At 62.5% G+C, this 57,026-nt stretch carries 51 protein-coding genes and 1 pseudogene (2 of these 52 only partly in view); 28 read left to right on the top strand and 24 right to left on the bottom strand.

Features of this window, described 5'->3' with window-relative positions:
- Together ACFOJ9_RS38015 and ACFOJ9_RS38010 are read right to left on the bottom strand one after the other, a co-directional pair.
- A protein-coding gene (locus ACFOJ9_RS38015) for an acetyl-CoA C-acetyltransferase (protein ID WP_378987273.1) crosses the window boundary here: on the bottom strand, positions 1 to 1,027 show its 5' portion. Its footprint begins 182 nt before the window's first position; only the first 1,027 of its 1,209 coding nucleotides appear in the window; its start codon is at positions 1,025 to 1,027; its stop codon lies beyond the left edge, outside the window.
- 85 nt (positions 1,028 to 1,112) lie between these two features.
- On the bottom strand, positions 1,113 to 2,282 hold the full coding sequence (locus tag ACFOJ9_RS38010) for an acyl-CoA dehydrogenase family protein (RefSeq protein WP_378987270.1): 1,170 nt from the start codon (positions 2,280 to 2,282) through the stop codon (positions 1,113 to 1,115).
- Between the two features lie 154 nt (positions 2,283 to 2,436).
- Between ACFOJ9_RS38010 and ACFOJ9_RS38005 the strand changes: the two genes are divergently transcribed.
- Positions 2,437 to 3,519 carry a transposase gene (locus ACFOJ9_RS38005; protein WP_056580349.1) on the top strand — a complete coding sequence of 361 codons (1,083 nt, stop codon included), beginning with the start codon at positions 2,437 to 2,439 and terminating at the stop codon, positions 3,517 to 3,519.
- A gap of 209 nt (positions 3,520 to 3,728) precedes the next feature.
- Here ACFOJ9_RS38005 and ACFOJ9_RS38000 read toward each other — a convergent pair whose 3' ends face one another.
- Complete coding sequence (locus ACFOJ9_RS38000) at positions 3,729 to 5,519, bottom strand: acyl-CoA dehydrogenase (protein ID WP_378987267.1); 1,791 nt, start codon at positions 5,517 to 5,519, stop codon at positions 3,729 to 3,731.
- Positions 5,520 to 5,576: 57 nt separating this feature from the next.
- Between ACFOJ9_RS38000 and ACFOJ9_RS37995 the strand changes: the two genes are divergently transcribed.
- Positions 5,577 to 5,951 (top strand): hypothetical protein, encoded by a 375-nt coding sequence (locus ACFOJ9_RS37995; protein ID WP_378987264.1) that lies wholly within the window; start codon positions 5,577 to 5,579, stop codon positions 5,949 to 5,951.
- A gap of 90 nt (positions 5,952 to 6,041) precedes the next feature.
- Here the strand turns inward: ACFOJ9_RS37995 and ACFOJ9_RS37990 are convergent, their stop codons facing one another.
- Entirely contained in the window at positions 6,042 to 6,500 is a 459-nt protein-coding gene (locus ACFOJ9_RS37990; protein WP_378988317.1) for a MerR family transcriptional regulator, read from the bottom strand.
- Positions 6,501 to 6,956: 456 nt separating this feature from the next.
- Here ACFOJ9_RS37990 and ACFOJ9_RS37985 point away from each other — a divergent pair, with 456 nt between their 5' ends.
- The 4 genes from ACFOJ9_RS37985 to ACFOJ9_RS37970 all read left to right on the top strand — a co-directional run bounded on the left by ACFOJ9_RS37985 (position 6,957) and on the right by ACFOJ9_RS37970 (position 14,337).
- On the top strand, positions 6,957 to 11,003 hold the full coding sequence (locus tag ACFOJ9_RS37985) for a peptidoglycan-binding protein (protein ID WP_378987261.1): 4,047 nt from the start codon (positions 6,957 to 6,959) through the stop codon (positions 11,001 to 11,003).
- Between the two features lie 192 nt (positions 11,004 to 11,195).
- Positions 11,196 to 12,119: a sulfite exporter TauE/SafE family protein gene (locus tag ACFOJ9_RS37980; protein ID WP_378987258.1), complete on the top strand. Its 924-nt coding sequence runs from the start codon at positions 11,196 to 11,198 to the stop codon at positions 12,117 to 12,119.
- Entirely contained in the window at positions 12,119 to 12,910 is a 792-nt protein-coding gene (locus tag ACFOJ9_RS37975) for a TIGR02186 family protein (RefSeq protein WP_378987255.1), read from the top strand. Before ACFOJ9_RS37980 ends, ACFOJ9_RS37975 begins: the two co-directional genes overlap by 1 nt.
- A 170-nt stretch (positions 12,911 to 13,080) precedes the next feature.
- Positions 13,081 to 14,337 (top strand): Hsp70 family protein, encoded by a 1,257-nt coding sequence (locus ACFOJ9_RS37970; RefSeq protein ID WP_378987252.1) that lies wholly within the window; start codon positions 13,081 to 13,083, stop codon positions 14,335 to 14,337.
- 11 nt (positions 14,338 to 14,348) lie between these two features.
- On the opposite strand, the gene ACFOJ9_RS37965 is transcribed toward ACFOJ9_RS37970, so the two are convergent.
- Entirely contained in the window at positions 14,349 to 15,242 is an 894-nt protein-coding gene (locus tag ACFOJ9_RS37965) for a LysR substrate-binding domain-containing protein (RefSeq protein ID WP_378987249.1), read from the bottom strand.
- Positions 15,243 to 15,520: 278 nt separating this feature from the next.
- On the opposite strand from ACFOJ9_RS37965, the gene ACFOJ9_RS37960 reads away from it, so the two are divergent.
- The 3 genes from ACFOJ9_RS37960 to ACFOJ9_RS37950 are packed head-to-tail and all read left to right on the top strand — an operon-like array spanning position 15,521 to position 20,120.
- On the top strand, positions 15,521 to 18,451 hold the full coding sequence (locus ACFOJ9_RS37960) for a molybdopterin oxidoreductase family protein (RefSeq protein ID WP_378987246.1): 2,931 nt from the start codon (positions 15,521 to 15,523) through the stop codon (positions 18,449 to 18,451).
- The gene (locus ACFOJ9_RS37955) at positions 18,448 to 19,182 is read left to right on the top strand and encodes a 4Fe-4S dicluster domain-containing protein (RefSeq protein ID WP_378987243.1); all 735 of its coding nucleotides are present in this window, start codon (positions 18,448 to 18,450) and stop codon (positions 19,180 to 19,182) included. The genes ACFOJ9_RS37960 and ACFOJ9_RS37955 overlap by 4 nt, the downstream gene beginning before the upstream one ends.
- 2 nt (positions 19,183 to 19,184) lie before the next feature.
- Positions 19,185 to 20,120, top strand: a complete 936-nt coding sequence (locus ACFOJ9_RS37950) for a dimethyl sulfoxide reductase anchor subunit family protein (RefSeq protein WP_378987240.1) — start codon at positions 19,185 to 19,187, stop codon at positions 20,118 to 20,120.
- Between the two features lie 7 nt (positions 20,121 to 20,127).
- On the opposite strand, the gene pdeM is transcribed toward ACFOJ9_RS37950, so the two are convergent.
- The 5 genes from pdeM to ACFOJ9_RS37925 form a co-directional block, all read right to left on the bottom strand.
- Complete coding sequence (gene pdeM / locus ACFOJ9_RS37945) at positions 20,128 to 20,844, bottom strand: ligase-associated DNA damage response endonuclease PdeM (protein WP_378987237.1); 717 nt, start codon at positions 20,842 to 20,844, stop codon at positions 20,128 to 20,130.
- The gene (locus ACFOJ9_RS37940) at positions 20,841 to 23,390 is read right to left on the bottom strand and encodes a ligase-associated DNA damage response DEXH box helicase (RefSeq protein WP_378987234.1); all 2,550 of its coding nucleotides are present in this window, start codon (positions 23,388 to 23,390) and stop codon (positions 20,841 to 20,843) included. Before ACFOJ9_RS37940 ends, pdeM begins: the two co-directional genes overlap by 4 nt.
- Positions 23,391 to 23,458: 68 nt before the next feature.
- Positions 23,459 to 24,355, bottom strand: a complete 897-nt coding sequence (locus tag ACFOJ9_RS37935; protein ID WP_378987231.1) for a C40 family peptidase — start codon at positions 24,353 to 24,355, stop codon at positions 23,459 to 23,461.
- Between the two features lie 42 nt (positions 24,356 to 24,397).
- Positions 24,398 to 24,748, bottom strand: a complete 351-nt coding sequence (locus ACFOJ9_RS37930; RefSeq protein ID WP_378987228.1) for a MarR family winged helix-turn-helix transcriptional regulator — start codon at positions 24,746 to 24,748, stop codon at positions 24,398 to 24,400.
- Positions 24,749 to 24,874: 126 nt separating this feature from the next.
- Complete coding sequence (locus tag ACFOJ9_RS37925; RefSeq protein ID WP_378987225.1) at positions 24,875 to 26,239, bottom strand: leucyl aminopeptidase family protein; 1,365 nt, start codon at positions 26,237 to 26,239, stop codon at positions 24,875 to 24,877.
- 124 nt (positions 26,240 to 26,363) lie between these two features.
- Between ACFOJ9_RS37925 and ACFOJ9_RS37920 the strand changes: the two genes are divergently transcribed.
- On the top strand, positions 26,364 to 27,185 hold the full coding sequence (locus ACFOJ9_RS37920; protein WP_378988314.1) for a tetratricopeptide repeat protein: 822 nt from the start codon (positions 26,364 to 26,366) through the stop codon (positions 27,183 to 27,185).
- Positions 27,186 to 27,276: 91 nt separating this feature from the next.
- Here the strand turns inward: ACFOJ9_RS37920 and ACFOJ9_RS37915 are convergent, their stop codons facing one another.
- From ACFOJ9_RS37915 to ACFOJ9_RS37875, 9 genes are all read right to left on the bottom strand, one after another.
- Complete coding sequence (locus ACFOJ9_RS37915) at positions 27,277 to 28,296, bottom strand: type II secretion system F family protein (protein WP_378987222.1); 1,020 nt, start codon at positions 28,294 to 28,296, stop codon at positions 27,277 to 27,279.
- Positions 28,297 to 28,305: 9 nt separating this feature from the next.
- On the bottom strand, positions 28,306 to 29,319 hold the full coding sequence (locus ACFOJ9_RS37910; protein ID WP_378987219.1) for a type II secretion system F family protein: 1,014 nt from the start codon (positions 29,317 to 29,319) through the stop codon (positions 28,306 to 28,308).
- A gap of 29 nt (positions 29,320 to 29,348) precedes the next feature.
- Positions 29,349 to 30,851: a CpaF family protein gene (locus ACFOJ9_RS37905; protein WP_378987216.1), complete on the bottom strand. Its 1,503-nt coding sequence runs from the start codon at positions 30,849 to 30,851 to the stop codon at positions 29,349 to 29,351.
- Between the two features lie 29 nt (positions 30,852 to 30,880).
- Entirely contained in the window at positions 30,881 to 32,164 is a 1,284-nt protein-coding gene (locus tag ACFOJ9_RS37900; RefSeq protein ID WP_378987213.1) for an AAA family ATPase, read from the bottom strand.
- 44 nt (positions 32,165 to 32,208) lie between these two features.
- Positions 32,209 to 32,946, bottom strand: a complete 738-nt coding sequence (locus ACFOJ9_RS37895; RefSeq protein ID WP_378987210.1) for a CpaD family pilus assembly protein — start codon at positions 32,944 to 32,946, stop codon at positions 32,209 to 32,211.
- Between the two features lie 14 nt (positions 32,947 to 32,960).
- Positions 32,961 to 34,493, bottom strand: coding sequence for a type II and III secretion system protein family protein (locus tag ACFOJ9_RS37890; protein ID WP_378987207.1), 1,533 nt, complete (start codon positions 34,491 to 34,493; stop codon positions 32,961 to 32,963).
- On the bottom strand, positions 34,490 to 35,302 hold the full coding sequence (gene cpaB / locus ACFOJ9_RS37885; protein WP_378987204.1) for a Flp pilus assembly protein CpaB: 813 nt from the start codon (positions 35,300 to 35,302) through the stop codon (positions 34,490 to 34,492). Before cpaB ends, ACFOJ9_RS37890 begins: the two co-directional genes overlap by 4 nt.
- A 213-nt stretch (positions 35,303 to 35,515) precedes the next feature.
- Positions 35,516 to 36,034, bottom strand: coding sequence for an A24 family peptidase (locus ACFOJ9_RS37880; RefSeq protein ID WP_378987202.1), 519 nt, complete (start codon positions 36,032 to 36,034; stop codon positions 35,516 to 35,518).
- A 170-nt stretch (positions 36,035 to 36,204) separates the two neighbouring features.
- The gene (locus ACFOJ9_RS37875; protein ID WP_378987199.1) at positions 36,205 to 36,387 is read right to left on the bottom strand and encodes a Flp family type IVb pilin; all 183 of its coding nucleotides are present in this window, start codon (positions 36,385 to 36,387) and stop codon (positions 36,205 to 36,207) included.
- A 333-nt stretch (positions 36,388 to 36,720) separates the two neighbouring features.
- Between ACFOJ9_RS37875 and ACFOJ9_RS37870 the strand changes: the two genes are divergently transcribed.
- From ACFOJ9_RS37870 to ACFOJ9_RS37855, 4 genes and pseudogenes are all read left to right on the top strand, one after another.
- Positions 36,721 to 37,143 (top strand): pilus assembly protein N-terminal domain-containing protein, encoded by a 423-nt coding sequence (locus ACFOJ9_RS37870; protein ID WP_378987196.1) that lies wholly within the window; start codon positions 36,721 to 36,723, stop codon positions 37,141 to 37,143.
- Between the two features lie 138 nt (positions 37,144 to 37,281).
- Positions 37,282 to 37,431, top strand: a pseudogene (locus ACFOJ9_RS37865) (TadE/TadG family type IV pilus assembly protein); the annotation flags it as partial.
- A gap of 30 nt (positions 37,432 to 37,461) precedes the next feature.
- A complete protein-coding gene (locus tag ACFOJ9_RS37860; protein ID WP_378988359.1) occupies positions 37,462 to 37,863 on the top strand; it encodes a pilus assembly protein in 402 nt (133 codons plus the stop codon).
- Between the two features lie 44 nt (positions 37,864 to 37,907).
- Entirely contained in the window at positions 37,908 to 38,501 is a 594-nt protein-coding gene (locus ACFOJ9_RS37855; protein WP_378987193.1) for a TadE/TadG family type IV pilus assembly protein, read from the top strand.
- Between the two features lie 73 nt (positions 38,502 to 38,574).
- Here the strand turns inward: ACFOJ9_RS37855 and ACFOJ9_RS37850 are convergent, their stop codons facing one another.
- Positions 38,575 to 39,486 carry a phosphate/phosphite/phosphonate ABC transporter substrate-binding protein gene (locus ACFOJ9_RS37850; protein ID WP_378987190.1) on the bottom strand — a complete coding sequence of 304 codons (912 nt, stop codon included), beginning with the start codon at positions 39,484 to 39,486 and terminating at the stop codon, positions 38,575 to 38,577.
- Between the two features lie 196 nt (positions 39,487 to 39,682).
- On the opposite strand from ACFOJ9_RS37850, the gene ACFOJ9_RS37845 reads away from it, so the two are divergent.
- The 9 genes from ACFOJ9_RS37845 (at position 39,683) to ACFOJ9_RS37805 (ending at position 49,591) form a co-directional block, all read left to right on the top strand.
- Positions 39,683 to 40,924, top strand: a complete 1,242-nt coding sequence (locus tag ACFOJ9_RS37845) for a phosphopentomutase (RefSeq protein ID WP_378987187.1) — start codon at positions 39,683 to 39,685, stop codon at positions 40,922 to 40,924.
- Entirely contained in the window at positions 40,917 to 41,804 is an 888-nt protein-coding gene (gene mutM, locus ACFOJ9_RS37840; protein WP_378987184.1) for a bifunctional DNA-formamidopyrimidine glycosylase/DNA-(apurinic or apyrimidinic site) lyase, read from the top strand. The genes ACFOJ9_RS37845 and mutM overlap by 8 nt, the downstream gene beginning before the upstream one ends.
- A 133-nt stretch (positions 41,805 to 41,937) precedes the next feature.
- A complete protein-coding gene (locus tag ACFOJ9_RS37835) occupies positions 41,938 to 42,711 on the top strand; it encodes an enoyl-CoA hydratase (RefSeq protein ID WP_378987181.1) in 774 nt (257 codons plus the stop codon).
- Positions 42,712 to 42,893: 182 nt separating this feature from the next.
- A complete protein-coding gene (gene rpsT / locus ACFOJ9_RS37830; protein ID WP_013533694.1) occupies positions 42,894 to 43,160 on the top strand; it encodes a 30S ribosomal protein S20 in 267 nt (88 codons plus the stop codon).
- Positions 43,161 to 44,015: 855 nt separating this feature from the next.
- Positions 44,016 to 45,563: a chromosomal replication initiator protein DnaA gene (dnaA, locus tag ACFOJ9_RS37825; protein ID WP_378987177.1), complete on the top strand. Its 1,548-nt coding sequence runs from the start codon at positions 44,016 to 44,018 to the stop codon at positions 45,561 to 45,563.
- Between the two features lie 302 nt (positions 45,564 to 45,865).
- Positions 45,866 to 46,984 carry a DNA polymerase III subunit beta gene (gene dnaN, locus ACFOJ9_RS37820; protein WP_378987174.1) on the top strand — a complete coding sequence of 373 codons (1,119 nt, stop codon included), beginning with the start codon at positions 45,866 to 45,868 and terminating at the stop codon, positions 46,982 to 46,984.
- A gap of 187 nt (positions 46,985 to 47,171) precedes the next feature.
- A complete protein-coding gene (gene recF, locus ACFOJ9_RS37815; RefSeq protein ID WP_378987171.1) occupies positions 47,172 to 48,311 on the top strand; it encodes a DNA replication/repair protein RecF in 1,140 nt (379 codons plus the stop codon).
- Between the two features lie 31 nt (positions 48,312 to 48,342).
- Positions 48,343 to 49,098, top strand: coding sequence for a molybdopterin-synthase adenylyltransferase MoeB (locus tag ACFOJ9_RS37810; RefSeq protein ID WP_378987168.1), 756 nt, complete (start codon positions 48,343 to 48,345; stop codon positions 49,096 to 49,098).
- 4 nt (positions 49,099 to 49,102) lie between these two features.
- Positions 49,103 to 49,591 (top strand): GNAT family N-acetyltransferase, encoded by a 489-nt coding sequence (locus ACFOJ9_RS37805; protein ID WP_378987165.1) that lies wholly within the window; start codon positions 49,103 to 49,105, stop codon positions 49,589 to 49,591.
- A gap of 166 nt (positions 49,592 to 49,757) precedes the next feature.
- On the opposite strand, the gene ACFOJ9_RS37800 is transcribed toward ACFOJ9_RS37805, so the two are convergent.
- Positions 49,758 to 50,759 (bottom strand): 2-hydroxyacid dehydrogenase, encoded by a 1,002-nt coding sequence (locus ACFOJ9_RS37800; RefSeq protein WP_378987162.1) that lies wholly within the window; start codon positions 50,757 to 50,759, stop codon positions 49,758 to 49,760.
- Between the two features lie 159 nt (positions 50,760 to 50,918).
- Between ACFOJ9_RS37800 and ACFOJ9_RS37795 the strand changes: the two genes are divergently transcribed.
- Positions 50,919 to 51,479, top strand: a complete 561-nt coding sequence (locus tag ACFOJ9_RS37795) for an SH3 domain-containing protein (RefSeq protein WP_378987160.1) — start codon at positions 50,919 to 50,921, stop codon at positions 51,477 to 51,479.
- A gap of 39 nt (positions 51,480 to 51,518) precedes the next feature.
- On the opposite strand, the gene ACFOJ9_RS37790 is transcribed toward ACFOJ9_RS37795, so the two are convergent.
- Positions 51,519 to 51,878 carry a DUF4260 domain-containing protein gene (locus ACFOJ9_RS37790; RefSeq protein ID WP_378987157.1) on the bottom strand — a complete coding sequence of 120 codons (360 nt, stop codon included), beginning with the start codon at positions 51,876 to 51,878 and terminating at the stop codon, positions 51,519 to 51,521.
- Positions 51,879 to 51,924: 46 nt separating this feature from the next.
- On the bottom strand, positions 51,925 to 52,356 hold the full coding sequence (irrA, locus tag ACFOJ9_RS37785; protein WP_378987154.1) for an iron response transcriptional regulator IrrA: 432 nt from the start codon (positions 52,354 to 52,356) through the stop codon (positions 51,925 to 51,927).
- Between the two features lie 243 nt (positions 52,357 to 52,599).
- On the opposite strand from irrA, the gene fabA reads away from it, so the two are divergent.
- From fabA to ACFOJ9_RS37765, 4 genes are all read left to right on the top strand, one after another.
- The gene (gene fabA, locus ACFOJ9_RS37780; protein ID WP_057143126.1) at positions 52,600 to 53,115 is read left to right on the top strand and encodes a 3-hydroxyacyl-[acyl-carrier-protein] dehydratase FabA; all 516 of its coding nucleotides are present in this window, start codon (positions 52,600 to 52,602) and stop codon (positions 53,113 to 53,115) included.
- A 49-nt stretch (positions 53,116 to 53,164) separates the two neighbouring features.
- The gene (fabB, locus tag ACFOJ9_RS37775) at positions 53,165 to 54,385 is read left to right on the top strand and encodes a beta-ketoacyl-ACP synthase I (protein WP_378987151.1); all 1,221 of its coding nucleotides are present in this window, start codon (positions 53,165 to 53,167) and stop codon (positions 54,383 to 54,385) included.
- 13 nt (positions 54,386 to 54,398) lie between these two features.
- Entirely contained in the window at positions 54,399 to 55,211 is an 813-nt protein-coding gene (gene fabI, locus ACFOJ9_RS37770; protein WP_378987148.1) for an enoyl-ACP reductase FabI, read from the top strand.
- Between the two features lie 206 nt (positions 55,212 to 55,417).
- Positions 55,418 to 56,962, top strand: coding sequence for a putative bifunctional diguanylate cyclase/phosphodiesterase (locus tag ACFOJ9_RS37765; protein ID WP_378987145.1), 1,545 nt, complete (start codon positions 55,418 to 55,420; stop codon positions 56,960 to 56,962).
- Positions 56,963 to 56,980: 18 nt separating this feature from the next.
- Here ACFOJ9_RS37765 and ACFOJ9_RS37760 read toward each other — a convergent pair whose 3' ends face one another.
- On the bottom strand, positions 56,981 to 57,026 hold the 3' portion of the coding sequence (locus tag ACFOJ9_RS37760; RefSeq protein ID WP_378987142.1) for a class I SAM-dependent methyltransferase. Its footprint extends 974 nt past the window's final position; only the last 46 of its 1,020 coding nucleotides appear in the window; its start codon lies off the right edge, out of view; the stop codon is at positions 56,981 to 56,983.

Raw genomic sequence — 57,026 nt, 5'->3', positions numbered from 1 at the left:
AAATGTCGAACGCCTGCATGTAGCGCAGCACCACAGAGGCGAAGGCTTCGTTGAGTTCGAACAGGTCGATGTCGGACAGCTTCATCTTGGCGCGCTTCAACAGCTTCTCGGTGACGTCGACCGGGCCGGTCAGCATCAGCACCGGTTCGGAGCCGATGTTGGCGAAGGTGCGGATGCGGGCGCGCGGCTTCAGCCCCATCGCCTTGCCGGCCTTCTTCGAACCGAGCAGCACGGCGGCGGCGCCATCGACGATGCCGGACGAATTGCCGGCATGGTGGACGTGGTTGACCTCTTCCACCTCGGGATGCTTCTGCACGGCAACCGCATCGAAGCCGCCCATTTCGCCAGGCATGACGAAGGACGGGTTGAGCGAGGCCAGCGACTGCATGTCGGTCGACGGGCGCATATGCTCGTCATGGTCGAGGATGGTCAGGCCGTTCTGGTCCTTGATCGGGATGACGGACTTCTTGAAGCGGCCATCGGCCCAGGATTTTGCGGCACGCTTCTGGCTCTCGACCGCATAGGCGTCGACGTCGTCGCGGGAGAAGCCGTATTTGGTGGCGATCAGGTCGGCCGAGATGCCTTGCGGCACGAACCAGCCAGGCATGCCGACCGAAGGATCCATGAACCAGGCGCCGCCGGAGGCGCCCATGCCGACGCGCGACATCGATTCGACGCCGCCGGCGATGACGATCTCATCGGCGCCTTGTGCGATCTTGGCAGCGCCGAAATTGATGGCATCCAACCCCGAAGCGCAGAAGCGCGAGATCTGCATGCCGGGCGCCCTGGTGTCGTAGCCGGCCTCGAAGGCAGCAGCGCGCGGAATGACCGAACCCGCCTCGCCGACCGGATCGACGCAGCCGAAGATGATGTCGTCGACATTGCCGGTGTCGAGCCCATTGCGGTCGCGCAGCGCCTCGAGCGTCTTGGCGGCAAGCCGCACCGCCGGCACCTCGTGCAGCGATCCATCCTTCTTGCCCTTGCCGCGCGGCGTGCGCACGGCGTCATAGACATAAGCTTCGGTCATTGTTTTGCTCCTTGGGTTTATCGAACGGCTTTAGACTGATGCATGTCGATTTCCCAAAACCGGGACCACTTTTGAGCGACATGCATTAGAGCGAGCGTCCGATCAGCAATTTCATGATCTCGTTGGTGCCGCCGTAGATGCGCTGGACGCGAGCGTCGCGGAACATGCGGGCGATCGGATATTCATTCATGTAGCCATAGCCGCCATGCAATTGAAGGCATTCGTCGACGACTTTTCCCTGCAGGTCGCTGAGCCAGTACTTGGCCATCGACGCGGTCACCGGGTCGAGGCCGCCGGCGATGTGACGGGTGACGCAATCATTGTAGAAGACACGTCCGATGGTCGCCTCGGTCTTCAGCTCGGCCAGCTTGAACTGGGTGTTCTGGAAATCGATGATCGCCTTGCCGAACGCCTTGCGCTCCTTGACGTAGTCGATGGTCAGCGCCAGCGCCCGCTCGATCATGGCAATCGCCCCGGTGCCGATCTGCAGCCGCTCCTGCGGCAGTTGCTGCATCAGTTGGACGAAGCCCTGCCCTTCCTCGTGACCAAGCAGGTTGGAGGTTGGTACGCGCATATCGTTGAAGAACAGCTCCGACGTGTCGTTGGCCTTCAAGCCGATCTTGTCGAGGTTACGGCCGCGCTCGAACCCTTCGACCTCATCGGTCTCGACGACGATCAGCGAGGTGCCCTTGGCGCCCTTCTCCGGATCGGTCTTGGTGACGACGATGATGAAGTTCGCAAGCTGGCCGTTGGTGATGAAGGTCTTGGAACCATTGATCTTGTACTGGTTGCCATCCTTCTGCGCCCGCGTCTTGACGCCTTGCAGATCGGAGCCGGCGCCGGGCTCGGTCATGGCGATGGCGCCGATCAGCTCGCCGGTCGCCAGCTTCGGCAGCCATTTCTTCTTCTGCTCCTCGGAGCCGTAATGGAGGATGTAGGGGGCGACGATCGAATTGTGCAGGCCGATGCCGAAACCGTCGACACCGACATGGCCAATGGCCTCGATGATGGCGCTCTCATGCGCGAAGGTGCCGCCCGAGCCGCCATATTCTTCCGGCATCGAAGCGCAGAGCAGGCCGGCCGCACCGGCCTTCAGCCAGCTTTCGCGATCGACCATCTCGTTCTTCTCGAACTCGTCGTAGCGCGGCGCGATCTCTTCCGACATGAAGCGGTGCGCCATGTCGTAGAGCATGCCGACCTCATCCGCCGCCCAAGCGGGCTTGGGGAGGTTCAGGATTTCGGCGGGGCTGGTCATGTTTGTATGATACTCCTCCCAGAGCGCATCTTCAGAGTTGAGGTCGGCGCGCTTCACGCAGGACCCCACCCGGCCCTTCGGGCCACCCTCCCCTCAAGGCATATGCGCTAAGATAGGTGTTGCAGTGGGGAATCGGTTGTGATTCTACGCTGCGATGACTCACGAATCGCTTGTAGATGACGGCTGGGCCGAGACGATTGAGCTCCTCGGCGGTGAAGAGTTGATTGCAGGGAGTGCCCGCGAGACGAAGGCGTTTCTGCGGCCGCGGGGCGTCAGGTCGGCTACTGATCTGTTGCGCCTGACACTGGCTTACTGCCTTGGCAAGGTGGGCATGCGGGGCGTCGTGGCCTGGGCGGCGGCAAGCGGGATCGCCGACATCTCGGACGTGGCGTTGCTCGGCCGGCTGCGCAATGCAGGGCCGTGGCTGCAGCAGTTGATCGGGCACCTTTTGAAGCGCGAGGAGGAAGGCTTGCCTAAGGGCCGGCTGATCCGCATCCTCGATGCGACATCGGTTGCCAAGGCGGGTGTGCATGAGAAGAAGAACAATGGCCTTTGGCGTATGCACTGCGCCTTCGATCTTGAGCGCGAGCAGTTCGATTTCCTCGAGATCACCGACCAGAGCGAGGCCGAGCTGATCGACCGCGTGCCGGTGGTGCCGGGCGAGATCCGCATCGGCGACCGCGCCTATCTGCAGGCCGAGCGGATCGCAAAGGTCATGGCGCAAGACGGCGACGTTGTCGTGCGCGCGCCGTGGAAGAATGTGCGATGGCTCGACGCCAACGGCAAGGCGTTCGATCTCATCGGCCACCTGAAGAGCTGCCGGGAGGAGGTCATCGAAACGCCTGTCTGGCTGGGCCTCAAGAAGGGCGAGCCCCTGAAGATGCGCCTGATCGCCTTGCGCAAATCCGAGGCTGCGACACAAGAAGCGCGGCGCAAAATCAACAAGGAAGCCAAGGCCAAGGGCAAGCAGGTTCAACCGGAGACGCTGATTGCCGCCGGCTTTGTCATCCTTGTGACCTCGCTTGACCAGGAGGAGTTTCCCTCCGGCACAGTTCTCAAGCTCTATCGCATGCGCTGGCGCATCGAGCTCGCCTTCAAGCGTCTGAAGAGCCTGATCGGACTGCGCGCGCCTCCAGCCAAAGACCCAAGGATCGCAAAGCCTTGGATTCTTGCCCACTTCCTCATCGCGCTTGTGACCGAACCCCTTTCGCAGGAGTTGGGTGTCTCTCCCCCTTGAGCGACGGGCGCCCGCTGCTGTGGCGCGCCACCCGCCAGATCGTCGCCTCTCTGATCGCAGCGATCTTTGCTCAACCTCCCTTGGCAGCCCTGCGCCAAAATCTCCATGCCTTGCGACATCGATGGCGTGAGCCACCACGAAAGCGCAAATTTCAGTCCATGCCGAAGCTATCTTAGCGCATATGCCCCTCAAGGGGAGGGAAACCATCTTTAGAACGCTTCCGCCGGTAGGGCCATTAGCGTGTCCGCACCACTCGAAATGCGGGCGAGGTGCGCTGACGTCTCCGGCATGATCCGCTCCATGAAGAAGCGCGCCGTCACGACCTTGTTGTCGTAGAAGGACTGGGAACCGTTGGCGCCCGTCTTGCCAAGTGCCGCCTTGGCCATCTGCGCCCACATGTAGCCCAGCGCCACCAGGCCGAAGAGATGCATGTAATCGGTCGAGGCAGCGCCCGCATTGTCGGGCTTGGCCATGCCGTTCTGCACCAGCCACATGGTCGCCGCCTGCAGATCGTTGAGACCCTTCTTCAAGGCCTTGGTGAACGGCGCCATCTTTTCGTCGGCGCGGTTCTCCTCGCAGAATTCGCCGACCTCCTTGAAGAAGGCCTGCACGGCGCGGCCGCCATTCAGGCCGAGCTTGCGGCCGACGAGGTCGAGCGCCTGGATGCCGTTGGCGCCTTCATAGATCATGGCGATGCGGGCATCGCGCACGAACTGGCTCATGCCATGCTCTTCGATATAGCCGTGACCGCCGAACACCTGCTGCGCCATGACAGCGTGGTCGAACCCCTTGTCGGTGAGCACGCCCTTGACCACCGGCGTCATCAGGCCGGTGTAGTCGTCGGCGGCCTGGCGGTCCTGGTCGTCACCGGAGCGGTGGGCAATATCGGACTTGATCGCCGTCCACAGCGCCAGCGCGCGGCCGGCCTCGTTGAAGGCCTTCATGGTCATCAAGCTGCGGCGGATGTCGGGATGGACGATGATCGGGTCGGCCTTCTTGTCCGGCGCCTTCGGCCCCGACAGCGAGCGGCCCTGCAAGCGGTCCTTGGCGTAGGCAACGGCGTTTTGATAGGCGATCTCCGACAGCGAAAGCCCTTGCAGCCCGACGCCAAGGCGCGCCTCGTTCATCATCGTGAACATCGCCTTGAGGCCGCCATTGGCCTCGCCGAGCAGCGTGCCTTGCGCCTCGTCATAGTTCATGACGCAGGTCGAATTGCCGTGGATGCCCATCTTTTCCTCGATCGAGCCGCAGGAGACGGTGTTCCTGTTGCCCGGATTGCCCGAGGCGTCGAGCATGAGCTTCGGCACGATAAACAGCGAGATGCCCTTGACGCCTTCCGGCGCGCCCTCGATGCGGGCCAGCACCAGATGGACGATGTTGTCCGCCATGTCGTGCTCGCCGGCCGAGATGAAGATCTTCTGGCCTGAAATCTTGTAGGTGCCATCGCCGTCCGGCACCGCCTTGGTGCGCAGCAGGCCGAGATCGGTGCCGCAATGCGGCTCGGTCAAGTTCATGGTGCCGGTCCAGGCGCCTTCGATCATCCTGGGCAGCCATTTGGCTTTCTGCTCGTCGGTGCCATGGGTTATGATCGCGGCGATCGCGCCTTGCGTCAGGCCCGGATACATCATCAGCGACATATTGGCCGAGACCATGTATTCGGCGACGGCGGTGTGCACGGCATAGGGCAGGCCCTGGCCGCCGAACTCGACCGGTGCTGCCAGTCCCATCCAGCCGCCTTCGCGATACTGGTCGAACGCCTCCTTGAAGCCTTTCGGCGTCGTCACCGAACCATCGTCATGACGCACGCAGCCTTCCATGTCGCCGACACGGTTCAGCGGGTGCATGACGTTTTCGGCGAGCTTGGCGCCTTCGGCGAGGATCGCCTCGAGCACATCGGGTGTGGCGTCGGCAAATCCGGGAAGGTTCGAATAGCGCTGATAACCCAGCACCTCGTTGAGCACGAACAGCGTATCCTGGACCGGAGCCCTATATGTCGGCATGCTTTTCCTCCACCCTGCGAACCCGGTCCGAACGCCCCGAAGACAAGCCAGGACGGCATGCGGACCCATGTTGGGAGCGGGATAGCAAAAATTGACGTTTGCGTAAACGTCAATTTTTTCGATGCGACAATATTTCCCGCCCGTTGCGGCAATGAGCGTAGCGGCGCGGCGTCGCGCAAGCCAGCGCCGAAAGACTGTAAGGGTGGGGCCAAGACAACGAAAAGCCGCGCGGCAGAGGCCACGCGGCTTTTGATCGTCAGACAATCAGCGGATGACTTGGAGCTTGACGCAATTCCCAAGGGAAAACGCTATGCGCTTTTTCCCGGGAAAACCGTTTCACACTTTTCCTGGAATTGCCTTGGAGACATTGCCGCAATTCCGGACGGAAAACCGTTTCACACTTTTCCTGGAATTGCTTTAGCAGGCTGTTGAAAAACTGTTTTGTTCACGGAACGTATCAGAATCAGACCGAGCACAAACCAGATTCAAAACGGGTATCTCCGTCCCTTTTTCCACAGCCTGTTAGCTCGCGGCGCTCGCCTGCGGCGCCGAACGCTCAGTCAGCATCTGGCGCACCGCCGACATCGAGCCGCTCAGCTCGTTGATGGCGTCGTCGATCAGCGCCCGCTGCTTCTGCAGGCGGGCAAGCTGCTTTTCCGACTTGTCCAGAGCGAGCCTGAGCTGCTTGGTGTTTGAACCGGTCGGATCGTAGAGATCCATCATCTGCTTGACGTCGCGCAGCGAGAACCCGACCTTGCGGCCGAGCAGGATCAGCTTCAGCCGGGCCTTGTCGCGGCGCGTGTAGAGACGGGTCGAACCGTCACGCTGCGGGTTGAGCAGGCCCTTGTCTTCGTAGAAACGCAGCGTGCGCAGCGTCACTCCATATTTCTTCGCCATCTCGCCGATGCGGACAAGGTCCTCGCCGGCTTCGACGGACATATTGGTATTGGCCGCGGTCTCGCCGGCCGAGATAAGCTTCATGGTCACTGGCTTTCCCCGTCTGGTGGCGTCGCGGTCCTGGACCGTGCGTCGCCTGACTGGAAGCGGGGGCCTGCTTCCAGTCGTGGTTTCAACAAACAAATCGCAAACAGCACGCTCGACGCGCCTTTTACGTTTACGTCAATTCTATACCGATAGCCGCCTCATGACGCAAGGGCGTTCTGCGCGGCGAGCTTTATGCCGCACCGGAAAGCCGGCAGCCAACATCCTTGCAACTTATTAAGTTTGGTTAACGCGTTGTTTACCACGTTGGGGGAAATGTGGGCACGTCGGCTACCCGTGTTTATCCTGTATCGAATTTTTCACGGTTTTTCGGAGCGCGGGTGAGAACCTGGGAAGCTCGTCTTCCACCGCGGCATAGCCGCTGGTCGCCTTCGTTCCGACAGGGACTTGGGGGAACTGGCCACGAGCCAGCCATTCTGAAAGACGGACGCACCGATGAACAGCAAGCGGTCCTATCTCGATACACTCAACGCCGGCAGGCAGCGCAGGCCGCAGACCACGCTCGAGCAGTTGAACCGGTCGCTGGAGACGCTGGAGCAGCGGCTGGAGCGGACGCGCGAGGAACCGATGGCACGTCCCGACCCCCGCCAATCCGATCCCCGCCAATATGGCGTCGATGCGCGCTATCCCGCCGCCCGGCCCACTGGCCAGCAGCGCTGGTATGAGGATCCGCAGCCGGCGCCGCGCCCGAAGAGCCCGATGCAGGGAGCCGCCGCTTTCGAGCAGAATTACCAGGCCATTGCCCGCGACATCGATCGCGTGCGCGGCCAGGAAGACGGCGTTGCCATGGTCGGCAAGATCGCCGGCGAACTTCGCGGCATGCGCGAGGAGCTGCGCCACCAGATGACATCAGGGCTGCAGCGCGAATTCGAAGCGCTGCGCAAGGACATCGAGCGGGCTTTCCAGTCGGGCGCCAGGCCCGGCGCTTCGGCTAAAGGCAGTGCCGAACTCGGCCTTGAATTCGAACGGCTGTCCGGCGCCATCCAGACGCTGGCCGAGAAGAGCGACGACAGAAGCGTCAACATGCTGCGGCTCGAGCTCGAACAGGTCAAAGCCGCGCTCGACACGCTGGCACGCGAAGAGAGCGTGCAGAAGGTCGACCGCCGCTGGGACGATTTCGATCGCCGCTGGACGGCTTTCGAAGACCGCGTCGACGCCGACCAGCGCAAGCGGTCGGACGACCCGGGCCTGTCTGTTCTGACCGACCGGCTGGAGCAGATCAGCAACGCCGTCAACAACTTGCCGGAATCGCTGTCGCTGCGCTCGCTCGAGGAAAAGGTGCGCACGCTTACCGGCGCCGTCGATCACTTCGCCAGCCAGCAGGGCAATCGCGGCAGCGACACGCTTGGCATGATCGACGAGCGGCTGGATGAGATTTCCCGCGCTATTGTTGCATCGACGGTCGCGGCGCAAGCCAATTCCTTCGACCACGAGGCTTTCGAGCGCATCGAGAAGCGGATCGACTCGCTTGCCCGGCAGATCGAGGAAGTGGCACAGGATCGCCCCGGCAACGTGGTCATGGACCGGCTGAGCACACTATCCGGCCGGGTCGACGAGCTCGCCGGTCGCGCCAATCTGCCCGAGCAGGCGATGGAGCGCCTGGCCAAGCAGATCGCACTCATCGCCGACAAGATCGACCAGGCGCCCACCATGCCTGACGCCGACTACATCTTCCACGGGCTGGAACAGCGCTTCGACGTGCTGTCGGGCATGATGGAACGCCGCCAGGGTGACGCCATCGAACAGGGCAACATGCTGTTCCGCGATCTGGAGCGCCGGCTTGATGAGGTTGCCGACAGGCTGGACCAGCGGATGCCGCAGGTCGACAGCACCGGCATCATGGAAGCCATCGACGCCCGCTTCACCGCTTTGGCCAAGCGCATGGAAACGCGTGTTCCCGATCCCGCAGGCGAAGCGGCGATCCGCGGCCTGGAAAGCCGGCTCGAAGACATTTCAAGCCGGCTGGACGCGTCGGCTGCGCAGGTCGCCGGCATCGATCCGGCGCTGATCCGCAGCCTGGAGGCGCAGGTCGCCGGCCTGTCCGCCCATCTTTCCAAGCCCAGCACGCCGCTGCCGGAATTCGAGGACATCAGCCCGCGTCTCAACGAAATTGAAAAGTCGCTCGCTGGAACCCGCGATTCCATCCTTGGCGCGGCGCGCGAAGCGGCCGAGAACGCCGTGCGATCGCTGGCCGGTTCGAGCGCCAATACGACCGCTGTTTCCGGCCTCGCCCAGGATTTGAAGACGCTTGAAACGCTGACGCGGCGCTCCGACGAGCGCAATTCGAGAACGTTCGAGGCCATTCACGACACGTTGCTCAAGATCGTCGACCGGCTGGGTTCGCTCGAACCCGGCGAGCCGGTCGAGGCGATGAGCGAATTGCTGGATGCGGCGCCGGTCGAGCCGAGTAACTGGCGCGGCGCACGGCGACCCAAGATGGCCGTCGACGCGCCGTCGATGGATATCGATCAGCCCCTGCCATTGACTGGGGACATGGCCGATCTCGATGGCCGCGCCGCCGCCATCCTGCGCAATGAGCCGGGCGCTCGCAGCGACCTCGGCGCGCATAGCGGCCTGGGCACGCATAGCGGCCTGGGCACTCGCACGCCGGCCGAGGCCGCCGCTGCCGCGGCCATGGCTGCGCTCGGTTCCGACGCGATTGCCGAGAAAAGCGAACAGGCAGGCGGCCGCAAATCGTTGTTCGGCGGGCTGACCCGCGCCTTCAAGGGCAAGAAGGAGGCGGACATTCCGCCACTGGCCGGCTCTGCGCCGAGTGTGCCGACACCGAGCGTCGATCTCGACGAGCCGCTCGATCCGAATATGGCCAACCGGCCGTTGGAGCCTGGCTCCGGCGCACCTGACCTCAATGCCATCATGAAGCGCGTGCGTGACGAGCGCGGCCAGCCGGCCAAGCCCAGCGACACCGATGCCGCGAAATCGGATTTCATTGCGGCAGCCCGGCGCGCGGCGCAGGCCGCGGCCGCCGAGGCCGATGCGCTGAAGCGCCAGTCGACGATAACGGGACCGGTGAAGGCGCTGCGGATCGGCGATTTGCTCAAGGCACGGCGCAAGCCGATCCTGATGGGGACAACCGCGATCCTGCTGGCGCTGAGCGGCCTGCAACTGGGCAAGGCCTTTTTCGCCGATCCGGCGCAAGTGGCCAGCAACGACGCCGCGCCGATCGCCGCCTCGCAACCGGTGCAGACCGCCTCGCTTGATGCCGCGAGCCAGCCGAAGGCGGACGCGCAGCCCGCGGCAGTGGAAAGCGCGCCGGACCGTACCGTCCGACAGGCCGAGCCGTCCGCACCAGCAGCCAAGGACGACATGGCGGCGCAAGGCACGATGGCCACGCCGCCCGAGCCGTCGATAGATGCCGCGCCGGCCCCCGACCCGGTTCCTGCGCCCATCGCTTCGGCTACATCAGCCGATGCGAACGCTGCGTCGTCCGATACGACAGCTTCGGCGGCGGCGGCCCCTGTTGCCTCTGCCCCAGTTGTTGCAGCCCCCACGGAAGCAACCGATGCCGACACCGGCATCCAGCCGATGGCGGCTCAGCCGACCACTGCCAAGGACACCACGGGCACGGTTCCGCCGGCGGACGCTTCGCTGGCGGTGACCACGGCAAAGATCGACATTCCCGCTGACGCCGGCCCGGTCGCCTTGCGCGATGCCGCCGCCAGCGGCGATGCCAAGGCGCTGTTCGAGATCGGCTCGCGCTATGCCGAGTCGCGCGGCGTCAAGGAAGACATGGCGGCAGCGGCCAAATGGTACGAGAAGTCGGCGGAACTCGGCTTCGCGCCGGCCGAATACCGCATCGGAAATTTCTACGAAAAGGGCATCGGCGTCGCGCGCGACATCAAGAAGGCGAAGACCTGGTACCAGCTTTCCGCAGCGCAGGGCAACGCCAGCGGCATGCACAATCTGGCCGTGCTGTTCGCCATGGCCGCGGACGGCGTGACCGATAATGAATCGGCCGCGCACTGGTTTCAGGCGGCGGCCGACGTCGGCGTCAAGGACAGCCAGTTCAATCTCGGCATCCTCGCCGCCAAGGGCGTCGGCATGAAACAGAACCTCGAGGAATCCTACAAATGGTTCGCGCTCGTCGCCAAGACCGGCGACAAGGATGCCGCGGCCAAGCGTGACGAGATCGCCAATGCGCTGCGGCCCGAGCAGCTCGAACGCGCCCGCGCCGCAGCCGAACTGTGGAAGGCCAAGCCGCTGGATGCGGCAGCCAATTCGGCCGACATTCCCGAATCCTGGCAGGACGGCACGCCGCAGACGACCGCCAGCATCGACATGAAGAAGGCCGTCCAGAACATCCAGCGCATTCTCAACAAGAACGGCTACGACGCCGGCGGCGCCGACGGCAAGATGGGCCAGAAGACGAAGACCGCGATCATGGCTTTCCAGGCCGACAACAAGATGCCGGCGACCGGCGCGGTCGATGAAGAACTGGTCAAGGCGCTGCTGGCGCGCAAATAACGGCAGAGGCGTCGTTTCCACGACGCCCTTGCCACACATTCGCCTGTTAACTGATTGAGATGTTTTTTGTTTCGGCGGCGTGGCGCGGTTTGACTTCGCAGCACCTCCGGCGCAAGAACGAATTGGCTTGTCGGTCCAAGATGCCCGCAACGGTTGCATTCGCCGACAGGCAGAACTGATCGAGACTGACGGGTGGGCATCTATCTCCCGATCGCGGAAATTTCCGTCAACGTCTTCGTCCTGCTGGCCATGGGTGCGGCGGTGGGCTTCCTGTCGGGCATGTTCGGCGTCGGCGGTGGCTTCCTCATCACGCCGCTGCTGATCTTCTACAACATACCCCCGGCGATCGCGGTCGCCACGGGCGCCAACCAGGTCATCGCCTCCTCCGTCTCCGGCGTCCTTTCGCACATGAAGCGAGGGACGCTCGACTTCAAGCTCGGCGGGGTGTTGCTGGCCGGCGGCATTGTCGGTTCCACCGGCGGCATCTACGTCTTCGCCTTCCTGCGCCGCCTCGGCCAGCTCGACCTGTTCATCTCGCTGCTCTACGTCGTGCTGCTCGGCACCGTCGGCGGGCTGATGCTGGTCGAAAGCGTCAATGCGCTGCGCGCCACGCGCAGCGGCGCGGCACCGGTGCTGAAGAAATCCGGGCAGCACAACTGGATCCACCGCTTGCCGCTGAAGATGCGCTTCAGGGCCTCAAAGCTGTTCGTCAGCGTCATCCCGGTGCTTGGCCTTGGCGCCGGCATCGGCTTCCTGTCGTCGATCATGGGCGTTGGCGGCGGCTTCATCATGGTGCCGGCGCTGATCTATCTCCTGAAAGTGCCGACCAATGTCGTTATCGGCACCTCGCTGTTCCAGATCATCTTCACCTCCGCCTACACGACGCTGGTCCATGCCACCACCAACCAGACGGTCGACGTCGTGCTGGCTTTCCTGCTGATGGCGGGCGGTGTCGCCGGCGCGCAATATGGCGCCAAGGCCGGCCAGAGGCTGCGCGGCGAGCAGCTCAGGGCGTTGCTGGCGCTGCTGGTGCTGGCGGTGGCGATACGATTGGCGATCGATCTTTTCGTCACCCCGCCCAATCTCTATTCGCTGTCTGCCGCGGGCCTCAACTGATGAGGGCTCCGAACGCATTCGTAGCCGCCATTGTCCTGTCGTTGCTTGCGGCCACGGTGCCGGCGAAGGCACAGACCCCGCTGATGGAAGGCATCCAGATCGGCCTCTCCACCGACAATGTCTCGATCACCGCCGGCTTTTCCGGCGCCGACCTGACCATCTTCGGCTCGCTGGAAAATCCCGATCCACTGGTCGCGCGCCAAGGCCGTTACGATGTCATCGTCGTGCTCGAAGGCCCGCCACGACCAGTGGTGGTGCGACGCAAGGACCGGGTGCTCGGCGTCTGGGTCAATCTGGACTCCGAGACCTTCGAGAACGTGCCGATGTCCTATTCGGTGGCGACGACGCGGCCGCTGCAGGACATCACCGAACCGAACAGTTACAGGCAGCTGTCGCTCGGCGCCTCCAACCTCTATATGCAGCCCGCCGATGCCGGCGACAGCCCGGCGACGATCGAGGAATTCACCGCCGCGTTGCGGGAGCGCAAGTCGGCGACCGGCCTCTACAGCGAGAATGTCGGCGGCGTGCAATTCCTGTCGCAGAACCTGTTCCGCGCTACCGTCAGGCTGGCGCCGAATGTTCCAGTCGGCACCCACAAGGCGCGCGCCTTCCTGTTCAAGAGCGGCGTGTTCATCAAGGAAAGCTCGGCCCAGCTCGAAATCCGCAAATCCGGTTTCGAACAGTCGATCTTCCGTGTCGCGCACAATTACTCCTTCCTCTACGGCATCTTCGCGATATCGCTGGCCATGCTGACGGGCTGGCTTGGAAGGGTGATCTTCCGAAAGGACTGAGGCGTCCAAAAGGGGTTTCCCTTTCGCCGATCATGCTATAGACCGCACCTCCCCGCCCGACGGGCAAACACGCACAATTCAATTCGGCAGAGTAGTCCGGTTGCCCGGACTGCGGCGCACGTCTCCCGGCGAGCGCCGATCCGCTGCCTGGACAATGACAGGAGGCTGCTTTGCGACCAGCATTCGGCGGTATCGACTTCGGCACTTCAAACTCCACCGTTGGCGTGGTTCGCAACGGGCAGCCGCGCCTCGTCGCGCTTGAAGACGGCCAGGTCACGCTGCCCAGTGCCGTGTTCTTCAACTTCGAGGACAACCGCACCTGTTTTGGCCGCCACGCCATCGCCAACTACACCGACAGCATAGAAGGCCGGCTGATGCGTTCGCTGAAGAGCGTGCTCGGCAGTTCGCTGGCCCATGAGAAGACCCGCATCAAGGCCCGCTCGATCGGCTTCATGGAGATCGTCGGCCTGTTCCTCGGCCATCTCCGCAAAAAGCTGGAGGAAGATGCCGGCGGCGTGGTCGAGACCGTGGTGCTCGGCCGTCCGGTGCAGTTCGTCGACGAAGATCTCGAGGCCGATGCAAACGCCCAGGGCGAACTTGAGAAGGCCGCGCGCGCCCAAGGCTTCAAGCACATCGCTTTCCAGTTCGAGCCGATCGCGGCGGCGCTCGACTACGAGCAGAAGGTAACGCGCGAGGAACTGGCGCTGATCATCGACATGGGCGGCGGCACGTCGGACTTCTCGATCGTGCGTGTCTCGCCGGAGCGCTCCCGGTCGCTCGACCGCAAGGACGACATCCTGGCCAGCCGGGGCGTCCATATCGGCGGCACGGATTTCGACCGGATGCTGAGCATCGCCCATGTGATGCCGCAGCTCGGCTATTTGACGCCAACCAAGGACGGCAAGCGCAACCTGCCGGCGAGCTACTTCATCGACCTCGCGACATGGCAGCGCATCAACCTGGTCTACACCGCCAAGGCGATGACGCATCTGCGCCAGATCCGCTACGAGGCCGAGCGTGCCGACCTGGTCGACCGCTTCATCCACATCGTCGAACACCGCTACGGACACGCGCTGGCCGCACTTGTCGAAAAGGCCAAGATCGAGCTGACCGACAGCTCGTCCGCTCAAGTGGCGGTGAAGCTGCCGGGTGCGGAGTTCGCCGCCGAAATCACGCGCAGCGGGCTGGATGCCACGATTGCCAGGGACATCGAGCGGGTCACAGCAACGGTGACGCAGACCATCCGGGACGCTGAGGTGAAGCCATCCGATATCACCGCGGTGTTCCTGACCGGCGGATCGACCGCGATCCCGCTGGCAAGGCGAGAAATCCTGTCGCTGGTGCCGCAGGCATCCGTTGTCGAAGGCGACATGTTCGGCTCGGTCGGACTTGGCCTGGCGCTGGATGCGCAACGCAAGTTCGGCTAACCCGGCCTGCCTCACCCATGGTCTGCTGATGTACCCAGATGCGCCTTGAGCGCCATCTGGGCCAGGCTTGCCTGGCGATCGCGATGGGTGATCATGGCGAAGTCGCGTTTCGGCAATTCGAGCGGCACGGATCTGAGACTGCCTTCGGCCACGGCGCGGGCCACGACAAGCTCCGAAATGATGGTGGCGCCGGCTCCCGCCTCGACCGCCTGGCGAATCGCCTCATTGCTCGGCAGCACCAGGAAGATTTGCAGATCGGCGAGTGAAATCCCCTCCCGTCGCGCAAGATCTTCCAGCACTTCGCGGGTGCCCGAACCGCCCTCGCGGATAATCCAGCGCAGGTCCTTGATGTCGGAGTGGCCGGGCGCAACTTCGGCGATCTCCGGATGCGTGCTGGCAACCACCAGCATCAGCCTGTCGACGCCGACCTTGGTGCGGCGCAGGATGTCGGACTCGGTGCGCCCCTCGACCAGGCCGAGATCCGCCGCGCCATCGAGGACATTGGCCTCCACCTGCCTGGTGTTGCCGATGGAGACGCTCAGCCTGACGGCGGGATAGGCTTCGTGGAAGGAAGCCAGCCGGCGCGGCAGCCAGTAGCTGGCGATGGTCTGGCTGGCGGCAATCGAGAGGCTGCCGGTGACGGTCTGCGAGACATGTTCCAGCACATTGCGGGCGGCGGCCGCCCGTTCGAGCACGGCCTTGGCCTCCGGCAGGAACCGGTGTCCGGTCTGGGCAAGCTCGATGTTGCGGCCGACCCGGTTGAACAGATGGACGCCGTGCTGTTCTTCAAGCGCCCGGATGGCGGCCGATGCCGCCGACTGCGAAATGCCCAGCAGTTCCGCCGCCTTGGTCATATGGCCGCGCTCCGCGACGGCGACGAAAATCCGCAACTGGTCCAGAGTCATGGGCGCATTAAGAACCAATATCGATCGAATTTACAAGAACAACTGATTAGACGGATCGATAGCTTTATTCTAAGTTTTCGAGCGAAGTTAGAAAAAATTCGCCGAGAGATCGCAGAGAGCAGAATGATCGGGCGGTTCAGATCCCTGCTTGCGCATTGGACCCGCGGCCTCAGGCGGCGACTGGCTGGCGATCGATATCACCCGGAAGAGCATTACATGCGCGGCCCCGGACCGAAGACACGAGCCAAATCCGTGGGCCGTACAGGCACCACCGGATCATGATGCAGGGACCGCCACGCGGCGCGAATTCGGCACCCTCGCAGCGCCCGCTTGCCGACACGCGCGCGCCCGATGAAGGCGACGGCGTCGACACCTCGCCTGACGTTTCCGACAGCATTGCCAAGACGACCTGCTACATGTGCGCCTGCCGCTGCGGCATCGACGTGCACATCAAGGATGGCAAGGTCCGCTACATCAACGGCAACAAGGACCATCCGGTCAACCGCGGCGTGATCTGCGGCAAGGGCAGCTCCGGCATCATGCAGCACTACAGCCCGGCAAGGCTGAAGAAGCCATTGCTGCGCACCGGCCCACGCGGCTCGGGCGAGTTCCGCGAGATCGAGTGGGAAGAGGCGTTTTCGATCGCCACCGAACGGCTCTCGGCCATCCGCCGGACCGACCCAAAAAAACTGGCGTTCTTCACCGGCCGCGACCAATCGCAATCCTTGACCGGCTGGTGGGCGAGCCAGTTCGGCACGCCGAACTTCGCCGCCCATGGCGGCTTCTGTTCGGTCAACATGGCGGCCGGTGGCCTCTACACGATCGGCGGTTCGTTCTGGGAGTTCGGCGAACCCGACTGGGACAACACCAAATATTTCATGCTGTTCGGCGTTGCCGAGGACCATGATTCCAACCCGATCAAGATCGGCCTCGGCAAGCTCAAGGCGCGCGGCGCCAAGGTTGTGTCGATCAATCCGTGCCGCACCGGCTACAATGCGATTGCCGACGACTGGATCGGTATCCGGCCCGGCACCGACGGACTGTTCGTGTTCGCCCTTATCCACGAATTGCTGAAGGCCGGCCGCGTCGATCTCGACTATCTCCTGCGCTACACCAACGCCCACACGCTCGTCATCCAGGAGCCGGATGCTGCCGATGACGGGCTGTTCGTTCGCGATGCCGACGGCAATCCCCTGGCCTGGGACAGGGTTGCGAAGACGCCTGTCAACGCAGCCGATCCAGATGCCAAGCCGGCACTGACCGGAAGCTTCACGATCGATGGCCGCCGCTGCGTTCCCGTGTTCCAGTTGATCGCCGACCGCTACCTCGATGAGAGCTATGCACCGGACGCAGTCGCCGAGCGCTGCGGCATTGCCGCCGACACGATCCGCAGGATCGCCGCCGAACTCGCGCATGTCGCCTTCGAACAGACGATCGAATTGCCGATCGCCTGGACCGACTGGGCCGGGCGCCGGCACGAGACGATCAAGGGGCGACCTGTTTCGATGCACGCCATGCGCGGCATCTCGGCCCATTCGAACGGTTTTCATACGTGCCGCGCCATCCATCTGCTTCAAGTCCTGTTGGGTACAATGGATGTCCCAGGCGGCTTCCGCTTCAAGCCGCCCTACCCCCGATCCGTACCGCCTGGACCGAAGCCGGCCGGCAAGACCGTCAAGCCGATGACGCCGCTCGACGGCATGCCGCTCGGTTTTGTCTGCGGGCCGGACGACCTTTTGGTCGATGAGGCCGGCACGCCGACCCGTATCGACAAGGCCTATTCCTGGGACGCGCCGCTGGCGGCACACGGTCTGATGCACACCGTCATCCGCAACGCCTGGGCCGGCGATCCCTACCAGATCGATACGCTGATGATGTACATGTCGAACATGGCGTGGAATTCCTCGATGAACACCGTCGAGACCATGGCGATGCTGACCGACCATGATGGCGAGGGCAACTACAAGATCCCCTTCATCATCTATTCCGATGCCTATTATTCCGAGACCGTGCCGTTCGCCGACCTCGTGCTGCCGGACACGACCTATCTCGAGCGGCATGATTGCATCAGCCTGCTCGACCGGCCGATCAGCCATGCCGACGGACCCGGTGATGCCATCCGCCATCCCGTCGTCGAACCGGACCGCGACGTCAGGCCGTTCCAGTCGGTGCTGATCGAACTCGGGGCGCGGCTCGGCTTGCCCGGCTTCATCAACGACGATGGCTCAGCCAAGTATGCCGACTACGCCGACTACATCGTCAACCATGAGCGCACGCCCGGCATCGGCCCGCTCGCCGGCTGGCGTGGCAAGGACGGCGCCGCGATCGGCAAGGGCGACGCTAATCCGGACCAGTTGCAGCGCTACATCGACAATGGCGGCTTCTGGCACCACGATTTTGCTGACGACCAGCGCTACTACAAGATGGCCAACCGCTCCTATCTCGACTTCGCCGTGCAGATGGGCTTCATCCCCAAGGCCGAGCCGATCCTCTTCCAGCTCTATTGCGAGCCGCTGCAGCGCTTCCGTCTTGCCGCGCGTGGTCATGGCACTGTCTTGCCACCGGAGGACGATCGCCAGCGCATCGAGACCTACATGGACCCGCTGCCGTTCTGGTACATGCCTTTCGAGGAGGCGATCGTCGACCTCGAAAAATATCCGCTGCATGCGCTGACGCAGCGGCCCATGCACATGTACCATTCCTGGGGTTCGCAGAATGCGTGGCTCAGGCAAATCACCAGCCAGAACCGGCTGTTCGTGCATCACCAGACGGCAGCTGGCCTCGGCCTTGTCGATGACGACTGGGTGTGGATCGAAAGCATCAATGGCAGGGTGAAGGGGCAGATCAAGCTGATCGACGGGGTGAACGAAAGCACGGTCTGGACCTGGAATGCCATCGGCAAGCGGCGCGGCAGCTGGGGGCTGAAGGACGATGCGGCCGAATCCAACCGTGGCTTCCTGCTCAACCATATCATCGGCGACCAGACCTCGGCCGATGCTCAGGGCAAGCGCTATTCGAATTCCGACCCTGTAACCGGACAGGCTGCGTGGTTCGATCTACGCGTGCGCATCGTCAAATGCGCGGCTGAAGACGCCGGCTTCACCGAGCCGCAGTTCGAGCGTTTCCAGCAGCCACCGCATTTCGAACCATCGCCCGACATACTGACCTTCGGTGCTGAATTCCGCAGGGCGAGAGAGGCGGCCGAATGACCTGTCTGCCAAGTCAAAGCGGCAAGAAGCTCGGCCTCGTCATCGATCTCGACACCTGCGTCGGCTGCCAGGCCTGCGTCACTGCATGCAAGGAATGGAACACCGGCGGCCACATGGCGCCGCTGACCGACATCGACCCTTATGGCGGCCATGTCGACGGCGTCTGGTTCAACCGTGTGTACAGCTACGAGCACACCACCGAGATGGGCGGGCGCACCGTCAACTTCCCGCGCTCCTGCCTGCATTGCGATACGCCGGCTTGCGTCACCGTCTGCCCGACCGGCGCCTCGTACAAGCGGGCTTCGGACGGCATCGTGCTGATCGATGAGGACAAGTGCATCGGCTGCAATTTGTGCAGCTGGGCCTGCCCCTATGGCGCACGTGAATTCGATATCGATGTCGGGGTGATGAAGAAGTGCACGCTGTGCGTCGACCGCATCTACAATGACAATCTGGCCGAGGAAGACCGCGTGCCGGCCTGCGTCGCCGCTTGCCCGACCAGTGCCCGCCATTTCGGCGATCTCGGCGATCCTCAGTCGGCTGTCTCGCAACTTGTGGCCGAGCGTGGCGGCGTCGACCTGATGCCGGAACTCGGCTATCGCCCGACCAACAAGTACCTGCCGCCACGCGCCCACACCAAGCGCGCCGCTTCGGTTCCCGCCCCGGCGCTCGAGCCGGTCAAGGCTGAAGGCGGCTTCCTGGGCTGGGTCGACCGCATGCTTTCGAACTAGCCATGCATCCAGCCTTCTCCGTCGTCTTCTTCACCACCGCCACCGGTGCCGGCTATGGTCTGCTGGCGCTGCTCGGGGCGCTTGGAGGATTCCAGATCATCCCGCCTGATTTCTGGCTGGGCCTGATTGGAATGGGCTTGGCGCTCGGCCTGATCGTGGCCGGATTGTTGTCGTCGACGGGTCACCTCGGCCGCCCCGAACGCGCCTGGCGGGCGTTCTCGCAGTGGCGCAGCTCATGGCTGTCGCGCGAGGGTGTTGCTGCGGTCACTACTTTTATCCCGGCTGGACTGTTCGGCATCGGCTGGGTGTTCTTTGGCCGCAGCGGCGGCTGGGTGGCTGTGGCCGGATTGCTGACGGCCTGTGGTGCGGTCGTCACCGTCTGCACCACGGGCATGATCTACGCCTCCCTGAAACCGATCGCGCAGTGGCACAGCCGCTACACGCTGCCGGCTTACCTGATCTTTTCGGCGATGACCGGCAGCATGATTCTGAATGCGCTGCTGCAAGGTTTTGCCTTCGGTTCGAAGATGCTTCTGGCGGCTTGCTTGCTGCTTACTTTGCTCGGCTGGGCTTGGAAGCTGGCGACCTGGCGATACAATGACCGGCTGGAAATCCCGACCACCGCCAACACCGCGACCGGGTTGGCGGGCGGCACGGTACGGTCGCTGGAATGGCCGCATACCGAGGAAAACTATCTGCTCAAGGAAATGGGTTTCCGCATCGCACGCAAGCACAGCGCGCGGCTGCGCCGGATCACGCAATTGCTGGCCTTCGCCCTGCCCGTCCTGCTGCTCGCCGCTGCATTTGCCTTGCCGTGGCCCTTCGCGGCGCTGCCGTCGGTGCTCGCCGGCATCGTTCAGTTCGCAGGTATGCTGGTCGAACGCTGGCTGTTCTTCGCCGAGGCGAAGCACACGGTGACGCTCTATTACGGCAGATAGGACTGTTTCAGCCGGGCCTGAGCATCGAGCGCGAAATGGCGAAGATACGGTCCGCGCCAAGCATATAAGCCATCAGCGTGTCCAACCGGAACAGCCCGGCATAGGCACGGTCGAGCACGTTGAGCGAGCCGGTGTAGGCGCCGAAGGCGGGCATGATCATGCGGCCGCCGTCGCCGGCAAAGCAGCGCCGCCGCACCGAGCGGCCACGCTGGACGATGCGGGCGCAAGGATGCAGATGGCCCGCTATTTCGCCTTCGACGCGCTGCCTCGATGGCTCATGCCGGAACAGCAGCGAACCGATGGCAAGTTCACGCACCGTCTCGCCGGGCAGATCGGCGGGTGCTTCCGGATCGTGATTGCCGGCGACCCAGAACCAGTCGCGGCCTGCCATCAGCGCCTCCAGGCGCTCGCGAAAACTCGCATGCATGCGCTCGGCGCCGCCGCCATCATGAAAACTGTCGCCCAGACTGATGACGATCGACGGCTGGTAATCGGCGATGACAGCTTGCAATCGCAGCAAGGTCGCGCCGGTGTCGTAAGGCGGGATCAGCGTGCCGCGCCTGGCCAGCGACGAACCCTTTTCGAGATGCAGGTCGGACACGGCCAGCAGCCGCAGATCCGGAAAATAGAGCACACCACGCGGATCGCAGACCGCGCGCTCGCCGGCGATGCCGACAAGGTCTGCCTCGGCGATCAGCGATGTGCGCGCCAGCGAAAAATTCATTCCTCAGTCATTTCTGGGCCCATGGCCTCCTCGACCAGCGTCGCCGCGTCCATCAGCAGCGTTTCATCGGCGTCGCCGTTCACCGGCATCTTGCCGATTTCGAGCATGATCGGCACGGCAAGCGGCGAAATCTGTTCGAGTGCCTTATGCACGATTCGACCCTGGATGCGCGAGAGCATGTCGGCAAGTCTGCTGACATCGAGCAGACCGGTTGCCGCATCGGCGCGCGTCGCCTGCAGCAGGATATGGTCCGGCTCATGGCTGCGCAGCACATCGTAGATGAGGTCTGTCGACACAGTGACTTGGCGGCCACTTTTCTCCTGACCCGGGTGACGCTTCTCGATCAGCCCCGAAATCAGCGCACAGTTGCGAAAGGTGCGCTTGAGGAGCCAGCTGTCGGCCAACCAGGCTTCGAGGTCGTCACCCAGCATGTCCTGGTCGAAAAGTGCACTCAGCGATGGTTTCCTGGCTTTGAACATCGCGCCCATGTCGCCCAGCGACCATATGGCCAAGGCATAGTCGGTGGCGACAAAGCCGAGCGGCCTGGCTCCCGCCCTATCCAAGCGGCGGGTGAGCAGCATGCCGAGAGTCTGGTGTGCCAGCCTGCCCTCGAACGGATAGGCTACCAGATAGTGACGGTTGCCGCGCGGAAAGGTCTCGATCAGCAGGTCATCGCGTTTGGGCAGCACCGATTTGTCGGCCTGGAACCGCAGCCAGTCGGCCACCTGCTCCGGCAGCTTTTTCCATCGCTGCGGATCGTCCAGCATGATGCGGACCTGTTCGGCGAGGTATGTCGACAGCGGAAACTTGCCGCCGCCATAATAGGGCACCTTGGCATCGCTGCCGGGCGCGTTCGACACGAAACACTCACTCTCGCGAATGCCCTCGAAGCGCAACACTTTGCCGGCAAACATGAACGTGTCGCCATGCGTCAGCGTTTCGAGGAAGGCCTCCTCGATCTTGCCGAGAACCCTGCCGCCGCGTGAAGCCGCGCCTTTGCTGCCGGCCTTGATATAGCGCACATTGAGCGCCGGCACCTCGATGATGGTGCCGACATTCAGCCGGTATTGCTGGGCGACGCGCGGATTGGTCACCCGCCAGAACCCGTCCTTGTTCAGGCGGATGCGGGCGTAGCGCTCGTAATTCTTCAGCGCATAGCCGCCGGTGGCGACGAAATCGATGACGCGGTCGAATGTCGGCCGGTCGAGATTGGCATAGGGCGCTGCCGTTCGCATTTCCTCGAACAGGTCATCGGCACGAAACGGCGCGCCGCAGGCGCAGCCCAGCACATGCTGGGCCAGCACGTCGAGCCCACCATTGATCAGCGGCGGCGTGTCCTGGGCGCCGAGATAATTTGCGTCGAGTGCTGCCCTGCATTCCAGTACCTCGAAGCGGTTGGCCGGGATGAGGATCGCCTTGGATGGCTCGTCCATACGGTGGTTGGCGCGGCCGATGCGCTGCGCCAGCCGGCTGGCCCCCTTCGGTGCGCCGACATGCACGACCAGATCGACATCGCCCCAGTCGATGCCCAGGTCGAGCGTCGAGGTGGCGACAATGGCGCGCAGCGCATTCTCGCCCATCGCCTTTTCGACGCGCCGGCGCTGGGCGACGTCGAGCGAGCCGTGATGCAGTGCGATCGGCAAGGTGTCTTCGTTGACCCGCCACAGTTCCTGGAACAGCAGCTCCGCCTGGCTGCGGGTGTTGACGAACAGCAGGGTCGTCTTGTGGCGCTTGATCTCGCGGTAAATCTCGGGCGTCGCGTAGCGCGCCGAGTGTCCCGCCCACGGCACGCGCTCTTCCGAATCGAGGATGGAGATTTCGGGCTTCGCACCGCCAGTGACGACGATCAGTTCGGCCATGCCGGGACTTTTCGAACCTCTCGGCGGGTTTTGGCCGACCAGCCAACGCCGCAATTCATCCGGCTCGGCCACTGTCGCCGACAACCCGATCGTCTGCAAGCCAGGCACATAGCTGCGCAGCCGCGCCAGACCGAGCGCCAGCAGATGCCCGCGCTTCGACGTCACCAGCGAGTGCAACTCGTCGAGCACGACATAGCGCAGATCCTCGAAGAAACGCCTGGCGTCGGGCGCTGCGATCAGCAGCGCCAGTTGCTCGGGCGTGGTCAGCAGGATGTCGGGCGGCACCAGCTTCTGGCGCTGGCGCTTGTGCGCCGGCGTGTCGCCGGTGCGCGTTTCGATGGTAACAGGCAGGCCGATCTCCTCCACCGGCTTGCCGAGATTGCGTTCGATATCGACGGCCAACGCCTTCAGCGGCGAGATGTAGAGCGTGTGGATGCCGCGATGCGCCTGGCCTGGCTTTCTCTTTGGCCGGTTGGCCAATTCGGTCAGCGAGGGCAGGAAGCCGGCCAGCGTCTTGCCGGCGCCGGTCGGCGCGATCAGCAGGACCGACTGTCCGGCCTGGGCTTTCGCCAGAAGTTCAATCTGATGGGCGCGCGGCGACCAGCCCTTTTCGCCAAACCATCTGATGAACGGTTCGGGCAGGGCCACGGTGGCATTCTGTTCGGCAAGGCGCGGCTGCTCTGTCACGCGTCAGAGGTAGCGCGACGGCAGTCAATCGCCAAGAAGAATCGGAACAAAAGGGGATCGTTCTTTCCCTAAGGCCGCCGAAACCCTGTTGGGCCGCCATAGAGGTAGCCGATGCGGGCGACGGCGTCCTTCAACCCTTCGCGTGACACCAGCATGGTGTGGCCGTTGGCGTGGATCATCGTATCGGCGTCGGTCATGACGGCGACATGGCCCTTCCAGAACACCAGATCGCCGCGCCGCAGCCCTGAGAAATCAGGACCCGGCTCGAGCGGATCGCCAAGCGTCGCCGCCTGCATGTCGGAATCGCGCAGCACGTTGCTTCCGGCCATGCGCATCGCCAGTTGCACCAGGCCCGAACAGTCGATGCCGAAGCCGGAAGTGCCGCCCCAGAGATAAGGTGTTCCAAGAAACGTCTCGGCAACCGCGACATAGTCGGAGGCTGCTTCACCGAGCGGCCGCAGATGACCAGCGATGATCGCCTCGCCGGATGGCAGGACGGCATAGTGCGTGCCTCGCGTCTCGGCGGCATCCGTCACCGTCACTGTCGATCCCATCGACAATTGTCCGGCGATGGGAAAGCGCAGATCCGGCCCGGGGTAGAGGAAGGTGCGCGGCACGCAAACAATGTGCGTGGGCGAAAGATCCCGCCCGCCCAGCATCGTGTCGACGACATAGCCGACATAGCCGTCGCGTTCGGCCTGGACCCAGGCCCAGCCCTCAGCGACCTCGAAGACGAGGACATCGTCGCCGAACAGAAGTTGCGTGTTGATGCCGGCATCCGGCCGCGGCGCCTTGCGCATATCGGCCACGGACGCGGTGATCCGCGCCGGCCGGCCGGCGACGAAGCGGTCGGCGGCGACCTCGCCCTTCAGCCTGGCATCGGCAAGGTCGGAACGGAAGGCATGAAGGCGGGCATCCCTGGCAGTCAAATCGGTAACTCGGTCAAGATTGACTTGTTTGAGCATGATCTTTTCCGAAAACCGGTTCCCACTTTTCGGGATCATGCTTTAGATTGGCAGTTCGTGGGCTTTGACGATGATACCATCGCCGAAGCGCTCGACAAAGAGCGCGCCCTCGACCGTGCGCCTGATCAGCACATTGCGCTTGTCGAGCTCATCGCGATGCCGCGACACCAGCTTCAATGCCCCCATCGTGTCAAGCGCGCGGGTGATCACCGGCTTGGTGACATTGAGGCGGGCGGCGAGCCCGCGCACCGTGTGCGGCGGCGGATCGAGATAGATGGTGAACAGGATCGCCGTCTGGCGCATGGTCAGATCGGGCGCGTCGTCGCGCACCTGCGACAGCATTACTTGCTGCCACAGTCGCAAGGCCTGGCTCGGGCGCATCGCAATCGACATCGCGCCAGCATGACGGCAAATTGTTTCGGTTCCGTTTCAGTCGCTAACCTTCTTGTTGAACATGATCTCTGGACAAACGGTTTCCGTTTGTCCGAGAAAACCGGTTCCCACTTTTCAGGATCATGGTTAGCCAAAGCGTTTCAAGATGATCCGTTCCAGCGCGCGGATGCCTTGCGCCTCGCCGCCGGCGGGACCATGCGGGCGATCGGCGGGGTTCCAGGCGAAGATGTCAAAATGCGCCCAGCCCGCGGTCTTTTCGACAAAGCGCTTCAGGAACAGTGCCGCCGTGATCGAGCCGGCGAAACCGTCCGTGGTGACATTGTTGATGTCGGCGATCTTCGATGCCAATTTTGCATCGTAGGGCCGCCACAACGGCATGCGCCACAGCGGATCCTCGGCCGCGACGGAAGCCGCCGCCAGGTCGGATGCCAGCGCCTCGTCGCCGGTATAGAACGGTGGCAGATCAGGGCCGAGCGCGACACGGGCAGCTCCGGTCAGCGTCGCCATGTCGATCAGAAGCTGCGGCTCCTCCTCGTCGGCCAGCGCCAGCGCATCGGCCAGCACCAGCCGCCCCTCGGCATCCGTGTTGCCAATCTCGACTGACATGCCCTTGCGGCTCGTCAGCACGTCGCCGGGCCGGAAAGCGTTGCCGGCAATCGAATTCTCAACTGCGGGAATGAGCACGCGCAGCCGTACGTTCAGCCCGGCTGCCATGATCATCGAGGCCAGGCCAAGCACATTGGCGGCACCGCCCATGTCCTTCTTCATCAGCAACATGCCGGACGATGGCTTGATGTCGAGACCGCCAGTGTCGAAACAGACCCCCTTGCCGACGAGCGTCACCTTCGGCGCACCTTGTCGCCCCCATCTCATGTCGATCAGGCGCGGCGCGCCGGCCGACGCGCGGCCGACGGCATGGATCATCGGGAAATTCTGCTTGAGGAGATCGTCGCCCTTCACCACCGAGACTTCGGCCTTGTGCCTGCCGGCAAGGGTTCGCACTGCCTTCTCCAGCTCTTCCGGGCCCATATCGCTGGTCGGCGTATTGACCAGATCGCGGGTCAGGAAGACGCCGTCGGCAATGCGGCGAACGCGTCCGGCATCGACGCCGGCCGGCAGGCCGAAGCGCAGCGCCTTGCCTGACTTCTTGCCATAACGGGTGAAGACGTAGCCGCCGAGCACCAGCGCGATTGCTGCGAGTTCGGGCTCGGCCGGCGCCGAGGCGAAATGCCAGTCGCCCTCCGGCAAGGCTTTCGACAATGCGCCGAGGGCGAGTGCGCCTTCGCCGTCGCCGATACCGAACAAGGCGCCGCCGAGCGCTCCGTTTTCGCCGGGCACGACCAGCGTCCGGCCTGCCTCGCCGGAAAAGCCGTTGGCTCTGCCCCAGGCGACAGCGGCCGGCGCAAGACCGGCTGCGTCCAGACCGTCCCTGGCGACCAGATGAACCGGCAGCGCGCCCGGCAGTTTCTTCTCGACGAGTTCGACAGGCATTCGATGTTCTCCGTGCGGCGCCCCGAGTCGGCGTTCTTAACCGTCCGTTAGGGTTAACAGAATATTTCTGCGGGAGGGAAGACGGCCACGCAATGGCCGCGCATGAATGGAGGCCCAGGTGCCGATGCCGACCGACCGCAGGATCAATGCCAGGGGAAAACGGCTCATCACCACGGCCCTCATGCTGTCGCTCGCAGCCGGTGTCGCCGGTTGCGGAACCGACAAGCTTTCCACCGGCTCGATCGGACGCACCAGTGGCAAACCGCTGGAAAGCATGTCGGCGGGAGAACTGCACAATGCCACCGGTGCACTTGGTCAATCCTACGCCAGGAACCCCGCCGACAAACGGATAGCGACAAATTATGCGGCGGCATTGCAGATGGACGGCGACGCCGACCAGTCGCTGGCCGTGATGCGCAAGCTCGCCATCGCTCTGCCGAAGGATCGCGACGTGCTTGCCTCCTATGGCAAGGCGCTGGCCGCCAATGGCCAGTTCGAGGCGGCACTCGACGCCGTGCGCCGCGCTCAGACGCCGGAATATCCCGACTGGAAGCTGGTGTCGGCCGAAGCGGCCATTCTCGACCAGACCGGTCAGAAGGACGATGCGCGCCAGCTTTACCGCAAGGCACTCGACCTCAAGCCGAACGAGCCTTCCGTGCTCTCCAATCTTGGCATGTCCTATGTGCTGGAAGGTGACCTGCGCACAGCCGAGACCTATATGCGCTCGGCCGCGCAGCAGCCGAATGCGGACAGCCGGGTCCGCCAGAACCTGGCGCTGATCGTCGGCCTGCAAGGCCGTTTCGACGAAGCCGAGAAGATCGCCTCACAGGAACTCTCGCCCGAACAGGCGCAGGCAAATGTCGCCTATCTCAGGCAGATGCTGGCCCAGCAGAATGCCTGGAGCCAGCTCAAGGATCAGGACAAGTCAAAACCGGCGACCAACTGAGGCGACGATCTTTGTAACGACCATCAATGAAGAAGCCGCGCTGCAATGCAGCGCGGCTTCTTCACATGTCGTGCAGGGATTTGCTTCGCCGCTACTGGGCTGATGCCGGTGCCGGATGATCGCCGAAGATACCGCGCTGGCTGACCTGAATGCCGGCGGGGCCGAGAATGATGGCGAAAAGCACCGGCAGGAAAAACAGGATCATCGGCACGGTGAGCTTTGGCGGCAAGGCGGCGGCCTTCTTCTCGGCCGCATTCATGCGCATGTCGCGGCTTTCGGCGGCAAGCACGCGCAGTGCATGCGCCACCGGCGTGCCGTAGCGCTCTGCCTGGACAAGTGCCTGCGACACCGACTTGACCGAATCCAGGCCGGTGCGGCTTGCCAGGTTCTCGTAGGCCTGCTTGCGTTCCTGCAGATAGGAAAGCTCGGCGTTGGTGAGGATGAATTCTTCCGCCAGCGCCACCGATTGCGCGCCGATCTCGTCGGCGACCTTGCGCAGCGCGGCTTCCACCGACATGCCCGATTCGACGCAGATCAGCATCAGATCGAGCGCATCCGGCCATGCCATCTGGATCGACTGCTTGCGCTTGGTGGCGCGGTTGTTCACATAGACGACCGGAGCGTAGAAGCCGCCATAAGCAACGAGGATGCAGACGAACAGCCTGATGACCAATGGCTTGTCGGGCAATGCTCCGAGCACGAAGATGTAGATTGCGGCCAGGGCGAAGCCGGCAAAAGGAAGCACGAGGCGGAAGAAAAGAAACCGCGTCAGCGGATTCTGTCCGCGAAACCCGGCCACTTTTAGTTTCTGCAACGTGCCCTCATCGGCGAGTGCACGCTTCAGATCCAGCCGGTCGACAATGTTGCGCATGCCAACCGACTGCTCCTCGCGCAGGCCCTTGCGACGGCGATCCGCCTCGACGGCAAGCCGGGCGCGCTGTTTGGCACGCAATTCGTCGCGTTCCAGCGCAACGGTTTTCATGCGTGCCTTGAGCTGGTTTCCACCAAACGCCGGCAGCAAGGTGAAGACGGTCGCAAACACCGCTATTCCGACCAGCAGCGCGATCAGGAAGCTCGGATCCGTCAGGGATTTGATGACTTGATCGGTCATGCCAGCATCCTAGACATCGAAGTTCATCATCTTGCGCATCACCAGGATGCCGATCGACATCCAAACCGCCGAGCAACCAAGGATCAGATTTCCGACGCTGGTGTTGAAAAGCGGCATCAGGTAGGCCGGGCTCGACAGGTAGACGAGAAAGGCGACGATGAAGGGCAGCGCACCGATGATCGCGGCGGACGCCTTCGCTTCCATCGACAAGGCCGCGACCTTGGCTTTCATCTTCTTGCGGTCGCGAAGCACGCGCGAAAGATTGCCCAGCGCCTCGGAAAGATTGCCGCCAGCCTGCGACTGAATCTGGATGACGATGCCGAAGAAGCTTGCTTCGGTACAAGGCATGGTTTCGGGCATGCGCAAGGTCGCATCGGGGATCGAGAGGCCCATCTGCTGTGAATCGACGATGCGGCGGAACTCGGTCTTCACGGGTTCGGGCGATTCGTTGGCGATCATTCGTACGGCGTCGTTCAGCGGCAGGCCGGATTTGACAGCACGCACGATGATGTCGAGCGCGTTTGGAAATTCGTTGAGGAATGCCTTGACCCGGCGGGCGCGACGAAACGAGACGAACCAGCGCGGCAAGCCCAGCGCCCCGGCCAGCAGCACGCCAGGCAAGGCGAACATCGGCGCTCCGGCCACAAAGGCGACCATCGTCAAAACGAGGCCGCATACGGCGGAATATATGTAGAAGCGCTCGACGGTGGTCTTCAGGCCGGCTTGGCGGAGTTGGGCTTTCAGCGGCGGTTTCTTGACGGTGCTGTCCTTGGTTTTCTGCTTTGCGTCGAGCTCGTTGAGCGAATCCTGAACCGATTTGCGCCGCTTGACGGCTTCCGCCACGCGATCGCGCGAGGCCTTGACGACGGAGCGATCCGTCTCGGCGGTCCTGATCGTTTCGAGCCGCTTGCCAACCTGTTTCTCGTTGCTGATCCGGGTGAACAGGAATGCATAGGCGACGGCGCCGGCGCTGAAGCCGGCGAGCACGACAAACGCCAGTACTGTGCCGTCAATTCCAAACATTGGCCCGAACCCTTACGCCCCAAGATGCGTCAGTCAGCGCGTTTCTCCATCGCCTCGAGCGCTATGGCGAGGCGCTGCTCCTCGCCATAGTAGCGGGCCCGGTCCCAGAAATGCGGACGACCGATGCCGGTCGACACATGCTCTCCCAGCAGCCTGCCATTGGCGTCCTCGCCCTTGATGTTGTAGAGGACGATATCCTGCGTGATGATGACGTCGCCCTCCATTCCGATCACCTCGGTGATGTGGGTGATGCGACGCGATCCATCGCGCAGGCGCGCCGCCTGGATGATCACGTCGATGGAACCGACGACGATTTCGCGCACTGTCTTCTGCGGCAGCGAGTAACCGCCCATGGCGATCATGGATTCGATACGGTTCAGGCATTCGCGCGGGCTGTTCGAGTGGATCGTTCCCATCGAGCCGTCATGGCCGGTGTTCATCGCCTGCAGAAGGTCGAACACTTCGGGTCCGCGCACTTCGCCGACGATGATGCGCTCGGGCCGCATGCGCAGGCAGTTCTTGACCAGGTCGCGCATCGTCACCTCACCCTCGCCCTCCAGATTGGGCGGGCGGGTCTCGAGACGCACCACATGCGGCTGCTGCAATTGCAGCTCGGCCGAGTCCTCGCAGGTGATGACGCGCTCCTCGCGATCGATATAGTTGGTCAGGCAGTTGAGCAGCGTCGTCTTGCCCGAGCCGGTACCGCCCGAGATGACGATGTTGCAGCGAACACGGCTGATGATCTTGAGAACTTCGGCGCCCTGCGGGGAGATGGCGCCGAACTTGACCAGCTGATCAAGCGTCAGCTTGTCCTTCTTGAATTTGCGGATGGTGAGCGTGGCGCCGTCGATGGAGAGCGGCGGCGCGATGACGTTGACGCGGGAGCCGTCGGGAAGACGCGCGTCGCAGATCGGGCTGGATTCGTCGACACGGCGGCCAACCTGGCTGACGATGCGCTGGCAGATGTTGAGGAGCTGCTGGTTATCACGGAAGCGGATGCCAGTCTGTTCGACCTTGCCGTTGACTTCGATGTAGACGTTCTTGGAGCCGTTGACCATGATGTCGGCGATGTCGTCGCGGGCGAGCAGTGGTTCGAGCGGCCCATAGCCGAGCACATCGTTGCAGATGTCCTCAAGCAATTCTTCCTGCTCGGCAATCGTCATCGCGAAATTCTTGATCGCGATGATGTCGTTGACGATGTCGCGGATTTCCTCGCGTGCGCTTTCAGGATCAAGCTTGGCGAGCTGCGACAGATCTATCGTGTCGATGAGTGCGGAGAAAACCTGGCTCTTGGTGTCGTAATAGGTTTCGCTCTTTTCGCGCTGTGCCCGCTTCGGTTCGGGCGCCAATGGCGGTGCCTCGACCGCGCGGCGCGCCGGCGGCGCGACAGGTGCGCTTGGCGCGGCCGCAGGCCGGGTCAGAACCGCCGTGTCCACAGGACTTGCAGCCGGCGGTGCAACAGGCGCCGGTGCTGGCTGGCGAAATTCCGGCGTGAACCGGTTGCCGTCGTCGCTGCCTCTTTTACCAAACATGATCGACTACCGATTCCACTGCTGAAGCGTCACTTCTTGTTGCGCGAGAGCTTGCCGAGCAGGTTGCCAAGCCCGGCCTTCTTCTTGGTCTTGATTTCACTGCGCCCGGTCAGCACATGCGCGATTTCGTTGATCATTGCGACAACCGGGTTCTTGGCATCCATTTCGCCAAGCATGCGTCCGTTGTTGGCGGCATTGCCGAACAGCAACGGATCAAAACCAATGACCGACATTGGCGGCAGGCCGAGCGGCTCGGCGAAGTCGGACGCCGAAATCTCCGGGCGCTTCGGGACGCCAGCCTGGTTGATGATCAGCTTCGGCGGCGGGTCATTGGGACGAAGCCGTTTGAGCATGTCGACGAGGTTCTTGGTGTTGCGCAGATTGGCCAGTTCCGGTGTCGCCGTGATGACGATCTCGTCGGCCTTGACCAGGGTGTTCTTGGTCCAACCCGTCCAGATATGGGGAACATCGAGCACCAAAAGCGGCACGCTGCGCTGGGCGGTGTCGATGAGCTGGGCGAAGGCCTCGGGATCGAAGTCATAGACCCGTTCAAGCGTCGAAGGTGCTGCCAGCAGCGACAAATGCTCGGCGCACTGGGTCAGCAGCCGGTCGAGATAGACTTCATCGATGCGCTCCGGCGAAAACACCGCCTCGGCGATGCCTTGCGCCGGGTCCTGGTCGAAATTGATGTTGGCCGTGCCGAAAGCGAGATCGAGATCGGCGACGACCACCTCGGATTTGAACAGGGAGGACATCGCCCAAGCCACATTGTGGGCAATCGTCGAGGAGCCGACACCACCCTTTGCGCCGACAAAGGCGATCGAACGGCCGAGCGGCTCGGCTTCCGGATCGATGAAAATCGACGACACCACACTGACGATGTCAGCCATCGACACCGGTGCAATCACATATTCGGAAATGCCGTTGCGGATGAGCTCGCGGTAGAGACCGACATCATTATAATGGCCGATCACCACCACCTTCGAAGTCGGATCGCAATATTCCGAGAGCTGGGCGAGTTGCTCCAGCAATTGCTTCGGCTCGCTGCGCGATTCCAGCAGGATCAGGTTGGGCGTTGGCGCCGATTGGTAGAATTCGATGGCGGTGGGGACGCCACCCATATGGACCTTGAGATGCGCCTTCGTCATGCGGCGGTCCTCGCCGGCCCGTTCGACCGGATTGGCTACGCCCTCGGTCTCGCAGAATGCCTGGATCGAGATGCGCGGGATCGGCCGCAATGCCTGCATCGCGGCGATGTCCTGCTGCGAGGTATCGCTGCCATCCACCGGGGCGTCGTAGGCAAGGTTGCTCATCGTCATACTCTTTCCCGTAGCCTGTTCTATCCGAGACTGGCGACTCAGTACGTCACTTCCGAATTGCCGAGGAACTCATCCGAGATGCCTCTCTGACGGTAGACATCGATCACCGCGCCGCGATTCTCAGCATCAATGGTGGTCGACTTGCGCGGACCGAGCAGGTCGTTCGGGTTGGCCATCTGGGCAGCAAGATTGTTCTGATAGGAGCAGCCGAAGTCGGCATAGTGCTTGTTTTCCGAGGTATCGACGAGGTCCTCGGGCCAGCGTCCGCATTTGTCGGTCTGGGCCCTCACCGAGACAAAGGCGACACGAACCGGCGAGGATACCTCGCTCGAGGCGGCTTGATAGGAGGTGACGACGATCCGGTTGCGCTTGACGCCGGCGGCGATCGCGAGCCGGCCGAAATCGCGGGCGGCCGCCGTCGCGGCAACCTCGTTGGCCGATCCGCTTGGGATCTGGATCGTCAGGGTCGGAGCGGCGCTCTTGTCATAGCCGTCGAGGAAACCAAGAAGCGTATCGCGCTGCGCGCCGGTCATGCCGCGGTCACCGGCGCCAACAGGCAGGTCGACCTTCTGGTTCTTCTCCGCGATCACGATCGGATGGTTGGTGCGATAGTCATCCGGAATGGCGCCGACCGTGATGCTGTCGCGCTGGGCGCAGCCGGCCAGCAACGCCGCCACTGCAACCGCCAGCACCGGAACGGCTCGCCGGCAGACCCGCGAGCGACCAAGGCGCATCGTGGTGGCGATGGTGCTTGCCTTCAATGCTGACTGAGACATGTCCGCTTCCCCGCTCACTTGTAGATGAAGCCGACAACGCCGTGGTAGCGGCCGTTGGGCTTGTCGGTCTGCATGGTGCCGTAGACGCGATTGACCCGGCCAAGGAACATGCCGGCGCCATCGCTGGCGGCATTGAAATTGTCGTCCGGCTTGGCAAGGTCGTTGCGCGCCACCGGCTTCACCAGATAGGGCGTGATGATGATGACCAGTTCGGTCTCGTTGCGCACGAAGTCCCTGCTGCGGAAGAGCGAGCCGAGCACCGGGATCTTGGCCAGACCAGGCAGGCCCGAGATGGCCTGGCGAACGTCGTCGCGAACAAGGCCGGCGATCATCATCGACCCTCCCGAAGGCAATTCGACAGTGGTATCGGCAAGCCTCTTGCGGATCGACAATATCGTCATGCCGGGTTGAGCACCCCCACCTTCGAGGGTCGGGGCACCATCCGTGGTCGGCTCCGAAACAGATGTTCTGATCTTGAGACTTATGCGCCCCGCCGATAACACAACCGGCTGGAACTCGAGGCCAATGCCGTATTCGATCTTGTCAAACGTGTATGTGGTCAGGCCGGTCTGGTTGTCGGTCGACACGTTGCTCGAGCGGCCGGTGGCCAGATTGTACTCGCCGCCCACCTTGAATGTCGCCTTTTCGCCCGATACGGCGGTGAGGGTCGGTTCAGCCAGCGTCTTCATCACGCCGCTTTGCTCCATCGCATTGATGTAGGCTTGGAGGCCGTTTCCGAGTCCGTCCCCCAGCAACAAACCGGACGTTGTCGAAATCGGCTTACCCAACCCGAAAGCAGGCGAACTCGCCGCGCTATAGGAAATGCCGTTGGAGCTGCCGCTGCCGACCATGTTGACGCCGAGCTGCTTCATCACCGAGCGGCTGACTTCGGCGACGGTGACTTTCAGCGTGACCTGGTCGTCACCGATGATCTGAAGCAGGTTGACGATCTTGCTGGTGCGACGCTCCTGGTCCGGGTTGTTGATGTCCACACCGCTCTGGGACGAACCGCCGGCCGCGGTCTGCGAATATTGTCCTGTCGTTGCTTCACCACCCGAGACGAAAATCGTCGCTAGGTCGACCGCGCGTTTTGCGTCCAGCGGCGTGTCGACCGTCCCTGTCAGGACGACGTTGTCATTCAGCAGTTCCACCTTGATGGTCGACGTCGGAATGAAGCGCCTGATATAGTCCTCGAGGCCGGCAACGTCGCGTTCGACCGCCAGATCCAGACTGACGATCTGCTCGCCGTTCGGGCCGAAGACAAAGATGTTCGTCTCGCCGACCGCCTTGCCGAACAGGTAGATGCGCCTTGCGGTGCGTGTCACCGCATCGGCCACCGCCGGGTTGGCGACGAGAATGTCGTAGGCATCGCTCGGCAGGTCGATGACCACCGACTTGTTGAGACCGAGCTTGACGCGCTGGGTGGCCGTCGATGCCGTGACCTGCGCGTTCTTTGCTTCGACAACGCTGCCTTGCACATTCGTTCCGACGAGCAGCAGGCCGAATGCCGCGGCTACAATTGCCGGCAGTTTACCATTTAGCCTCATTTCCTTGCCCCTACTTCGGAAACTTCGCCCGACTTGATCAGCCTCACCGTTCCCCTGCGGCCATTGCCGGAAACGAGATAGTCGGCCTCACCCAGATTCTTTTCCTGCGTGTCCGCGACCGCCCGCAGCGCCAGGGTCAGGCGATCCGCCATCTGTTGGGCGACGACAATGATCTCTGCCTGCTTGGGCGTCAGTTCCAGCGTGGCGGTCTGGCCCACCCTGGTCTTCTTGCCTTCCTCATCCTCCTGAATGGTCTGGTCGATGGCCAGGACACGGATGTTCTTGAGGATGGTCTCGGTGTTGAAACCGGCAGCACCGCTGGCGGCATCGGCCCTGCGGGTCATGATGACATCGACGAAATCGTTCGGAAGAATGAAGCCACCGGCCGACGTGTCGGCCGAGATGGCCGTAGCGACCGCCCGCATGCCGGAAGGCAGGATCGACGACATGAAGCTTTGCCCCTCGCCGATCAGCTTGGAACGCCGCAGAGGTTCTCCGGCATACATCGCCACACGGGCAATGGAGCCCTTCAGCTTTTCCAGCGCCTCGGGCTCGGCGGTGCGGGTGATGAAATTCGCGTTGATGCCGTCGGCGGGCCAGGATTGCCAGGCGATGTTGTTTTCGATCGGGCTGCCCATCGGAACGTCGCCCGAAAGCACAAGCACATCTTGCAGAGACACGGCCGGGGCCTGGGGGCCGGAATCGACGACGATCTGGGGCGGCGGTGCCACCATGTTTTTCGCGACATAGCCAGCACCACCCGCCGCGGCCACTGCCACGCTCAGAATTATCAATCGCGATGCTGGCATCTGTCCGAACCCTTGCCCTGGCAAACCACGTAGCCAAGCCGGACTTTGCAGCGGCAATCGTCAAAACAAGGTTAATGTAATACTTACGATCGTGATTAATTTAAGGTTTACACAAATTGGCTGGAATGTGCCCTGGCCGGCCAAAATGACCGGGCGGGCGCTGTTGAGAACCGGTTGCGGCAATGCTGACAGATAACAAAATAAAGATCGTGCTCAGGCCGCCAGCCTGGTGAGCGCCCATAGCATCAAAGGCGAATCCGGATAGGTCAGCAATCCGCCAAGGCCGAGTGCGACTCCGTAAGGAACACCTTTTGCCTCGTCGGCGAAATGGCGCAGAAACGGATTTTGGCTGGTAACGGCCGCAAGCAGCGACTTCCGGTAGAGGATGATCGCGAGCGTCAGCAGGCCGCCGATGATTGTCGAGGCGACAAGATACTCGACAAGATTGACATTGAGACCCATCCACATCGCGGTGGCAGCCAGAAGCTTGGCATCGCCGCCGCCCATGCCGCCCATTGCAAACAGGCCGAACGTCACGGCAAGGACCAGGGCGCCGGCGGCGAAATGTCCACCATAGACCGCCCATTCCATACCCGTCAGCGGCGCAACCAGCGCGAAAACAACGACAAGGAGCACCGGCACGCGATTGGCGATCGTCATCGACAGCATGTCGGAGATCGCGGCAAACAGCATACAGAACGGAAAAACGACAAAGATCAGGGCTTCAAGCATCGGCGCTATGCCTATTGTCCGATTTCACAGGGCTCAATCTAGGCATGTTCGATTAACGATTGATGAGGCCCGGACCGAAAAGACGACTGATATTGGCAGCGGCATAGAAAAGGGCCGCCACGCGGCGGCCCTTTCCAGAACGCAATCCAAGTGCTCGGCGATAAGGCCGATCAGCTGCCGCTAGGCGCGGCGTTCAAGGTGCTTCCGATAGCCACGAACTTGGAGTTGAGTGCATTGCCGAGAGCGCCGGCGCCGGTGATGATGGCAAGCGCGATGAGAGCGGCGATCAGACCATATTCGATAGCGGTCGCGCCGGATTCATCCTTCACAAAACGTGCGATGAGATTAGACATTCGAGAGCTCCTACTCCACGTGTTACAGCACTTCCGTCAACTTCTGTGATGGTTGATCGGATGCTGCCAATCTAGGGAGAAGCTCTTTCGATCGGCTTAATAAACAGCCTTACCGATTCCTTTCCCGGTTCGAACACATTGCGTGGTTAACTCCAGGCTAAGTGCCGTCCAACTGTCCGTTTCCTGGTTTTGTGGCGCTTGCGGCCCGACCGGACCACACCTCGCGGGCGGCCTTGTCGGCCCTGGCACAAGCGGCAACTACGCGCGCTTAACCGTTGGTTCACCAATCTCGTTCATGTTCCGTTGATCAGTCTGCTTGCGTGGAGCGCCTCAATGGCCCAGCCGAGATCGTCAATCCTGATTGCCGCGCTTCTTGCCGCCACGACCTTCGTCGCGCCCGCCATGGCCGGCGCCGGCATCGAGGTCACGATGAACCAGGCCAAGATCGTCAAACTGTCGCGTCCTGCCGACACCATCGTGGTCGGTAACCCGGCAATCGCCGACGCTTCCGTGCAGGACGCTTCGACGATCGTGCTGACCGGCAAAGGCTTCGGCGTCACCAATCTGGTCGTGCTCGATACGGACGGCAGCCCTATCGTCGACGAGCAGGTTACCGTCGTGCGGCAGGCCGCCTCGTCCGTGCGTATCTATCGGCGCGCCGAAATACAGACGATGTCCTGCACGCCCTATTGCGAAAGCTCCTACAAGAGCGATGCGGAGAAGTCTTCCGAAGCGGAGATGAGCGTCAGCCGGTAGGACGGCGCAGTCGAATGCCGTTCCGGTTATCGGCAGGTTAAGAGGCCAGCGCCGACTTTAACGATCATTCAAACCGGACCTCAATTGGTTTGCGCTAATGCTCCTTCCGAGACCGCATAGAGATCGGCAGGATCAGACATGAGCAAGGAATTCGGCTGCGCAGGCGACCACAAGGCGAGGCGCCCAAGGTTTTTTGCCCGTTTCCTTCGTGACCGACGCGGCAGCACGGCTATCGAATTTGCAATCCTTGCAATCCCGTTCGCACTGCTTGTCTTTGCCATTCTGGAAAGCTGCATCTCGTTTGCCGGCCAGGAAGTGATGGCCAACATCACCGACGATGTCGCGCGCCGGTTGCGCACCGGCCAGTTAAAGGTGGCCGACGTCACCGAAGACGGTTTGAAGACCACGATCTGCGACAAACTGAAGATCATCGTCGCCCAGGATTGCAAGCTTCAGTTGATGGTGGATCTTCGCCAATATACGACGTTCGCCGCGGCGTCGCTGGCCGGCTTCAAGATCAAGGCCAACGATGTCCAGTTGACGAACGGCACCGACGAAGTGCCCTTCTCCATTACGCGGGGGGCGGCGGAGTCAAAGAACATGCTGCGGGTCTTTTACAAGTGGCCGATCATGACCGATCTGCTGGCTAAGTCGATGGGCGGCAACAAGACACTGCACTACGCATCGGTGACCTGGCAGAACGAGCCGTTCGACAATTGAGTCGAAGTGGATGCGCGAGCAGTAAAAGAAAAAGGGTAATATGCATGATGCGTGCGGGGGCACATCTTAGGACTGCAGGAGTTTGGCGGAAAGCAAATCGATTCTGGTCCGACCGCCGCGGCATCGCCGCGGTCGAATTCGCCTTGATCATGCCCATCCTGCTGATCATGTATTTCGTGACCATGGAGGCATCACAAGCCATCGAGACCAGCAAGAAGGTCAGTCGTATCGGCAGCATGGTGGCCGATCTCGTCACCCAGCAAACAAGCGTCGTCAAGGCGGATGTCGACGCCATCATGCAGATCGGCAGCGTGACCCTTCAGCCCTACAGTCGCTCGACCCCGAGCATCACCATCACGGCAATACAGGTCTCGGCCGATGCGACGAAGGCGCTGGTGGTATGGTCACGCAAGTTGGTCGCCGGCGTCGCCAGCTCCGGCGCCGCGGCGACCACGGAAACCACGGTTCCAGCAACGCTCAAGATCGCCAGCACCTTCCTCATCCGCGTCGAAAGCAATCTCGGCTACACGCCGGTCATCGAGCTTGCAATGAACTCTGCTTTCAACCCGATAAACATGGGCGAAACCTACTATCTGCGCCCCCGCAGAAGCGTGGCGATCCCTTGCGGCGACTGTTGAACAGAGACGGCCAGGCGGTTCGCAGGAACGCTCCCGCTCTCTGTTGCCACTCAACTGCGGATAAAAAATTGCGCTATTGTTGCGAACCGCCCGAGACGAAACGCACGATAGAAACGGCCATCTCGTAGTCTTTTGGCGCGACGGTAGCGAAGCCGCCGGAATGCTTCGCTTCCAGGAGGTCATAGACGTCTGGCGTCGTCGACTTGAGGTTGGTGAGGAACACGGTGAGCCGGCGCTTGGCTTCAGGGTCGAGATCGCTGCGGACCGCATGCGGGCCATATCTCAGCAGGCCCGACGTCCATACGACCCGAAGTGCCGTCACTGAGAGCCCTGCCGCTTCGAGCCTTGTCTGCGTGCCCGATGCTTCCAGCTGGCCGTCAGCCGCGGCCGTCACCCAGCCGAACAGGCCATCGGCCTTGCCCTCGACCAGCATCGTTTCGGCCGCCTCGGCAGAGTCGGCATGGACCAGAAACGGTGCATCTTCCGCGATCTTGCGGCCTTCCGCCGCCAACGCCGCCAATGGCAAGAGAGAGCCGCCGACGCTGTCCGAAGGCGCCATGGCAATGCGATGGCTCTCCATCGCCGCCAGGTCAGGCAGCTTGCCGTCCCGCGTCAGCAGAACGGAGCGGATGCCGATCGCGCCGTCGGAATCGGCCGGAGCCACAAGCGGCTCGACACATCCGCAGCGCTGCGAGGCCGTCGCATAGGCGGTCGCCGAATAGATCGCGTATTGAATGCGGGCATTGGCCTGCGCCTCGATCAGCGCGGCATAGTCGCGGGCAACGACAAACTCGACCTTCATGCCCAAGGCCTTGGTGTAGGCGTCGGTCAACACAGCCAGCCCTGGAACGGTGTTGCCGGCGCCTGGCTCGGCAACGATGCCGATGCGAAACGTGCCGATATCATCGCGCCAGTCGGCATGCGCCGGATTGGACCAGAGCGCGCCCTGCACCAGCATAAGAGCGGCATAAGTCTTCAGCCTCATGACAGAACCGCCGTCTGTTGTTCTCAATCCATGCCCAGCACATCGTTGCGACATGCATTCTTTGTTTGTGCATGTCGTTGTCCCAAAACCGAGATCAACTTTTGGGCGACATGTATTAGCCGTTGCCGTTTGGTTTCCGAATTGCCAATGAAGTCGCGGAACCCTATGTCTGGTCGTTCAAACTGGCAACAACTCGATGGCGCGCGCATTCCTTTTCGTTTTGGACTCCTTCGGCGTCGGCGGCGCGGCCGACGCCGACCGCTACGGTGACGCCGGCGCCAACACGTTCGCGCACATCGCAGAAGCTTGTGCCGAAGGACGGGCGGATCGCGAAGGGCTTCGCAGTGGACCGCTGTTTGTCCCCTACATGGCCTCGCTCGGACTTGGCAAGGCTGCCGAAACCGCGACGGGACTGGGCTTTGCCAGCACTGGGACGGATCTGCTCGCCACGGCCTTCCACGGCGCCGCACAGGAGGTTTCGAGCGGCAAGGACACGCCGTCGGGCCATTGGGAAATCGCCGGCCTGCCGGTGCGTCTCGACTGGGGCTATTTCCCGGATACGGTTCCCGCCTTTCCGGCTGAACTGACCGAGGCGATCATCCGCGAGGGCAAGGTGCCGGGGATCCTCGGCAATTGTCATGCGCCGGGCACCGAGATCATCGAGCGCTTCGGCGAGGAGCACATCCGCACCGGCAAGCCGATCTGCTACACGTCGGTCGACTCGGTCCTGCAGATCGCCGCGCATGAAGTCCATTTCGGCCTCGAGCGGCTTTATGAATTCTGCAAGGTGGTGCGCAGGCTGGTTGACCCGTTGAGGATCGGACGGGTGATCGCGCGGCCGTTCGTCGGCGAAACCACCGCCACCTTCGAGCGGACGTACAACCGCCATGATTACGCCGTACCCCCGCCGGAGCCGACCCTGCTCGACCGGCTGACGGCGCGTGGCAGCCGGGTCATCGCCATCGGCAAGATCGGCGACATCTTCGCCCATCGCGGAATTTCGCAAGTACGCAAGGCGGCGGGCAACATGGCGATGTTCGACGAGGCGCTGGATGCGATGGATGATGCCGGCAACGGTGACCTCGTCTTCGCCAATTTCGTCGACTTCGACACCGAATTCGGTCATCGCCGCGATGTTGCAGGCTATGCAGCCGCGCTCGAGGCCTTCGACCGGCGGCTGCCGGAGGCATTTGCAAGGCTGCGGCAGGGCGATCTTCTCATCCTGACGGCCGATCACGGCAACGATCCGACCTGGCGCGGTACCGATCATACGCGTGAGCGCATTCCGGTGATCGGCACCGGACCGGGTTTCAAGGGCGGCGACATCGGGCTGAGAACGACATTCGCCGACATCGGTGAGACCGTGGCCGAGCATCTTGGGCTGGCGCACGGCCGCTACGGCACTTCTTTCTATACGGCGATTGGCGGTCATGCCTGAATTGCCGGAGGTCGAAACGGTCCGGCGCGGGCTGCAGCCGGTTCTGGAAGGCGCCACCATTGCGCTTGTCGAGGCGCGCCGACCGGATCTCCGCTTTCCATTTCCCGAGAAATTCTCGCAGCGGCTGACCGGCAAGACGATCACGGCACTCGGCCGCCGGGCCAAGTATCTGACGATGGACCTGGAAGGCGGTCCCGTACTGATCTGCCATCTCGGCATGTCGGGCTCATTCCGCATCGAGACGGCGGACGGCAACGACATGCCCGGCGTTTTCCAGCACGACCGCTCGAAGAGTTCCAATCACGACCACGTCGTCTTCCATGTCGTATCTCCGGCAGGCGCCCGATCCCGCGTGATCTTCAATGATCCGCGCCGCTTCGGCTTCATGCTGTTTGCGGAAGGGCCGGACGTCCATCCGATGCTGGCCGGGTTAGGCGTTGAGCCAACGGGCAACACACTGGACGGCGCGTTGCTTGCCTCATTGATGAAAGGGCGGCGATCACCGCTGAAGGCAGCGCTTCTCGACCAGAGGCTGATCGCCGGGCTCGGCAACATCTACGTGTCGGAGGCGCTGTGGCGCGCCAGCCTGTCGCCGCTGCGCGAGGCGGGCACGATCGCCAGGCCCGGAAAGAAAGCCCAGGCCCAAAGCGAGCACCTGGCCGAAGCCATTCGTTCGGTGATATCAGATGCAATCGCGGCCGGCGGGTCCTCACTGCGGGATTATATGCAGACCGATGGATCACTGGGCTATTTCCAGCACTCCTTCGCCGTCTACGACCGCGAAGGCGAAGCCTGCTCGAAGCCCGGCTGCAGCGGCCACATCGAACGGATCGTGCAGAGCGGCCGATCGACCTTCTATTGCCGGACATGTCAGCGGTGAGTTAGAGCAATTCCAGGAAAAGTGTGAAACGGTTTTCCGTCCGGAATTGCGTCAAGACAAGGAGATAGAGCGGTTCTGCGTTTCCGTGAAACGATGAACCGCTCTAGACGAGCGCGAGCGAGGAGAAGCAGCCATGGCCTATGACACGATCATCACCGAGACGCACGGCAAGGTCGGACTGATCACGCTGAACAGGCCGCAGGCGCTCAACGCGCTGAACTCCCAGATCCTGACCGAACTGGTCGCAGCCGTGAACGCTTTCGGCGCCGATCCCGGTATTGGCGCCATGGTCATCACCGGTTCCGAAAAGGCTTTCGCCGCCGGCGCCGACATCAAGGAGATGCAGTCGATCTCCTATGCGGACGCCTACGCCCAAGACTTCTTCGTCGGCTGGGAAGAGCTTACGCGGGCGCGAAAGCCGATCATCGCCGCGGTGGCGGGCTATGCACTCGGCGGCGGCTGCGAGCTGGCGATGATGTGCGATTTCATCATCGCTGCCGACACCGCCAAGTTCGGCCAGCCCGAGATCACGCTCGGCGTCATTCCAGGTATGGGCGGGTCGCAACGGCTGACCCGCTTCGTCGGCAAGGCGAAGGCGATGGACATGTGCCTGACCGGGCGGATGATGGATGCCGCCGAAGCCGAGCGCTCGGGCCTGGTGTCGCGGGTCGTGCCTGCCAGTGACCTTGTCGAGGAGGCGCTGAAGGCGGCGGCCAAGATCGCCGCTTTCTCGCTGCCATCGGTGATGATGGCAAAAGAGGCTGTCAACCGCGCCTTCGAGACGACGCTTGCCGAGGGATTGCGGTTCGAGCGCCGACTGTTTCACTCGCTGTTTGCACTGGACGATCAGAAGGAAGGCATGGCGGCCTTCGCCGAGAAGCGGAAGCCGAATTTCACCAACCGCTGATGCCAGTCCCTTAGCTGCGAAGAAGATGGCTGTTGGTCGCCAAAAAGAAGGCCAGGCAGCGTTGACGCGCCGGAAAAGCTGAACTATAAGCCGCACCAACCGAGGCGGCCCCGTGGCTGCCCGTTTGTTTTTTGCGCCCTGCGGCATCCCGCATGCGCCGACCAGATCAGAAGAGAGGCATCATGGCCAATACATCCTCGGCCAAAAAGGCAACGCGCAAGATCGTACGCCGCGCGGCGATCAACAAGAACCGCCGCTCGCGCGTGCGCACCTATATCCGCCAGGTCGAAGAGGCGCTTGCCTCCGGTGACAAGGCTGCCGCACAGGCTGCCTTCAAGATCGCGGAGCCGGAATTGATGCGCGCCGCGACCAAGGGCGTGATCCACAAGAACACGGCGTCCCGCAAGGTGTCGCGATTGGCCCAACGGGTGAAGGTTCTGTCAGCCTGACATTACTTCCCTAGACTGACGTTCTTCGAACCCGGCCGTTTGCGCCGGGTTTTTTCGTTTGCCGGCAAGCACTTAAAAAGAATGTCCGGAAACGACGTCTTGTGCGAATTTCACGATTGGGAATACTTTGCCGGCATATGCATGCCTGCTGTTGGTCGGCATGCTTGAAAAGGGCTGGCTTAAAGATTCTTAGCTATCAGAAATAGCGTATACTTTTCAGTCACTTACAGATGGTGATCCACAGCTTGTCCACATCGAGCGGGAGCGATGGGGGACAAGTGGCTGTCAAGCGAATTATTTCAGAATATTTCGCGCCGCGCCGGGTTTTTCATATTCGCCGGAAAAGAGTTTGAATCACAATGGCTTTGTTAAAATGTGCCGTGGCGGCACGCCACTCGAACCCGCCTCCGGTAACCAGATTCCTTAAAAATCCGTTAGACGTGGCCTTGCCCTATCCACAGCGATTTCGGTAATGTCGATCTATCGAAAGGGACGGGGCTCTGGCCCTTAACCCAGCCTGAATCGGCCAGCTTAAATTGGTGGGATTTGCAACGCGGATCAAGTCCGTGAACGGGTTTGGTTTGTCTTTTTTCGATACGGTAGGGGACTGGCGTAACTAGACATGGCAGGTAGACGGCGTGCCGGCGCTCTTTCGCCGGACGGTGTTGTATTGCCCTGACATACCCAACGCGGACTGGCTTCCATGGGCCGGCACCGGTTCCTTTGGAATAATGGGCGACGTTCATCTGCCGGCGGCGGCAGCGGACATCGTAGCAAAGACTTAGGTCGCCGGGAACCGGATGCAGGAGGCGCATCCCCGGTGGAAAACAGGTACGGAAAGACAAGGAAAAGATCATGCAGAGCGGCATCGAAAGGGAGCTTACGGGCGACCTCCCATTTCCTGGAACTTTGATCGGAGCAAACGGCATGGCGGTGTCCAGCGACGCGGAGCAGAAATTCGACCGGGTCAAGACCCAGTTGAAGGCGCGCCTGGGAACCGAAGTCTATTCGAGCTGGTTTGGCCGCATGAAGGTCGCGGAGGCTTCCAAGGGCATCGTCCGCATCTCGGTGCCCACCGCGTTCCTGCGCTCATGGATCAACGGCCACTATCTCGACCTCATCTCCGAGCTGTGGAAGCAGGAGGATCCCGATCTCCTCAAGATCGACATCGTCGTGCGCACGGCAACCCGTCAGGGACGCAGCCAGGCCGAGCCGGAGGTGGTTCCTGCACGCAGCAAGATGACGCGGCAGACGCAGACGGCGCTTGCCGCCGGCACCGTAAGCCCCGGCCGGGTGGAGCGTGCACCGGCTCCGCGTCCGGGCACACCGATCGAGAGCGAGTTCCGCCACAATGTACTGGGATCGCCGCTTGATCCGCGCTACACGTTCGGCTCCTTCATCGAGGGACCGTCGAACCGGGTGGCCTTCGCCGCCGCCAAGGCAGTGGCGGAATCGCAATCGAGCGCGGTGCGTTTCAATCCGCTTTTCCTTCACGCAACCGTCGGGCTCGGCAAGACACATTTGTTGCAGGCAATCGCGGCAGAATCGCTGAATCAGAACCCCAAGTCGCGCGTCGTCTATCTCACGGCCGAGTATTTCATGTGGCGCTTTGCCACCGCGATCCGCGACAACAATGCGCTGACGCTCAAGGAACAGCTGCGCGACATCGACCTGCTCATCATCGACGACATGCAGTTCTTGCAGGGCAAGTCGATCCAGCATGAATTCTGCCACCTGATCAACATGTTGCTCGACAGCGCCAAGCAGGTCGTTGTTGCCGCCGATCGGCCGCCGTCGGAACTGGAATCGCTCGAACCGCGTGTCCGTTCGCGCCTCAATGGTGGCGTCGCGCTTGAAATGTCGGCGCCCGATTTCGCCATGCGCCTTGGCATGCTCAAATTGCGCCTCGCGACCGCTCGGGTCGACGATGCGTCGCTGAACATTTCGGAAGAGATCCTCAATCACGTCGCCCGCACCGTGACCGGCAGCGGACGCGAGTTGGAAGGCGCCTTCAATCAGCTGCTGTTCCGTCAATCCTTCGAGCCGCAGATCACCATCGACCGGATCGACGAGATCCTCGGCCACATCTATCGCACCGGCGAGCCGAAGCGGGTCCGTATCGAGGACATCCAGCGCATCGTCGCGCGCCACTACAATGTGTCGAAGACCGAATTGCTGTCCAACCGGCGCACGCGCACCATCGTCAAGCCGCGGCAGGTCGCCATGTACCTGTCGAAGGTGATGACGCCGCGCTCGCTGCCCGAGATCGGACGGCGTTTCGGCGGCCGCGATCACACCACGGTGCTGCATGCCGTGCGCAAGATCGAGGACCTTTCCGGCAACGACAACACGCTGGCGCAGGAACTCGAACTCTTGAGGCGGTTGATCAACGACCAGGCCTGACCGGCCTGGAGTGCCGAGCCGGAACAACACCGGAATTCAATGGCTTGCCAGTGCGGCCCGAGGCCCCGAATGGGGTCGCGGTGCCGCCTGGAAGCGGCCCGGATTTCGGTTTTACGACACCGGCTCGCGGACTTCGTGCCCTTTATCCCCAGAAAGCCCGCCTAGCCGGCCCGAACCGGTGGCGCGGGCTTGCGTTTGCTGGTTTTTTCCTGTCAGTTTACGCAGATTCTGAGCCTGTTCAGACCTTTCGCGGGGCGCCGCTCACTGGTGACCCGTCATTCATTCAAGCGAGCTGTTTCGTCATGCGTGTTATCCTGGAACGGTCAAATCTCCTGAAGTCGCTCAACCACGTCCATCGTGTGGTCGAGCGTCGCAACACCATACCGATCCTCTCCAACGTGCTGCTCAGCGCCGAGGGCGCCAGCCTTGAAATGAAGGCGACCGACCTTGACCTCGAGGTGACGGAAGCGACGCCGGCCAAGGTGGAGCGCGGCGGGGCGACGACGGTTCCGGCACATCTGCTCTACGACATCGTGCGCAAGCTCGCCGATGGCGCCGAGGTGATGCTGAAGACGGATGAGGACGGCAACGCCATGACGGTGACGTCAGGCCGCTCGAGCTTCCGCCTTCAGTGCCTGCCGCAATCCGACTTCCCGGAGCTTTCGGCTGGATCGTTCTCGCATATCTTCCGTCTCGACTCGGTTGCCCTGAAAGGCCTGATCGAGAAAACCCAGTTCGCCATCTCCACCGAAGAGACGCGCTATTATCTGAACGGCATCTACCTGCACACGCATGAGGTCGGCGGCAAGCTGAAGCTGCGCTCGGTGGCGACCGACGGCCACCGCCTGGCGCGCGCCGAGATCGACGCGCCGGCGGGTTCCGAGGGCATGCCGGGCATCATCATTCCGCGCAAGACGGTGAGCGAGTTGCAGAAGCTGGTCGACGATCCCGATGTCGCGGTCACCACCGAACTGTCGGACACCAAGATCCGCTTCACCATCGGCAGCGTGGTTTTGACCTCGAAGCTGATCGACGGCACCTTCCCCGATTATCAGCGGGTCATTCCGACCGGCAACGACAAGAGGCTGATCATCGACCGCCAGAGTTTTGCCGCCGCTGTCGATCGCGTCTCGACCATCTCTTCCGAACGCGGCCGCGCGGTGAAGCTTTCGATCAGCGAGGGTCAAGTGACGCTTGCGGTCAACAATCCGGATTCAGGCAGCGCCACCGAAGAACTGTCCGCCGACTATTCATCCGACCCGATCGAGATCGGCTTCAACGCCAAGTATCTGCTTGACGTTGCCGCGCAGCTGACCGGCACGGAGGCCAAATTCATGCTGGCCGATGCCGGCTCGCCGACGCTGATCCACGATATGGCCGATGAAACCGCACTCTATGTGCTGATGCCGATGCGGGTGTAGCCGGCGCGGCGTCATCAATTCGGTCTCCTGTGATGGACCGGCGGCAAGAGCAATGTTTGCGGCAACTTCTAGAGCAATTCCAGGAAAAGTGTGAAGCGGTTTTCCGTCCGGAATTGCGTTGAAACAAAGAGGTAGAGCGGTTCTGCGTTTCCGTGAAACGATGGACCGCTCTATAGGCGGATAGCGGTTGCCGGCACAAAACCACATAAGTAAGCTTACACTTACCAATTTCCGCAACTATGCGGCGCTGACGATCGATCTGGCGCCAGGCGCCGTGGTTTTTTCCGGCGACAATGGTGCCGGCAAGACCAACCTCCTCGAAGCGATCTCGCTTTTGACACCGGGGCGTGGCTTGCGCCGCGCCCCTTATGCGGACGTTGCGCGCGAGGGTGGCGACGGCGGCTTTGCGCTGCATGCCCGGCTCGACGGACCTGACGGCCAGGTCGAGATCGGGACAGGCATTTCCGGCGGCGCTGGCGAAGGCGGCAGGCGGGTGCGCATCAACGGAGCTTCGGCGCGTTCGGCCGAGGACATGCTGGAATGGCTGCGCGTGGTCTGGCTGACGCCGGCGATGGACGCGTTGTTCACCGGGCCGGCCGCGGATCGCCGGCGCTTTCTCGACCGGCTGGTGCTGGCGATCGACCCCGGCCACGGACAACGTGCGATCGACTACGAGAAGGCGATGCGCGGTCGTAACCGCCTGCTTACCGAAGGTTCCCGAGACGACCGCTGGTTCGACGCGATCGAGACGCAGATGGCCGAGACCGGCGTGGCGATCGCCGCGGCGCGCGCCGAGATGGTACGCCTGCTCGCCGCGATGATCGACAGGCTGCCCGATACGGGGCCGTTTCCGCAGGCCGATATCGGCCTTTCGGGCGATCTGGAAGCCGAGATTGCCGCCACGCCGGCCGTCGACGTCGAGGAGCGCTTCCGCCGGACGCTTGTCGAGGGCCGTGACCGCGACCGCGCCGCCGGACGCACGCTCGAGGGCCCGCACCGTTCGGATCTGGTGGTTCGGCACCGTCCCAAGGCGATGCCGGCCGAGCTTTGCTCGACCGGCGAGCAAAAGGCGTTGCTGGTCGGCATCGTGCTGTCGCATGCCCGGCTGACCGGCGAGATGTCGGGCATGACGCCGATCCTGTTGCTCGACGAGATCGCCGCGCATCTCGATGGTGGGCGGCGCGCGGCGCTGTTTTCCATCCTGGAAGAACTGAACTGCCAGGTGTTCATGACAGGAACCGATGCAGCGCTGTTTTCCAGCTTGGCGGGCCGCGCGCAGTTCCTGACGGTCGACCATGGTACGGTTGGGCCAACCGAAGACTCCTGACAAGGTTTTTCAGTCCCTATATGGTCCGCCAATGACCACTGCCGCCCTGACTGACGACGAGATCGAACGCTATGCCCGCCACATCGTGCTGCCCGAAATCGGCGGCGCCGGCCAGCAGAAGCTGAAGCAGGCGCGGGTGCTGGTGATCGGCGCCGGCGGATTGGGCGCGCCGGTGCTTGAATATCTTGCCGCCGCCGGCGTCGGCACGCTCGGCGTGATCGATGATGACACCGTTTCGCTCTCCAACCTCCAGCGTCAGGTCATTCACGGCACCGACACTGTCGGCATGCTGAAGACCCATAGCGCCGAGGCGGCAATCGCCCGCATCAATCCCAACATATCTGTCGAAACACACACAGTCCGGCTGACGACGGACAATGCGCCAGCCCTCGTCGCCCGCTATGACATCGTCGTCGACGGTTCCGACAATTTCGAAACCCGCTATACAGTGGCCGATGCGTGCGCGAGCGAAGGGAAACCGCTGGTGCATGCTGCCGTCGGACGCTTCGACGGCTCCGTCACAGTGCTGAAGCCATTCGAAGACGGCAAGGACGGCAAGCCCAACCCAGGCTATCGCGATCTGTTTCCGGAAGCGCCACCGCCGGGCCTGGTGCCGTCCTGTGCCGAGGCCGGGGTGCTTGGCGCGCTGACCGGCGTCGTCGGCACGCTGCAGGCGATGGAGGCAATCAAGCTGATCACCGGCATCGGCGAGCCGCTGGTCGGCCGGCTGCTGCTCTATGATGCGTTGGCGGCGCGCTTCGACACCATCCGCTACAAGAGAACCTGACCCCGTGGAGCAGACCGACGCTGTCTCCATCACACAGATCCCGGCCGATTTCGACCGTTGGGACGATGTGCTCGCACTGATCATGCGTGCCTTCGCCGCCATGGACGGCGTCATCGACCCGCCCTCCTCGGCCCACCTGCTAACCGCCGACATCCTGCGGGACAAGGCGCGGCGGGAGACCGGCTTCGTGGCGCTCAAGGGCGACCGGATCGTCGGCTGCCTCTTTGCCCTTGAAAAGGTAACAGAGTTCTATGTCGGCAAGCTCGCCGTCGCGCCGGACTGCCAGGGACAAGGCGTCGGCCGGCGGCTGATGCAGGCGGCCGAAGACCTTGCCCGCGGCCGCGGCAAGGCCGCCATCGAGCTTCAGACGCGGATCGAGCTGACCGGAAACCATGCAGCCTTTACCCACCTCGGCTTTCACGAGACCGAGCGGACGGCGCATGAGGGCTACATCAGGCCGACCTCGATCACCATGCGCAAGGCTCTTCCGTAAGTCTGGCCTTTCATTTCAAGGCAGAAAAATGTTGCGCCGCGATAGAGCCTGTCATCCCGATTGAATCGGGATGGGCTATATCTGTTCGTTTGGGCATGATCTCTGGACAAACGGTTTCCGTTTGTCCGAGAAAACCGTTTCCACTTTTCGGGATCATGCTCCAGCGTCAGGTTCTGAGCGGCAGCACGCGGTCCGGCGGGCGGTGGCCGTCGACGAACGCCCGGATGTTGATGATGACCTTTTCACCCATATCGATGCGGCCCTCGAGCGTCGCCGAGCCCATATGCGGCAGAAGCACGACCTTGTTCTTGGCGGCGAGCTTCAGCAGCTTGCTGTTCAAAGCCGGCTCGTGCTCGTAGACGTCAAGACCGGCGCCGGCGATCCTGCCGTCCTGGATCAGCTTGACCAGAGCTTCCTCGTCGATGATGTCGCCGCGCGCGGTGTTGACGACATAGGCCGTGGGCTGCAGCAGCGCCAGCCGCCGCGCCGAAAGCAGATGGAAGGTTGCCGGCGTCGACGGGCAGTTGACCGAAATGATGTCCATACGGGCAAGCATCTGGTCGAGGCTTTCCCAATAGGTCGCTTCCAGCCCTTCCTCGACCGCCGGCAGCACGCGATGGCGATTGTGATAGTGGATCGAAAGACCGAAGGCCTTGGCCCGCCTGGCGACGGCAGTGCCGATGCGGCCCATGCCGACAATGCCGAGCCGCTTGCCCCAGATGCGCCGGCCGAGCATCCAGGTCGGCGACCAGCCGGCCCATTTCTTGTCACCGGTCAGCACATTGGCGCCTTCCGCCAGCCGCCGCGGCACCGCCAGCATCAGCGCCATGGTCATGTCGGCCGTATCTTCTGTCAGCACGTTGGGCGTGTTGGTAACGGTGATGCCCTTCTTCGCCGCCGCAGCGACATCGATCTTGTCGACGCCATTGCCGAAATTGGCGATCAGCTTGAGGTTCTCACCGGCCTGGGCGATCAGCGCCGCGTCGATATTATCGGTTATGGTGGGCACCAGAACGTCGGCCTCCTTGACCGCCGCGACCAGTTCCGGCTGCGTCATCGGCCTGTCCTCGACATTCAGCCGGGCGTCGAACAGTTCGCGCATGCGGGTCTCGACCGGATCGGGCAGCTTGCGCGTGATGACGACGAGAGGCTTCTTTTTGCCTACCATTGTTTCCTCGTACCCCGATCTCGTTGAGACCTCTTTAACCAAGACCGGCGAAACTGAAAGCTGGTCGCGGTGCCGATTACCCCATGTAACAAGCGGTGCCGCCGAAGACAAAGAAAAAGGGGCGCCGATGCCGGCAGGCAAGCGCCGAAAGGAATGAAAGTGTCTGGTTTCGCGTCGTTTCGCCTGACCCTCAGCGCAGCACTTCTCAGCGCTTTGCTCTATTCTCCGCTTGCTGCGGCGCAGAGTGCGGCGGCACCTGCCCAGAGCGTCGTCACGCTCGGGCCGAGCGGCTTGCCGCTGCCGCGATTCGTCAGCCTGAAATCCGGTCGGGTCAACTCGCGCGTCGGCCCCGGTGCCAACTACTCGGTCGACTGGATGTATATGAAGGCCGGCCTGCCGATGGAGATCATCCAGGAATTCGACACATGGCGCCGCGTGCGCGATGCCGATGGTTCGGAAGGCTGGATCAACCAGTCGCTGCTTTCCGGCCGGCGCACGGCAATCGTTGCACCGTGGCAGCGCGGCAAGGGCGCCCAGATCAACCTTCTCAACAGTCCCGACAAGGACGCAAGGGTGGTCGCGATGGTCGAGCCGGGTGTCATGGGCACGATCAAGTCCTGCGACGGCCAGTGGTGCGAAATGACGTTCGATGGCCACACCGGCTGGCTTGCCCAGTCGATTGTCTGGGGCGCCTATCCTGGCGAACGGGTCAAGGACTGATTTTTTGAGCGCGATCTGTCGAAGATTCGCGGTCGTGATTTAGCGCCCGATACGGCCGAGATGAGTGTCCTGAAAGCTGGTCGACAGCTTCAGGCCGTAGCCCAGCGCACGGTCGATGGCGATGTGGGCGATCCAGATCAGCGCAACCGCCATCGCGGTCGCATTGCCCCACATGTGCCCGGCGAGCAGCAGCAGTACCGGCACGATCAGGATATGCAAGGCGTTGTAGGCAAGGGCACCGATGCGCGGCCCCGCCAGATAGCCCGACATCGACAGGTCAGGCGCCAGGATAAGCAATCCGAACAGCCACCAGGACATATCAGTTGAGCCGTAGAAAACGACGGCAGCCAGCGCCACAATGGCCCATTCGAGCCGGATTGCCAGATCGAGGGGTTTCATCCCTGGCCGATGATTCCGGCCTGGCCGATCATTCCGGCCTCGCCGGTCATTCGCGGCGTTTGGGGCGCAGCCTCACCACGATATCGACATTGGCGATCTCCATCCCTTCCGGCGGCTCCGGCAGGTTGGCAACCGTCACCGGACCGCTGTCGATGTCGAATATGCGGTTTTCGCCTTCGATGTAGAAATGGTGGTGGTCGGAGGTGTTAGTGTCGAAATAGGTCTTCGCGCCCTCGACGGCGAGGATGCGCAACAGGCCTGCCTGAGTGAACTGGTGAAGGGCATTGTAGACGGTGGCCAGCGATACTGGCACGCCGGCGACGACCGCCTCCTCGTGCAGTTCCTCGGCCGACAGATGACGGTCGCCCTTGGCGAAAAGCAGGTCGGCCAGCGCAATGCGCTGACGCGTCGGCCTCAGGCCGGCTTCACGGACCCGCTTGTCCACAGCGACATTTTCCTTCCGACCGTCCAGGTCCATCTTCTCGTCGAACCCCACACTTCCGCCCCAAGACACGCCCAGAATGGCAAAAAAATGAACATCTGCCGAAACCGGACCTCCCAAGACATATATTCTGTCGCCCGAATGCGATCAATAGCGCGCATTGACCCAGGCAGACGAGCAGGTTAAGCGCAAACGCCGGTTTCCGGCCTGAAACAGATTGTGTTAGGAAACCAACGACAAGGGCACCCGATAGCCCAGAACGATATGGGGATGAGATTGATGGCGGGTAAATCCAGCTACGAATACGACGAATTGCTGGCCTGCGCCCGCGGCGAACTGTTCGGGCCGGGTAATGCCCAGCTTCCCTATCCGCCCATGCTGATGTTCGACCGCATCACCGAGATCAGCGAGACGGGCGGCGCCTTCGAGAAGGGTTTCATCCGCGCGGAATTCGACATCAAGCCGGACCTGTGGTTCTTTGCCTGCCATTTCATCGGCAATCCGATCATGCCGGGGTGCCTCGGCCTCGACGCCATGTGGCAATTGACGGGCTTTTATCTTGGCTGGCTGGGCGAACCCGGCAAGGGTATGGCACTGTCGACCGGTGAAGTGAAATTCAAGGGCATGGTGACGCCCTCGGTGAAGAAGGTCGAGTATGGCATCGACTTCAAGCGCGTGATGCGTGGCCGGTTGGTGCTCGGCATCGCCGATGGCTGGCTGAAGGCGGATGGCGAACCCATATACGCGGCAACGGATTTGAAGGTCGGTCTGTCCAAGCAGTCGGCGGTCGCTTGACCACAGCCCTGGCCAGCTCTCTGGCCAGCACCCCTGGAAGGAGTTGCGAATGAGACGTGTCGTAGTCACAGGCATCGGCATTGTGTCGTCGATCGGCAACAATGCCAACGAGGTGCAGACCTCTCTGCATGACGCCAGATCCGGCATCAGCTTCTCCGATTCCTTCGCCGAGCATGGCTTCCGCTGCCAGGTCTGGGGAGCGCCGACGCTCGATCCATCGGCCATGATCGACCGCCGCGCGATGCGCTTCCTAAGCCAGGGTGCGGCCTGGAACCACGTCGCCATGGATCAGGCGATCGCGGATGCTGGCCTCGGCGAGAGCGACATCACCAATGAGCGCACCGGCATCGTCATGGGTTCGGGCGGACCATCCACCCGCACCATCGTCGAAGCGGCCGAAATCACGCTGAAGAACGGCAGTCCCAAACGCATCGGTCCGTTCGCGGTGCCGAAGGCGATGTCGTCGACCGCGTCGGCAACGCTTGCGACCTGGTTCAAGATCCACGGCGTCAACTATTCGATCTCGTCGGCCTGCTCGACCTCGGCGCATTGCATCGGCAATGGCTACGAATTGATCCAGTGGGGCAAGCAGGACATGGTCTTTGCCGGCGGCCACGAGGATCTCGACTGGACAATGTCGGACCTGTTCGACGCCATGGGCGCCATGTCGTCGAAATTCAACGACAATGCATCGACCGCTTCCCGCGCGTATGATGCCAATCGCGACGGCTTCGTCATCGCCGGCGGCGCCGGCGTGCTGGTGCTGGAAGAGCTGGAGCATGCCAAGGCGCGCGGCGCCAAGATCTATGCCGAGATCGTCGGCTACGGCGCGACCTCGGATGGCTACGACATGGTTGCCCCTTCAGGCGAAGGCGCGGTCCGCTGCATGCGCCAGGCGCTGGCCACGGTGTCCACGCCGGTCGACTACATCAACACCCATGGCACGTCGACGCCGGTGGGAGACTCCAAGGAAATGGGCGCGATCCGCGAAGTGTTCGGCCCAGAGATGCCGTACATCACCTCGACGAAATCGCTGACCGGCCATTCGCTGGGCGCCGCCGGCGTGCAGGAATCCATTTACTCGATCCTGATGATGCAGGGCGGCTTCATCGGCGAAAGCGCCCATATCGAGACCCTCGATCCCGAATTCGAGGGCATGCCGATCGTGCGAAAGCGCATCGACGACGCCAGGATCGACACTGTCTTGTCAAATTCGTTCGGCTTCGGTGGCACCAACGCTACGCTCGTTTTCCAGCGCTATTCCGCATAAGGATTTGCCGGCCATGGACGGATTGATGAAGGGCAAGCGTGGGCTTGTCATGGGTGTCGCCAACGATCATTCGATCGCCTGGGGAATCGCCCGGAAATTGTCCGAACATGGGGCAGAACTCGCCTTCACCTATCAGGGCGATGCCTTCGGGCGCCGGGTCAAGCCGCTGGCCGACAAGCTCGGCGCCTCGCTGGTCGTGCCGTGCGACGTCGAGGACAGCGCTTCGGTCGCCGCCACGTTCGAGACGGTGGGCAAGGAATGGGGCGGGCTGGATTTCGTCGTCCACGCCATCGGCTTTTCCGACAAGAACGAGCTGAAAGGCCTTTACGCCGACACCAGCCGGGACAATTTCGTCCGCACCATGGTGATCTCCTGCTATTCCTTCACCGAGGTCGCCCGCCATGCCGCTACCTTGATGCGGGACGGCGGATCGATGATCACGCTGACCTATGCGGGGTCGGTCCGCGTCATGCCGAACTACAATGTCATGGGCGTCGCCAAGGCCGGCCTGGAGGCCAGTGTGCGCTATCTCGCCAACGACTACGGTCCGCGCGGCATCAGGGTCAACGGCATATCGGCTGGACCGGTGCGCACACTTGCCGGCGCCGGCATTTCCGACGCGCGCCACATGTTCTCCTACCAGCAGCGCAACTCACCGCTGCGCCGCACGGTGACCATCGACGAGGTCGGCGGCTCGGCGCTTTATCTGTTGTCCGATCTGTCTTCCGGCGTTACCGGCGAAATCCACTATGTCGATTCCGGCTATCACATTGTTTCCATGCCGACGCTCGACGAATTGAAGCAGACCGACGGCGGGCGAGACTAATGCATGTCGCCCAAAAAGTGCGCAGCGGTTTTGGACAACGACATTTATAAAACAAAAGCTTAAAATGCGCCGACTGAACCCGTTTCAACGCGACGCGCTTTTAACCAGCTCAAGAAATACTTTTGGTCCAATAAAATTAGACGCATTCGCGGAAATGCATTTTAAGGAGATATCCGCTAGAAAGCCCCGTACTCTGGGGTCTTTCAATGTCCGCCGTCAGCAACCCGAAGCGAACACCGGTGTTCCGACTGCTCACCATAGCAAGTTCGGGTATCGGCAGTTTCGTCCTCGGACTCTGGGGCCTGAAGCACGGTCTCGGCGATGGCTTTGCCGGCATCTCCGCGGACATGATGGTCGCAGTGATGGCCGCCCTTTGCGCACTGGCGGCGTCGTTAGCCGCGATGTCCTTCTTCGCCGGCGTCGATGAATCGGCGGATTTCGTCTTCACGGAAACCCATTTCGACAAGCTGACCGGCCTTTTGGCGCGCCCGGCGATGGTCGGCAAGATTGCCGAGGCGGCATGCGCGACAAGCCGGACCGGCGAGCCGATGTTCCTCATCGACGTCGACATCGACCGGTTCAAGCAGATCAACGACGCCATCGGCTACAGCCAGGGCGACGAGTTGATCCGCGCCTTCACCAAGCGATTGAAGACTTGCGTGCCGCAGCGCGCGCTGATCGGACGCATCGGCGCCGGTGAATTCGCGATTCTGCTCCCCGACAATCAGCTGTCCGGGTCGCTGGAAAGCACTATCGAAAGGCTCATCGACGAGATGATGGAGCCCTATGAGCTCAGCACGCACCTGCAATCGGTCAGCCTGTCGGTGGGCATCGTGGCGATGCCAAAGGACGGCGTCGATCCCGTCCTCATCCTGCGCCGCTCCAATCTGGCGCTGCAGAATGCCCGCGCCAGCGGCGTCGGCAACTGGTCTGTCTTCCATGCCGAAATGGGCAGGGTCGCCGACCATCGCCAATGGATCGAATCCGAACTGAATACAGCCTTCGAGCGTGGTGACTTCGATCTTCACTACCAGCCGCAGCTCGATCTCCCGACCGGCCGCATCGTCGGCTACGAAGCGCTGATCCGCTGGCGGCATCCCGAACGCGGCATGATCCCGCCGATGGAGTTCATCCCGATCGCCGAGGAAACCGGCATGATCGGCCCGATCGGCGAATGGGTGCTGCGCAGGGCTTGCAGTGACGCCCGGCATCTGCCCGACGATTGCTTCGTCGCCGTCAACATCTCGCCCGTGCAGTTCATGACCAAGGACTTCGTCGGTATCGTGCGCGATACCATGACGAGCACCGGCATCAAGCCATCGCGGCTGGAACTGGAAGTGACCGAGACGGCGATGATGCAGGACCGCGACCGCGCCGCCACGATCCTGAAGCAGCTTGCGGACATGGGCATCTCGGTCGCCGTCGACGATTTCGGCACCGGCTATTCCAATTTGAGCTACCTGATCGATTTCTCGTTCGGCAAGCTGAAGATCGACCGCTCATTCGTCAGCCGCCTCGATACGGATTCCAGCTCCGGCGCGGTCGTCTCGACCATCGTCGGGCTGTCGCGCGCGCTTGGCGTCAGCATCATCGCCGAAGGCGTCGAAACCGAGAGCCAGGCGACGCTGCTGCGGGCAGCCGGCTGCGAGGTGGTGCAAGGCTACCTGTTCGGCAGGCCGGCGCCACTCAAGATCAGGGTTGGCGACGCGCATGTCACCGACGAGGTCCGACGCGTCGCCAATCTGCATTGAGCGCGCTGCGATATCGCTTCAACGCCGCGCGACAAGCACCTTGAACATACCGTCGCGGGCGAGT

It is taken from the genome of Mesorhizobium cantuariense (genome assembly GCF_042647205.1).
In the GTDB taxonomy this organism is placed as follows: domain Bacteria; phylum Pseudomonadota; class Alphaproteobacteria; order Rhizobiales; family Rhizobiaceae; genus Mesorhizobium; species Mesorhizobium cantuariense.
This window is presented reverse-complemented; position numbering and strand designations above follow the sequence as displayed.

Coding starts and splice junctions, on each gene's coding strand:
- ACFOJ9_RS37765 (WP_378987145.1), top strand. CDS start 55,418: ATGTCCGCCGTCAGCAACCCGAAGCGAACACCGGTGTTCCGACTGCTC.
- ACFOJ9_RS37910 (WP_378987219.1), bottom strand. CDS start 29,319: ATGTTTGGAATTGACGGCACAGTACTGGCGTTTGTCGTGCTCGCCGGC.
- dnaN (WP_378987174.1), top strand. CDS start 45,866: ATGCGTGTTATCCTGGAACGGTCAAATCTCCTGAAGTCGCTCAACCAC.
- irrA (WP_378987154.1), bottom strand. CDS start 52,356: ATGGACCTGGACGGTCGGAAGGAAAATGTCGCTGTGGACAAGCGGGTC.
- ACFOJ9_RS37895 (WP_378987210.1), bottom strand. CDS start 32,946: ATGTCTCAGTCAGCATTGAAGGCAAGCACCATCGCCACCACGATGCGC.
- mutM (WP_378987184.1), top strand. CDS start 40,917: ATGCCTGAATTGCCGGAGGTCGAAACGGTCCGGCGCGGGCTGCAGCCG.
- fabI (WP_378987148.1), top strand. CDS start 54,399: ATGGACGGATTGATGAAGGGCAAGCGTGGGCTTGTCATGGGTGTCGCC.
- ACFOJ9_RS38000 (WP_378987267.1), bottom strand. CDS start 5,519: ATGCCGACATATAGGGCTCCGGTCCAGGATACGCTGTTCGTGCTCAAC.
- pdeM (WP_378987237.1), bottom strand. CDS start 20,844: ATGAATTTTTCGCTGGCGCGCACATCGCTGATCGCCGAGGCAGACCTT.
- ACFOJ9_RS37875 (WP_378987199.1), bottom strand. CDS start 36,387: ATGTCTAATCTCATCGCACGTTTTGTGAAGGATGAATCCGGCGCGACC.
- ACFOJ9_RS37880 (WP_378987202.1), bottom strand. CDS start 36,034: ATGCTTGAAGCCCTGATCTTTGTCGTTTTTCCGTTCTGTATGCTGTTT.
- ACFOJ9_RS37920 (WP_378988314.1), top strand. CDS start 26,364: ATGCCGACCGACCGCAGGATCAATGCCAGGGGAAAACGGCTCATCACC.
- ACFOJ9_RS37905 (WP_378987216.1), bottom strand. CDS start 30,851: ATGTTTGGTAAAAGAGGCAGCGACGACGGCAACCGGTTCACGCCGGAA.
- ACFOJ9_RS37955 (WP_378987243.1), top strand. CDS start 18,448: ATGACCTGTCTGCCAAGTCAAAGCGGCAAGAAGCTCGGCCTCGTCATC.
- ACFOJ9_RS37850 (WP_378987190.1), bottom strand. CDS start 39,486: ATGAGGCTGAAGACTTATGCCGCTCTTATGCTGGTGCAGGGCGCGCTC.
- ACFOJ9_RS38005 (WP_056580349.1), top strand. CDS start 2,437: ATGACTCACGAATCGCTTGTAGATGACGGCTGGGCCGAGACGATTGAG.
- ACFOJ9_RS37995 (WP_378987264.1), top strand. CDS start 5,577: ATGCGGACCCATGTTGGGAGCGGGATAGCAAAAATTGACGTTTGCGTA.
- ACFOJ9_RS37925 (WP_378987225.1), bottom strand. CDS start 26,239: ATGCCTGTCGAACTCGTCGAGAAGAAACTGCCGGGCGCGCTGCCGGTT.
- ACFOJ9_RS37930 (WP_378987228.1), bottom strand. CDS start 24,748: ATGTCGATTGCGATGCGCCCGAGCCAGGCCTTGCGACTGTGGCAGCAA.
- ACFOJ9_RS37870 (WP_378987196.1), top strand. CDS start 36,721: ATGGCCCAGCCGAGATCGTCAATCCTGATTGCCGCGCTTCTTGCCGCC.
- ACFOJ9_RS37790 (WP_378987157.1), bottom strand. CDS start 51,878: ATGAAACCCCTCGATCTGGCAATCCGGCTCGAATGGGCCATTGTGGCG.
- ACFOJ9_RS37935 (WP_378987231.1), bottom strand. CDS start 24,355: ATGCTCAAACAAGTCAATCTTGACCGAGTTACCGATTTGACTGCCAGG.
- ACFOJ9_RS37960 (WP_378987246.1), top strand. CDS start 15,521: ATGATGCAGGGACCGCCACGCGGCGCGAATTCGGCACCCTCGCAGCGC.
- ACFOJ9_RS37900 (WP_378987213.1), bottom strand. CDS start 32,164: ATGAGCAACCTTGCCTACGACGCCCCGGTGGATGGCAGCGATACCTCG.
- rpsT (WP_013533694.1), top strand. CDS start 42,894: ATGGCCAATACATCCTCGGCCAAAAAGGCAACGCGCAAGATCGTACGC.
- ACFOJ9_RS37860 (WP_378988359.1), top strand. CDS start 37,462: ATGGCCAACATCACCGACGATGTCGCGCGCCGGTTGCGCACCGGCCAG.
- fabA (WP_057143126.1), top strand. CDS start 52,600: ATGGCGGGTAAATCCAGCTACGAATACGACGAATTGCTGGCCTGCGCC.
- fabB (WP_378987151.1), top strand. CDS start 53,165: ATGAGACGTGTCGTAGTCACAGGCATCGGCATTGTGTCGTCGATCGGC.
- ACFOJ9_RS37975 (WP_378987255.1), top strand. CDS start 12,119: ATGAGGGCTCCGAACGCATTCGTAGCCGCCATTGTCCTGTCGTTGCTT.
- ACFOJ9_RS37915 (WP_378987222.1), bottom strand. CDS start 28,296: ATGACCGATCAAGTCATCAAATCCCTGACGGATCCGAGCTTCCTGATC.
- ACFOJ9_RS38010 (WP_378987270.1), bottom strand. CDS start 2,282: ATGACCAGCCCCGCCGAAATCCTGAACCTCCCCAAGCCCGCTTGGGCG.
- ACFOJ9_RS37810 (WP_378987168.1), top strand. CDS start 48,343: ATGACCACTGCCGCCCTGACTGACGACGAGATCGAACGCTATGCCCGC.
- ACFOJ9_RS37890 (WP_378987207.1), bottom strand. CDS start 34,493: ATGAGGCTAAATGGTAAACTGCCGGCAATTGTAGCCGCGGCATTCGGC.
- ACFOJ9_RS37965 (WP_378987249.1), bottom strand. CDS start 15,242: ATGACTCTGGACCAGTTGCGGATTTTCGTCGCCGTCGCGGAGCGCGGC.
- ACFOJ9_RS37800 (WP_378987162.1), bottom strand. CDS start 50,759: ATGGTAGGCAAAAAGAAGCCTCTCGTCGTCATCACGCGCAAGCTGCCC.
- ACFOJ9_RS37845 (WP_378987187.1), top strand. CDS start 39,683: ATGGCGCGCGCATTCCTTTTCGTTTTGGACTCCTTCGGCGTCGGCGGC.
- ACFOJ9_RS37950 (WP_378987240.1), top strand. CDS start 19,185: ATGCATCCAGCCTTCTCCGTCGTCTTCTTCACCACCGCCACCGGTGCC.
- ACFOJ9_RS37835 (WP_378987181.1), top strand. CDS start 41,938: ATGGCCTATGACACGATCATCACCGAGACGCACGGCAAGGTCGGACTG.
- ACFOJ9_RS37990 (WP_378988317.1), bottom strand. CDS start 6,500: ATGAAGCTTATCTCGGCCGGCGAGACCGCGGCCAATACCAATATGTCC.
- dnaA (WP_378987177.1), top strand. CDS start 44,016: ATGCAGAGCGGCATCGAAAGGGAGCTTACGGGCGACCTCCCATTTCCT.
- cpaB (WP_378987204.1), bottom strand. CDS start 35,302: ATGCCAGCATCGCGATTGATAATTCTGAGCGTGGCAGTGGCCGCGGCG.
- ACFOJ9_RS37855 (WP_378987193.1), top strand. CDS start 37,908: ATGATGCGTGCGGGGGCACATCTTAGGACTGCAGGAGTTTGGCGGAAA.
- ACFOJ9_RS37985 (WP_378987261.1), top strand. CDS start 6,957: ATGAACAGCAAGCGGTCCTATCTCGATACACTCAACGCCGGCAGGCAG.